The 45,830-nt window shown below is 63.2% G+C and carries 54 protein-coding genes and 1 tRNA gene (1 of these 55 only partly in view); 26 read left to right on the top strand and 29 right to left on the bottom strand.

From position 1 onward, the window contains the following. Positions 1–178: 178 nt before the first annotated feature. Both VB672_RS21510 and VB672_RS21505 read right to left on the bottom strand, forming a co-directional pair. Complete coding sequence (locus VB672_RS21510; protein ID WP_329786264.1) at positions 179–787, bottom strand: flavin reductase family protein; 609 nt, start codon at positions 785–787, stop codon at positions 179–181. Positions 788–850: 63 nt separating this feature from the next. Then, a complete protein-coding gene (locus tag VB672_RS21505) occupies positions 851–1,414 on the bottom strand; it encodes a nitroreductase family protein (protein WP_329786263.1) in 564 nt (187 codons plus the stop codon). Between the two features lie 292 nt (positions 1,415–1,706). Between VB672_RS21505 and VB672_RS21500 the strand changes: the two genes are divergently transcribed. From VB672_RS21500 to VB672_RS21490, 3 genes are all read left to right on the top strand, one after another. Further along, positions 1,707–4,169 carry a YfhO family protein gene (locus tag VB672_RS21500; RefSeq protein ID WP_329786262.1) on the top strand — a complete coding sequence of 821 codons (2,463 nt, stop codon included), beginning with the start codon at positions 1,707–1,709 and terminating at the stop codon, positions 4,167–4,169. Continuing rightward, the gene (locus tag VB672_RS21495; protein WP_329786261.1) at positions 4,169–5,050 is read left to right on the top strand and encodes a hypothetical protein; all 882 of its coding nucleotides are present in this window, start codon (positions 4,169–4,171) and stop codon (positions 5,048–5,050) included. Before VB672_RS21500 ends, VB672_RS21495 begins: the two co-directional genes overlap by 1 nt. Positions 5,051–5,155: 105 nt before the next feature. Further along, positions 5,156–6,529 carry a CBS domain-containing protein gene (locus VB672_RS21490; protein ID WP_329786260.1) on the top strand — a complete coding sequence of 458 codons (1,374 nt, stop codon included), beginning with the start codon at positions 5,156–5,158 and terminating at the stop codon, positions 6,527–6,529. Between the two features lie 463 nt (positions 6,530–6,992). Here VB672_RS21490 and thrS read toward each other — a convergent pair whose 3' ends face one another. Together thrS and yidD are read right to left on the bottom strand one after the other, a co-directional pair. Next, positions 6,993–9,005 (bottom strand): threonine--tRNA ligase, encoded by a 2,013-nt coding sequence (gene thrS / locus VB672_RS21485; RefSeq protein WP_329786259.1) that lies wholly within the window; start codon positions 9,003–9,005, stop codon positions 6,993–6,995. A gap of 77 nt (positions 9,006–9,082) precedes the next feature. Further along, on the bottom strand, positions 9,083–9,451 hold the full coding sequence (gene yidD, locus VB672_RS21480) for a membrane protein insertion efficiency factor YidD (protein WP_329786258.1): 369 nt from the start codon (positions 9,449–9,451) through the stop codon (positions 9,083–9,085). 234 nt (positions 9,452–9,685) lie between these two features. On the opposite strand from yidD, the gene VB672_RS21475 reads away from it, so the two are divergent. Next, positions 9,686–10,711: a radical SAM protein gene (locus VB672_RS21475; protein WP_329786257.1), complete on the top strand. Its 1,026-nt coding sequence runs from the start codon at positions 9,686–9,688 to the stop codon at positions 10,709–10,711. Positions 10,712–10,766: 55 nt separating this feature from the next. Here the strand turns inward: VB672_RS21475 and VB672_RS21470 are convergent, their stop codons facing one another. Next, positions 10,767–11,213 (bottom strand): iron-sulfur cluster assembly scaffold protein, encoded by a 447-nt coding sequence (locus VB672_RS21470; RefSeq protein WP_329786256.1) that lies wholly within the window; start codon positions 11,211–11,213, stop codon positions 10,767–10,769. A 159-nt stretch (positions 11,214–11,372) separates the two neighbouring features. Between VB672_RS21470 and folE the strand changes: the two genes are divergently transcribed. The 4 genes from folE (at position 11,373) to VB672_RS21450 (ending at position 14,770) form a co-directional block, all read left to right on the top strand. Beyond that, complete coding sequence (gene folE / locus VB672_RS21465; RefSeq protein ID WP_329786255.1) at positions 11,373–12,005, top strand: GTP cyclohydrolase I FolE; 633 nt, start codon at positions 11,373–11,375, stop codon at positions 12,003–12,005. Between the two features lie 8 nt (positions 12,006–12,013). Next, positions 12,014–12,430 carry a phosphoribosyl-AMP cyclohydrolase gene (gene hisI, locus VB672_RS21460; protein WP_329786254.1) on the top strand — a complete coding sequence of 139 codons (417 nt, stop codon included), beginning with the start codon at positions 12,014–12,016 and terminating at the stop codon, positions 12,428–12,430. An 85-nt stretch (positions 12,431–12,515) separates the two neighbouring features. Then, the gene (locus VB672_RS21455; RefSeq protein WP_329786253.1) at positions 12,516–13,670 is read left to right on the top strand and encodes an MFS transporter; all 1,155 of its coding nucleotides are present in this window, start codon (positions 12,516–12,518) and stop codon (positions 13,668–13,670) included. A gap of 89 nt (positions 13,671–13,759) precedes the next feature. Then, positions 13,760–14,770 carry a patatin-like phospholipase family protein gene (locus VB672_RS21450; RefSeq protein ID WP_329786252.1) on the top strand — a complete coding sequence of 337 codons (1,011 nt, stop codon included), beginning with the start codon at positions 13,760–13,762 and terminating at the stop codon, positions 14,768–14,770. A 181-nt stretch (positions 14,771–14,951) separates the two neighbouring features. Here VB672_RS21450 and VB672_RS21445 read toward each other — a convergent pair whose 3' ends face one another. Continuing rightward, positions 14,952–15,563, bottom strand: coding sequence for a TetR/AcrR family transcriptional regulator (locus tag VB672_RS21445; RefSeq protein WP_329786251.1), 612 nt, complete (start codon positions 15,561–15,563; stop codon positions 14,952–14,954). Positions 15,564–15,720: 157 nt separating this feature from the next. Between VB672_RS21445 and VB672_RS21440 the strand changes: the two genes are divergently transcribed. Further along, on the top strand, positions 15,721–16,482 hold the full coding sequence (locus VB672_RS21440) for an SDR family NAD(P)-dependent oxidoreductase (RefSeq protein WP_329786250.1): 762 nt from the start codon (positions 15,721–15,723) through the stop codon (positions 16,480–16,482). Positions 16,483–16,686: 204 nt separating this feature from the next. Here VB672_RS21440 and VB672_RS21435 read toward each other — a convergent pair whose 3' ends face one another. Both VB672_RS21435 and VB672_RS21430 read right to left on the bottom strand, forming a co-directional pair. Further along, on the bottom strand, positions 16,687–17,118 hold the full coding sequence (locus VB672_RS21435; RefSeq protein WP_329786249.1) for a CBS domain-containing protein: 432 nt from the start codon (positions 17,116–17,118) through the stop codon (positions 16,687–16,689). Positions 17,119–17,257: 139 nt separating this feature from the next. Next, on the bottom strand, positions 17,258–18,073 hold the full coding sequence (locus VB672_RS21430) for a rhomboid family intramembrane serine protease (protein WP_329786248.1): 816 nt from the start codon (positions 18,071–18,073) through the stop codon (positions 17,258–17,260). A gap of 291 nt (positions 18,074–18,364) precedes the next feature. On the opposite strand from VB672_RS21430, the gene VB672_RS21425 reads away from it, so the two are divergent. Next, on the top strand, positions 18,365–19,048 hold the full coding sequence (locus tag VB672_RS21425; RefSeq protein WP_329786247.1) for a transglutaminase-like cysteine peptidase: 684 nt from the start codon (positions 18,365–18,367) through the stop codon (positions 19,046–19,048). 62 nt (positions 19,049–19,110) lie between these two features. Here VB672_RS21425 and VB672_RS21420 read toward each other — a convergent pair whose 3' ends face one another. The 3 genes from VB672_RS21420 to cysE form a co-directional block, all read right to left on the bottom strand. Next, the gene (locus VB672_RS21420) at positions 19,111–19,641 is read right to left on the bottom strand and encodes a gamma carbonic anhydrase family protein (RefSeq protein WP_329786246.1); all 531 of its coding nucleotides are present in this window, start codon (positions 19,639–19,641) and stop codon (positions 19,111–19,113) included. Positions 19,642–19,703: 62 nt separating this feature from the next. Beyond that, the gene (locus VB672_RS21415) at positions 19,704–19,916 is read right to left on the bottom strand and encodes a DUF3126 family protein (protein ID WP_040637969.1); all 213 of its coding nucleotides are present in this window, start codon (positions 19,914–19,916) and stop codon (positions 19,704–19,706) included. Positions 19,917–20,008: 92 nt separating this feature from the next. Beyond that, positions 20,009–20,845: a serine O-acetyltransferase gene (gene cysE, locus VB672_RS21410; RefSeq protein ID WP_329786245.1), complete on the bottom strand. Its 837-nt coding sequence runs from the start codon at positions 20,843–20,845 to the stop codon at positions 20,009–20,011. An 80-nt stretch (positions 20,846–20,925) separates the two neighbouring features. Here cysE and VB672_RS21405 point away from each other — a divergent pair, with 80 nt between their 5' ends. Continuing rightward, entirely contained in the window at positions 20,926–21,726 is an 801-nt protein-coding gene (locus VB672_RS21405) for an enoyl-CoA hydratase (protein ID WP_329786244.1), read from the top strand. A gap of 2 nt (positions 21,727–21,728) precedes the next feature. Here VB672_RS21405 and VB672_RS21400 read toward each other — a convergent pair whose 3' ends face one another. The 4 genes from VB672_RS21400 to VB672_RS21385 form a co-directional block, all read right to left on the bottom strand. Beyond that, complete coding sequence (locus VB672_RS21400; RefSeq protein ID WP_329786243.1) at positions 21,729–22,220, bottom strand: class I SAM-dependent methyltransferase; 492 nt, start codon at positions 22,218–22,220, stop codon at positions 21,729–21,731. A gap of 13 nt (positions 22,221–22,233) precedes the next feature. Then, complete coding sequence (locus VB672_RS21395) at positions 22,234–22,998, bottom strand: alpha/beta fold hydrolase (RefSeq protein WP_329786242.1); 765 nt, start codon at positions 22,996–22,998, stop codon at positions 22,234–22,236. 139 nt (positions 22,999–23,137) lie between these two features. Continuing rightward, positions 23,138–23,515, bottom strand: a complete 378-nt coding sequence (locus VB672_RS21390; RefSeq protein WP_329786241.1) for a hypothetical protein — start codon at positions 23,513–23,515, stop codon at positions 23,138–23,140. A 222-nt stretch (positions 23,516–23,737) separates the two neighbouring features. After that, positions 23,738–25,990 carry an AAA family ATPase gene (locus VB672_RS21385; protein ID WP_329786240.1) on the bottom strand — a complete coding sequence of 751 codons (2,253 nt, stop codon included), beginning with the start codon at positions 25,988–25,990 and terminating at the stop codon, positions 23,738–23,740. Positions 25,991–26,455: 465 nt separating this feature from the next. On the opposite strand from VB672_RS21385, the gene VB672_RS21380 reads away from it, so the two are divergent. From VB672_RS21380 to VB672_RS21365, 4 genes are all read left to right on the top strand, one after another. Beyond that, positions 26,456–26,719 carry a hypothetical protein gene (locus tag VB672_RS21380; RefSeq protein WP_329786239.1) on the top strand — a complete coding sequence of 88 codons (264 nt, stop codon included), beginning with the start codon at positions 26,456–26,458 and terminating at the stop codon, positions 26,717–26,719. A gap of 244 nt (positions 26,720–26,963) precedes the next feature. Then, entirely contained in the window at positions 26,964–27,227 is a 264-nt protein-coding gene (locus VB672_RS21375; protein WP_329786238.1) for a zinc-finger domain-containing protein, read from the top strand. Positions 27,228–27,321: 94 nt separating this feature from the next. After that, positions 27,322–28,509 carry an FAD-dependent monooxygenase gene (locus tag VB672_RS21370; RefSeq protein ID WP_329786237.1) on the top strand — a complete coding sequence of 396 codons (1,188 nt, stop codon included), beginning with the start codon at positions 27,322–27,324 and terminating at the stop codon, positions 28,507–28,509. A 61-nt stretch (positions 28,510–28,570) separates the two neighbouring features. Beyond that, a tRNA-Leu gene (locus VB672_RS21365) sits at positions 28,571–28,656 on the top strand. Positions 28,657–28,684: 28 nt separating this feature from the next. Here VB672_RS21365 and VB672_RS21360 read toward each other — a convergent pair. Continuing rightward, on the bottom strand, positions 28,685–29,455 hold the full coding sequence (locus VB672_RS21360; protein WP_329786236.1) for a hypothetical protein: 771 nt from the start codon (positions 29,453–29,455) through the stop codon (positions 28,685–28,687). A gap of 233 nt (positions 29,456–29,688) precedes the next feature. On the opposite strand from VB672_RS21360, the gene VB672_RS21355 reads away from it, so the two are divergent. The 3 genes from VB672_RS21355 to VB672_RS21345 all read left to right on the top strand — a co-directional run bounded on the left by VB672_RS21355 (position 29,689) and on the right by VB672_RS21345 (position 30,484). After that, entirely contained in the window at positions 29,689–29,856 is a 168-nt protein-coding gene (locus tag VB672_RS21355) for a hypothetical protein (RefSeq protein WP_329786235.1), read from the top strand. A 41-nt stretch (positions 29,857–29,897) separates the two neighbouring features. Further along, positions 29,898–30,197 carry a hypothetical protein gene (locus VB672_RS21350; RefSeq protein WP_329786234.1) on the top strand — a complete coding sequence of 100 codons (300 nt, stop codon included), beginning with the start codon at positions 29,898–29,900 and terminating at the stop codon, positions 30,195–30,197. 149 nt (positions 30,198–30,346) lie between these two features. Beyond that, positions 30,347–30,484: a hypothetical protein gene (locus tag VB672_RS21345; protein WP_329786233.1), complete on the top strand. Its 138-nt coding sequence runs from the start codon at positions 30,347–30,349 to the stop codon at positions 30,482–30,484. Between the two features lie 56 nt (positions 30,485–30,540). Here VB672_RS21345 and VB672_RS21340 read toward each other — a convergent pair whose 3' ends face one another. Further along, positions 30,541–31,326 (bottom strand): response regulator transcription factor, encoded by a 786-nt coding sequence (locus VB672_RS21340; protein WP_329786232.1) that lies wholly within the window; start codon positions 31,324–31,326, stop codon positions 30,541–30,543. A 366-nt stretch (positions 31,327–31,692) separates the two neighbouring features. Between VB672_RS21340 and VB672_RS21335 the strand changes: the two genes are divergently transcribed. Continuing rightward, on the top strand, positions 31,693–31,956 hold the full coding sequence (locus VB672_RS21335) for a hypothetical protein (protein WP_329786231.1): 264 nt from the start codon (positions 31,693–31,695) through the stop codon (positions 31,954–31,956). Between the two features lie 202 nt (positions 31,957–32,158). Here the strand turns inward: VB672_RS21335 and VB672_RS21330 are convergent, their stop codons facing one another. Both VB672_RS21330 and VB672_RS21325 read right to left on the bottom strand, forming a co-directional pair. After that, positions 32,159–32,554 carry a hypothetical protein gene (locus VB672_RS21330; protein WP_329786230.1) on the bottom strand — a complete coding sequence of 132 codons (396 nt, stop codon included), beginning with the start codon at positions 32,552–32,554 and terminating at the stop codon, positions 32,159–32,161. A 93-nt stretch (positions 32,555–32,647) separates the two neighbouring features. Beyond that, complete coding sequence (locus VB672_RS21325) at positions 32,648–32,815, bottom strand: hypothetical protein (RefSeq protein WP_329786229.1); 168 nt, start codon at positions 32,813–32,815, stop codon at positions 32,648–32,650. 251 nt (positions 32,816–33,066) lie between these two features. On the opposite strand from VB672_RS21325, the gene VB672_RS21320 reads away from it, so the two are divergent. Continuing rightward, positions 33,067–33,291: a NepR family anti-sigma factor gene (locus tag VB672_RS21320; RefSeq protein ID WP_329786228.1), complete on the top strand. Its 225-nt coding sequence runs from the start codon at positions 33,067–33,069 to the stop codon at positions 33,289–33,291. A 45-nt stretch (positions 33,292–33,336) separates the two neighbouring features. Here the strand turns inward: VB672_RS21320 and VB672_RS21315 are convergent, their stop codons facing one another. Together VB672_RS21315 and VB672_RS21310 are read right to left on the bottom strand one after the other, a co-directional pair. Further along, positions 33,337–33,696 (bottom strand): hypothetical protein, encoded by a 360-nt coding sequence (locus VB672_RS21315; protein ID WP_329786227.1) that lies wholly within the window; start codon positions 33,694–33,696, stop codon positions 33,337–33,339. A 110-nt stretch (positions 33,697–33,806) separates the two neighbouring features. Further along, on the bottom strand, positions 33,807–34,169 hold the full coding sequence (locus VB672_RS21310; RefSeq protein WP_329786226.1) for a response regulator: 363 nt from the start codon (positions 34,167–34,169) through the stop codon (positions 33,807–33,809). 466 nt (positions 34,170–34,635) lie between these two features. Here VB672_RS21310 and VB672_RS21305 point away from each other — a divergent pair, with 466 nt between their 5' ends. Further along, positions 34,636–34,824 (top strand): hypothetical protein, encoded by a 189-nt coding sequence (locus VB672_RS21305; protein ID WP_329786225.1) that lies wholly within the window; start codon positions 34,636–34,638, stop codon positions 34,822–34,824. 106 nt (positions 34,825–34,930) lie between these two features. Further along, complete coding sequence (locus VB672_RS21300; RefSeq protein ID WP_329786224.1) at positions 34,931–35,080, top strand: hypothetical protein; 150 nt, start codon at positions 34,931–34,933, stop codon at positions 35,078–35,080. Between the two features lie 650 nt (positions 35,081–35,730). On the opposite strand, the gene VB672_RS21295 is transcribed toward VB672_RS21300, so the two are convergent. The 5 genes from VB672_RS21295 to VB672_RS21275 form a co-directional block, all read right to left on the bottom strand. Beyond that, the gene (locus tag VB672_RS21295) at positions 35,731–36,984 is read right to left on the bottom strand and encodes a porin (RefSeq protein WP_329786223.1); all 1,254 of its coding nucleotides are present in this window, start codon (positions 36,982–36,984) and stop codon (positions 35,731–35,733) included. 271 nt (positions 36,985–37,255) lie between these two features. Then, the gene (locus VB672_RS21290) at positions 37,256–37,546 is read right to left on the bottom strand and encodes a hypothetical protein (protein ID WP_329786222.1); all 291 of its coding nucleotides are present in this window, start codon (positions 37,544–37,546) and stop codon (positions 37,256–37,258) included. A 121-nt stretch (positions 37,547–37,667) separates the two neighbouring features. Beyond that, complete coding sequence (locus VB672_RS21285; protein ID WP_329786221.1) at positions 37,668–39,224, bottom strand: AMP-binding protein; 1,557 nt, start codon at positions 39,222–39,224, stop codon at positions 37,668–37,670. Between the two features lie 18 nt (positions 39,225–39,242). Next, positions 39,243–39,749, bottom strand: coding sequence for a xanthine phosphoribosyltransferase (gene gpt / locus VB672_RS21280; RefSeq protein WP_329786220.1), 507 nt, complete (start codon positions 39,747–39,749; stop codon positions 39,243–39,245). Between the two features lie 42 nt (positions 39,750–39,791). Continuing rightward, complete coding sequence (locus tag VB672_RS21275) at positions 39,792–40,538, bottom strand: competence/damage-inducible protein A (protein WP_329786219.1); 747 nt, start codon at positions 40,536–40,538, stop codon at positions 39,792–39,794. A gap of 120 nt (positions 40,539–40,658) precedes the next feature. On the opposite strand from VB672_RS21275, the gene sfsA reads away from it, so the two are divergent. Then, positions 40,659–41,378: a DNA/RNA nuclease SfsA gene (gene sfsA / locus VB672_RS21270; protein ID WP_329786218.1), complete on the top strand. Its 720-nt coding sequence runs from the start codon at positions 40,659–40,661 to the stop codon at positions 41,376–41,378. 9 nt (positions 41,379–41,387) lie between these two features. On the opposite strand, the gene VB672_RS21265 is transcribed toward sfsA, so the two are convergent. Continuing rightward, positions 41,388–42,215 (bottom strand): FkbM family methyltransferase, encoded by an 828-nt coding sequence (locus VB672_RS21265; RefSeq protein ID WP_329786217.1) that lies wholly within the window; start codon positions 42,213–42,215, stop codon positions 41,388–41,390. Positions 42,216–42,359: 144 nt separating this feature from the next. Between VB672_RS21265 and map the strand changes: the two genes are divergently transcribed. From map to VB672_RS21250, 3 genes are all read left to right on the top strand, one after another. Then, positions 42,360–43,181 (top strand): type I methionyl aminopeptidase, encoded by an 822-nt coding sequence (gene map / locus VB672_RS21260; RefSeq protein ID WP_329786216.1) that lies wholly within the window; start codon positions 42,360–42,362, stop codon positions 43,179–43,181. Positions 43,182–43,277: 96 nt separating this feature from the next. Continuing rightward, entirely contained in the window at positions 43,278–43,964 is a 687-nt protein-coding gene (radC, locus tag VB672_RS21255) for a RadC family protein (protein WP_329786215.1), read from the top strand. A gap of 434 nt (positions 43,965–44,398) precedes the next feature. Next, positions 44,399–44,869, top strand: a complete 471-nt coding sequence (locus tag VB672_RS21250; protein WP_329786214.1) for a PRC-barrel domain-containing protein — start codon at positions 44,399–44,401, stop codon at positions 44,867–44,869. 47 nt (positions 44,870–44,916) lie between these two features. On the opposite strand, the gene VB672_RS21245 is transcribed toward VB672_RS21250, so the two are convergent. Together VB672_RS21245 and VB672_RS21240 are read right to left on the bottom strand one after the other, a co-directional pair. Continuing rightward, positions 44,917–45,513: an exopolysaccharide biosynthesis protein gene (locus tag VB672_RS21245; RefSeq protein ID WP_329786213.1), complete on the bottom strand. Its 597-nt coding sequence runs from the start codon at positions 45,511–45,513 to the stop codon at positions 44,917–44,919. A gap of 84 nt (positions 45,514–45,597) precedes the next feature. Next, positions 45,598–45,830: the 3' portion of an usg protein gene (locus tag VB672_RS21240; protein WP_329786212.1), read on the bottom strand. The gene runs 37 nt beyond the window's last position; the window shows 233 of its 270 coding nt (coding positions 38–270); the start codon falls outside the window, past its right edge; it ends in the stop codon at positions 45,598–45,600.

Here is a 45,830-nt window from a genome sequence, read left to right as displayed (position 1 = left end):
GCGGCGCAGTCGTATATGGACCGCGCCTTGTTATCGCGCCCCCCGGCCCCCCCCCGCGATGGGGGGGCCCCCCCGGCGGGCACCCCCCCCGCCCGGCCCCCCCGCCGGCCCCCCCCCCCCCCCCCCCGCTTTTCTATGCTTACCGAGAGATATATTTCGTGGGCAGACGCGACCTGCCTCAGCCGCCCGGCCGCGTGATCGAGAACTTGGTCTCGGGCGTCGCCACGAAGTAGTCCCGGTAGCCCGAGCGGGCGATGGGACGCATGGCGGCGGTGTCCACGAGGCCGTTCACGATGAAGCGGTCGTCGATATGGATGCCGACCACCTGGCCGATCACGAGGTAATAGGACGGATCGCCTCCGCCGAGAGGATTGAGCGGCACCGTCTGCAGCCACTTGCATTCGAGCGCAGCGAGCGCATCGGCCACCCGCGGAGGCTTCACGAGGCGGGACGGCGCGGCCTTCAGGCCCGCATGCTCCATCTCGTTCTCGCCGCGCGGCAGGACCGCGGAGGTCAGGTTCATCTGCTCGCGCAGGTCATAGGTCGCGAGATTGCAGACGAACTCCCCCGTCTCCTCGATGAAGGTGAGCGCATCCTTCCTGCCTGCCGAGGAAAACGCCACCATGGGCGGGCGCTCGGAAACGGCATTGAAGAACGAATAGGGCGAGAGGTTCACCTCCCCGTTCGCGCTCATGGCGGTGATCCAGCCGATGGGCCGGGGCGTGACGATGGCCTTGAACGGATCGTGCGGAAGGCCGTGGGCGTTGGTCGAGGTTTCGTAGAACATGCTGGAGCATTTCCCGGCGAAGTGGGTACCGGTTCGCCGCAGGACATGCGACGAACGACGATGTCAGAACCGCGTCACGATGTCGGCGAGGTTGGGCCGGTCCCGGTCGGGAGGCGTTTCCTTGGCCGTACCGATATGGACGAAGCCGGCAATCCTCTCGTTGGGCGCAAGCCCAAGGGCATCCAGCACCCGCCGGTCGAAGGCGGCCCAGCCGGAGAGCCAGGACGCGCCGTAGCCGAGAGCCGTCGCCCCGGTGAGAAGGTTCATGCAGACTGCGCCCGCCGAGAGAACCTGCTCCCAGTCCGGGATCTTCACGTGCGGCACCACCCGGGACACCACCGCGACGACGAGCGGCGCCTGCGTGAAGCGCTCCCGTTCGGCCACCACCAGCTCCGTGCCGGCCTCCGGATTGTCCGCCTGGAAGGCAGCCGCCAGCACCTCGCCGAGGCGGCCCCTGGCCTCGTCCTGGATCAGGATGAAGCGCCAGGGAACGAGCTTGCCGTGGTCCGGCACCCGGGATGCGATCTTGAGGAGGGTTTCGACCTCCGGCCCGCTCGGACCCGGCTCGCCCAGCCAGCGCGGGGGGACCGAACGGCGCTGAAGTAGGCGGGAGAGGCACTCATTCATGGGATCTTCATCCGGCTTGAATAATGTGGAACAATGTAGGTGGATGCTCTCAAAGGCAGCGAGCCGAGCAAGTTCCGGCTTGCCATCGTCTCGCCGTCTTGCTGCGCTTGAGGAAGCGCGGGCATCCGAAAGACACGCCGCTGCACAAAAGAAACAGCAGCGGATGTATAGGGGGAGTGCGGTCACAGGCCAAGCAGGTTTCAACCCGTGACGGCCCCGGCGGCAGGCTTAAAGGCCGGACGACGGGTGCTTCAGGGGACGAGGTGAGCTGGCGCAACGCCGCTTGAGTTCAATGCAGACAGCAATTTCCGGACTGGACAGTCCCGCCTCCCCGACAGCCTGGCCGCAGCGCCAGGCGCTGACGGCGTTCGCCCTCATCGTGGCCGCCTGGGCCCTGGCCGCCGCCATCTGGCCTCTCACCGGAACCGTCGTTCCCTGGGACTCGAAGAACCAGTTCTATCCGACCCTGCGCTACCTGGGCAGTGCCCTCGCCCATGGGGAACTCCCCATGTGGAACCCCTACCATTTCGGCGGGCACCCCTCGGCGGCCGATCCCCAGTCCCTGCTCTTCACACCCACCATGCTGCTGTTCGGATGGCTCGTCCCCGAGCCGTCCATGGAGCTCTTCGACGCGGTCGTGTTCGCCCATTTCCTTCCCGGAGCGCTCGCCTTCGTGCCCCTGTTCCGCCGCAGAGGCTGGCATCCGGCGGGCGCCGTGGTGGCCGCCCTGATCTTCATGCTCGGCGGCTCCGCGACGGCGCGGCTCCAGCACACCGGCATGATCTTCAGCTACGGCTTCTTCCCGCTCGCCTTCTGGCTCCTGGAGGAGGCCCTCGACCGCCGCTCCTACCTCTACGGCCTCCTGTTCGCCCTCAGCGCCGCCATGATGGTGATCGGCCGGGATCAGGTCGCCTTCCTGTGCGCCCTCACCCTCATCGCGCTGGCCGCGCAGCGGGTCTGGACCGCGCCGCGCCCCCTCGGCTATCTCCGGTCGCGCCTCGGCCTCCTCGTCTTCATGGGCCTGATCGGCGGCGCGCTTCTCGCCGTGCCGATCGTATTGACAATGCAGTTCCTCGCCACCTCGACCCGTCCCTCCTTCGGCTTCGGCGTGGCCGCCATGGGGTCCCTGCCCCCGGAGAGCCTGGCGACGATCCTGTTCGGCAACGTCTTCGGGTCCCTGCGCTGGACCTATGATTACTGGGGACCCGATTGGCACAGCCTGTCCGAGGGAACCTGGACGGACCGGGCGACCAACTACCTGTTCGTCGGCACGCTTCCGGCCCTCCTGCTCCTCTGGCACGGCGTGGCGGGCGGGCGCCTGTTCGCCCGGGAGTTCCGGTTCTTCCTGATCCTCGGCATCGCCGCCGTGCTTTATGCCCTCGGCCGCTATACCCCCGGGTTCGAGATCATCTTCGACCACATGCCGGGCGTGAATCTCTACCGCAGGCCGGCTGACGCGACCTTCCTCATCAACATCGCCCTGGCCTTCGCCGCAGGCTACCTCGTCCACCGCTATGCGACGGACGGCCTTCCGCGGTGGAACAGGGCCGCTCTCGGGCGGTTCTGGGCCGCCCTGCCGCTCCTGGCCCTGGGCCTGCTGGTCGCAGCCATCGCCAGCGCCCTGGCCTTCGCCATCAAAGGGGGACATGTCTCCCCGGCCGTGACCGAAATCGCCGTGAGCCTCGCGGTGGCAGCCCTGGCCATCGCGGTGATCACCCGGATGAGCGGGGCTTCGCGCTGGCGCGAGGCCATGGCCCTCGTGCTGGTGACCCTGACGGGCGCCGAGCTCATCGGCCGCCATGCGGCCTCGGCCCTGAATGCGGAGCCGGCCGAGCGCTACACGGTCTTCACGAAGCTGCCGCCCGAGCAATTGCAGGGCCTGCAGATCCTCAAGCGGGAGCTGGCGGACCGCCACGCGAGGGGAGAATATCCCCGGGTCGAGATCCTGGGCCTGAAGGGTGCCTGGCAGAACGCGTCCATGGTCCTCGGGATCGAGGACATCATCGGCTACAATCCCCTGAGGCTGGCCGATTACGAGCGGGCCATCGGTCCCGGCGAGAATGCGGAGGACCCGAATCTGCGTCGTTTCCCGACGAGCTTTCGCGGCTACAAGTGCGAACTCGCGAGCCTGCTCGGGCTCGATTATATCGTACTCGACCGCCCGGTGGAGAAGCTGCCGCGCCACTTCCCGCGCCTTACGGGCGCCGAGGTCGTCTACGGGACCGGGCGGATGTGGATCTACCGGCTCAATACTTCCGTCCCGCGCGCCTATGTGGCGCATCATGTGACGCCCGTGGATTCCGAGGCCGTGCTGGGCCTGGAGGAACTGCCCGAGTTCAATCGCGAGACGGAAGCTCTCATCGACGACGACAGCATGGTGCAGCTCCAGGCAGCGTACACGCCGGCGGGCGCCCTCCGCAGCGAGGGCAAGGGAGAGGCGCGCATCGTCAGCTATCACCGAAACTCGGTCACGCTCGATATCGAGAGCAGCAAGAACGGCATTCTGGTGCTGCACGACATCCATTATCCCGGCTGGGAGGCCTGGGTCGACGGCGAGCGCCGGCCGATCTTGCGTGCCAATCTCCTGTTCCGCGGCGTCGAGATCGGCCCTGGGCGCCACCGGGTCGAGTTCCATTTCCGGCCGATGTCGCTCGAAAATCTGGTTGCCGCCGCCTCCGATCTCGTCAAAAGCGAGGACAAGCCGATTCAGACGGCCATTGCCTCTCCGCTCCAAGAAGAGCCGACGTCTCATTGATGACCTTGTTCGTGAAACAGCGCTTTTGGATCCTCGGGCTCATCGGCCTCGTCGCCGTCGGCCCCGCCTCGGCTCAGTCGCCTGCCGTACCATCCATGTCGCAGAGCCTGCCCCCAATCTCGGTCGGGCAAGTCACCCTGAATGCCGGAGCGACCTTTGCCGGAAGCAACGAGCCGATCCGCTCCGGCCTCGTGTGGCGAATCTACGAGGATCGCGGCGACGCATCCCAGCCCACCATCGTCGCGCGTTCCACGAGCCCGATGCCGAGCTTCACCCTCTCGCCCGGCAACTACATCATCCACGTGGCCTACGGCTTCGCGAGCGCCTCGAAGCGCATCAGCGTCCAGCGCGGCAACCTGAACGAGCGGCTCGCCATCAATGCGGGCGCGCTCCAGCTCAAGGGCGCCGTGGGCGGAAGCCCCATCGCCGCCAACCGCCTCGCCTTCTCGGTTTATGTGCCGGAGGCGCAGAACTCGGAAGGCCGGCTCGTGATCGCCGACGCCAAGGCGAACGACATGATCCGCCTGCCCGAGGGCACCTATCACGTGGTGTCCACCTATGGCGACGCGAACGCCATCATGCGAAGCGACTTGAAGGTGGAGTCGGGGCGCGTCACCGAGGCGACCCTCAATCACCGAGCCGCGACGGTGACGCTCAAGCTTGTTGCATCCGCCGGCGGCGAGGCCTTTGCAGGGACCGCCTTCAGCGTGCTCACCCCGGGCGGCGACGTGATCCGCGAGGCCATCGGGGCCTTTCCGTCCGTCACGTTGGCGGAGGGCGAATACGTCCTGATCGCGCGCCACGAGGGCAAGGTCTACACCCGCGAGTTCAAGATCGAGAGCGGGCTCGACCGGGACATCGAGATCATCGCAACGCCCTAAACGGCTGAACCTTTCCGCAGCCGCGGCATTGACCGTGGGCAATCATTGGTCGCGCCGCTCATGAGCCTGAACTCCCAAGGCGTGACCTTGCTGGAGAGGAAGCTCATGAAAATCGCAGAGATCATGACACGCAACGTGCGCGTGGTGAATCCCGACCGGACGATCCAGGAAGCGGCGCGCCTCATGGACGAGATGAATGTCGGCGTGCTGCCCGTCTGCGACGGACGCCGCCTGCGCGGCATGGTGACGGACCGCGACATTACCGTCCGGGCCACGGCGGCGGGCCTTGCGCCCGACACCACCCGCGTGCGGGACATCATGTCCGACAATGTCTGGTGGTGCTTCGACGACGACGACGTCAGCCATATCGTCGAGCTGATGAGCGAGCATCAGATCCGCCGCCTGCCGGTGGTCGATCACGACAAGCACCTTGTCGGCATCGTGGCGCTCGGCGACCTCGCGACGGACAGCGAGGGCGAGGCCTCCCGCGCGCTTCATCGCATCTCCACCCCGTCGGAGCCCGACCGCACGGGAACCCCGACACAGTCGCGGGCGGACCAGACCCGGGGCGGAGGTCAGGCGCGCCTGACCGGCGACGAGCGCCGTGAGCTCGACCAGCGTCTGAGGCGAGAGGACCACGATTGGCGTCATCGCCCGCACGACTACCACGACGATCGGCGCGGCCGGGACGACCGCTCGCGCAATGCGGGACGCGAGCAGTTCCGCTTCCGCGAAGAGGATGACGTGCGCGCCGCCTTCGGCAGCTTCGGCTATCCCGGCGAGGAAGGCGCCCGCAACGCCCGCATGCGCGGCGGTTTCGGCGGCGACGGCTACCAGAGCTATGGGGACGAGTTTGCCGGTCGCGGCTCCGCCGGCCGGGGCTACCATCCGAAACGCTACGGCGCCTCCACGATCACGGGCGAGCGCGCCCGTCCCGGCGACGACAGCAACGAGAACGATCGCCGCATGCAGGATCGCGAGCGCACCTGGAGCCTCGTGAACGAGCCCCGAGATCACAGCAATTACGGCATGGGACCCGGCAACACCCGCTTCGGCAACGACGCGACGGCCAGCCGCGGCGAGGTGCGCCGGGGCGAGCATCAGGGCCGCGGTCCGAAAGGATACCAGCGCTCGGACGACCGCATCCGCGAGGACATCAACGAGCGGCTCACGGACGATGCCATGATCGACGCCTCGGAGATCGAGGTGCAGGTCCAGAACCGGGAAGTGACTCTCACCGGCACGGTCCGCGACCGCAACGAGAAGCGGCGCGCCGAGGATCTGGCCGAATCCGTCTCGGGCGTGAGCCACGTGCAGAACAACCTGCGCATCGGCCAGCAGCAGGGAACCCATGCGACCGGCACGGAAGCGGGCGACGCCGGCGCCGCGACGGGCAATCCGGGCGTCGGCACCGCCGGCACGACATCCGGCACGGCACCCGGCGGCCGCACGACGGGGCGGCAGCGCCAGACGACGTGATCTGGCGGGCAACCAACTTCGACGCCATCACTTCCCCGGACTTGATCCGGGGATTGGGGCCGGTGATCCCGATGCGAGAGGCGTTACACCTTTCCGATCGAGATGGCCGGCACAAGGCCGGCCATGACGTCGAGGGTGTGAACAGGGAGGGTGTCATTCCCGGCCGGAGCGCAGCAGAGGGGAAGGGAATCCATCAGCGCCGTGCGTGTGCGTGGATCCCCTTCCCGCACTTCGTGCGCCGGGGATGACACCCACCACGTCATCACCGGCCTTGTGCCGGTGATCCCGATTGGTGAGGCGCGGCGCTTCACATGATCGGGATGGCCGGGACAAGCCCGGCCATGACGCGGGAAGGATTGGTCTTCCTCCTAAACCCGAAGCTCAGGATGCAGATGAGTGACTTCAACAAAAAGGCGGCGCCTCTTTTCAGAAGCGCCGCCTTCGTCATTGAACCCATAAGCCCTTAAGCGATCGTCCGCTCGACCACGTGATGCCCGTCGAGGGTCACGTGGCCTTCGGGCTCGGACACCGCCCTCGCCGCTCGTCGGCGGTCCGGGGTGACGGCCTCGGTGGCGAGGGCCTTCAAGGCCTCGTCCAGGGTCATGGTCTGCTGGTTCGGGCTGCCCAGGCGGCGGATCGAAACCGTCCGCTCGGCGGCCTCCTTGCGGCCCACCACGAGAAGCACCGGCACCTTCACGAGGGAGTGCTCGCGGACCTTGTAGTTGATCTTCTCGTTGCGCAGGTCCGCCTCGACGCGAAGGCCCGCGGCCTCGGCGGCGCGCACCACCTCCATGGCGTATTCGTCGCCCTCGGACGTGATGGTGGCCACCACCGCCTGCACCGGCGCGAGCCAGAGCGGGAAGTGACCGGCGAAGTGCTCGATCAGGATGCCGGTGAAGCGCTCCATGGAACCGCAGATCGCACGGTGCACCATGACGGGCGTTTTCTTCTGGCCGTCATGGTCGACGTAGAAGGCGCCGAACCGCTCCGGCAGATTGAAGTCCACCTGGGTTGTGCCGCACTGCCAGTCGCGGCCGATGGCATCGCGCAGCACATACTCGAACTTCGGCCCGTAGAACGCGCCCTCGCCCGGATTGATCGACGTCTTGATGCGTCCGCCGGACTGGTCCTCGATCTGCTTCAGGACGCGGGTCATCACGTCTTCCGCATGATCCCACATCTCGTCCGTGCCGACGCGCTTCTCGGGACGGGTCGAGAGCTTCACGACGATCTCGTCGAAGCCGAAATCGGCGTAGGTCGAGAGGATCAGGTCGTTGATCTTCAGGCACTCGGCCGCGAGCTGATCTTCCGTGCAGAAGATGTGCGCGTCGTCCTGCGTGAAGCCGCGCACGCGCATCAATCCATGCAGCGCGCCGGACGGCTCGTAGCGGTGCACATTGCCGAATTCGGCAAGACGCAGCGGCAGGTCGCGGTAGGACTTCAGGCCGTGCTTGAAGATCTGCACGTGGCCCGGGCAGTTCATCGGCTTGATCGCGAAGATGCGGTCGTCCTCGGTCTGGGTCGCGAACATGTTCTCGCGGTACCAGCCCCAGTGACCGGACGTCTCCCACAAGGCCTTGTCGAGGATCTGCGGCGCGTTGACCTCCTGGTAGGTGCCCTTGAGGCGGCGGCGCATGTAGGAGATCAGCTCCTGGAACACCGTCCAGCCCTTCGGATGCCAGAATACGACGCCCGGCCCCTCCTCCTGGAAGTGGAACAGGTCCATCTCGCGGCCCAAGCGGCGATGGTCGCGCTTCTCGGCTTCCTCGAGCTGGCGGATATAGGTGTCGAGGTCCTCCTGGTTCGCCCAGGCGGTCGCGTAGATGCGGGTGAGCATCGCGTTGTTCGAGTCGCCGCGCCAATAGGCGCCGGCCACCTTCATGAGCTTGAAGGCGTTGCCGATCTTGCCCGTCGAGGTCATGTGGGGACCGCGGCAAAGGTCGAACCAGTCGCCCTGGAAATAGATCTTGAGATCCTGCCCTTCCGGGATCGCGTCGATGAGCTCGATCTTGTAGGTCTCGCCCTTCTCCTTGAAAACCTGCTTGGCCTTGTCGCGGCTCCAGACCTCCTTGGTGAAGGGTTTGTCCCGCGCGATGATCTCGCGCATCTTCGCCTCGATGGCGGGGAAATCCTCCGGCGTGAACGGTTCGTTGCGGGCGAAGTCGTAATAGAAGCCGTTCTCGATCACCGGGCCGATGGTGACCTGCGTTCCGGGGAAGAGCTCCTGCACGGCTTCGGCGAGCACGTGCGCGGCATCGTGCCGGATCAGCTCCAGCGCCCGCGGATCCTCGCGGTTCAAGAATTCGATCTTGGCATCCTTGGCGATCGGATCGGCGAGATCGGCGACCGTGCCGTCTAGGGCCATGGCAACGGTGCGCTTGGCGAGCGACTTGGCGATGCCTTCCACGATCTCGCGGCCGGTGATGCCGGATTCGTACTGGCGCTGGGCGCCATCGGGGAATGTCAGGGTGATCATCACATATTTCTCCTGGCTCACTCCTGCCAACGGAGCAGGTAAGCGGGGGCCGACGGTTCGTTGGTTGAAGGGCGAAATCAGCCGCCGTCAGGTTCGACCGAATCGCAGGTGATCGCAGAGGCGTTGTCCGGCGCGTTGACGCCCCGCCAGCGACCATAGGCCCAGGGCTTATACCAGGCAGCGCCGTCGGGCAACGTGTCGGGCACCCAATCGATGCCGTGCGTGCCGAAGGGGCCGCAGCGGCAGATGCGGGCGAACCCCATCCAGCCGCCCGGCCAGAAGCCGTGCCGCTGGATCGCCTCGTCCGTATAGTCCGAGCAGGACGGCAGGTGCCGGCATTGGCGGCCGATCAGTCCGGAGAGCGTGAGCTGATATCCCCTGATCGCCAGGTGCGCGACCTGCCGAGGGAGATGTGTCGCGTTCCTCTCCTGAGATCTGTCTCTCACGTCCGATCCTCGCTGCAGCGGCATGTCACGTAAGGTTGAGGCAATCGAAGAACCCAACGACTCTACGGCAGCTTGCTACAAATACAACCTAAGATGTAAGCGTTATATCGTACAGTTCCGTCAAGACTCAACTACCACATAGTGGCGCCCTGCAAACTCGTAAACGATACTTCATTTCGTTGATATTCCCGCCATCTGAACTGCAAGGCGGCAATCGGGGCAAGAACAATGACCGTGAACATCAGTAAATTCATCTGGGATATTACCTATGCCTGCCCATTGCTGTGCGGGCATTGCTACTCGGAATCGGGCCGCCGGGACGCACGCGCCCTCGACCGGGACACGGCCATGCGCGTCGTCGACGTGATGCTGGCCGCGCAAGCGAAAAGCGTGATGTTCAGCGGCGGCGAACCGTTGTCGGTCCGGTGGGCCGTCGAAGCCATGAAGCGCCTGCACGATACAGGGGTCGAGGTCACGCTGTTCACGACAGGCTGGTCGATGCAGGAGAAAACCGCCAATGCTCTTGCGGACGCGGTCTCGGGCGTGGCGATCAGCATCGACGGGGCCGATGCGGCCGTGCATGACGCCGTCCGCGGGCGCGCCGGCGCCTTCGACCGCGGCATGAAGGCGCTCGACATCCTGAACCGGGTGAAAGACGAGCGGAGCGCCGCCGGACGGCCATGCTTCAAGCTGGGGATCGACTACACCCTGACCCGTCCGGGCGCGAAGGAAGCGGACCTGGAGCGTTTCGTCGATCAGGCCGTCGAGCGGTTCCCGAAGCTCGATTTCATTCGCTTCGGAGCGGTCATTCCGTCCGGTTTGGCCGCCGAGCGGGAGTTCGAGACCAGCGGGCTTCTCACCATCGATGAACTCGTCGACATGATCGATGTCGGCCGACGCTTTGCCGCCCGTCATGAAAACGGCCCTCACATCTCGGTGACCGACGTCAGGTATTTCCTGCCCCGCCCCGGATCGAGCCTCGTGGATCTCGATATTCTCCAGATCGAACCCGACGGTGGGCTGCGAGCCTTCCCGATCTACGAGGCGAAGATCGGCAACGTCCTCCATGAGCCCTTGGAGGTTCTCTGGCCGCGGGCGCAGGCTTGGCGCGCCGATCCCTTCGTCGCCGAGCAGATGGACAAGGTTCGAACCATGGCCGATTGGGCCGATACGACCCGGACTCTGGACCGGCGCTACGGCTCCGAGGACGACAAAGCGCGAATCGCGCGTCGCGGGCTGGCAGCGGCGGTTCCCGCTTAGATCAGGTGCGCCGAGCCCGAAGGTGAACGCACTTCGGGCTCGATGCTCTAGGCATTTATCCAACGCTCTCGATCCGCCGCGCCTCGACCTGGTCGAGGGCGTCCACGACCGCATCGAAGGTCAGTAGGATCGAGGCATGGCGCGCCTTGTAATCCCGCAATGGTTCCAGGACCTTGAGGTCTTCCCACTTGCCCTGAGGCGCGTCTCCGCCGGCTTTGAGCAGACGACTTGCCGCATCGCGAACCTCGCGAAGCTCCTCTATGGTCGCGCCGACTATATTCCGCCCCATGATGGACGACGAGGCCTGACCGAGAGCGCAGGCCTTCACCTCATGGGCGAAAGCCGTCACGACGTTGTCTTCGAGCTTCACATAGACAGTCACGGTCGAGCCGCAGAGCTTGGAACGAGCGGTCGCCGACGCATCGGCCTCGGGCAGCCGACCCAAATGCGGGATATCGGCTGCGAGCTCGAGAATGCGTCGGCTGTAGATGTCGTTCAGCATGATGGTTATGACATGACGGTTGGGAATGTGCTCATATGCCTATATAAGCACTGTGAATGAGTTCTGCGACAGCTGTGTTCGCAGGGCTGTCTGGAAAGAAAATAGAAACTGCCGGGCGGCCAAGCTTCCTCGGTTAAAAGTTGAGAAATGAGGCTCCACGTGAGTGATGTGGTTAAGTCCCTATCTACGCGTCTGAGTACAGCCGCCGACAAGCCTGCTGCTCCGTCCCGGGAAGAAGCCGAAGCGGCGGTTCGCACCCTGATCCGCTGGGCAGGCGACGACCCGAACCGAGAGGGTCTGCGGGACACGCCCAAGCGCGTCGCGAAGGCCTTCAAGGAGTTCTATTCCGGCTACGGAGAGGATCCGTCGGAGATCCTCGACAAAATCTTCAAAGAAGTCGAAGGCTATGACGATATCGTGCTGGTGCGCGACATCCCCTTCCACTCCCATTGCGAGCACCACATGGTGCCGTTCTTCGGCGTGGCGCATGTGGCCTATTACCCCACCAGGGGCGTCGTCGGCCTGTCCAAGCTCGCCCGCCTCGTCGATGCCTATGCGCGTCGGCTCCAGACGCAGGAGACCATGACCTCGCAGATTGCCAGGGCCATGGTCGATGCGCTCGATCCGCGCGGCGTGGCGGTAATGATCGAGGCGGAGCACATGTGCATGTCCATGCGCGGCATCCAGAAGGCCGGCGCCCTGACGCTGACGACCCAGTTTACCGGTGTCTTCAAGGAAGACCCGGCCGAGCAGGTGCGCTTCCTGACCCTCGTGCGGAATAGCCGGGGCTGACATCTTCCATGGCCCCGTCACAGACCAGCCATTTTCCCGCACCCGGCCCCAAGACCGAGCTCGAGGAAGGAACCGTCCTGTCGCCCCGCTTCGGAGCGGACGGGCTGATCACCTGCGTGACGACGGATTTCGCCACCGGCGAGATCCTCATGGTCGCCCACATGAACGCGGAAGCGCTGGCCAGGACGATCGAGACCGGAGAGGCGTGGTACTGGTCCCGCTCGCGCGGCGAGCTCTGGCACAAGGGTGCGACGAGCGGGCAGATCCAAACCGTTCGGGAGATGCGGATCGATTGCGACCAGGACGCCCTGCTGCTGCGGGTGCAGGTGGCGGGCGATGGCGGCTGCTGCCACACCGGACGCCGCTCCTGCTTCTACCGAGTCGTCGAAACCTCCGGCGGCGAGCCTCGCCTCGTGACGGATTGAAAGATCGGCAGCCCTCGCGAAATGCAGGGCTGCCATCGACCAGGAAACGGGTGCAGTTTCGGGACGTCCGGGTTAGGAAGGCCCGATGACGCGACATGACCTTCTTCCCGCACGGCTGGCGGCCAGCGCCGTTTTCTTCGGCAACGGCTTCGGCATCGGCACCTGGGCGGCCCAGCTTCCCCGATTCAAGGCATCGCTCGGCCTGTCCGACGGTGAGCTCAGCCTCGGTCTCCTGGCCTTCTCCCTCGGCGCGGTGGCGCTCATGCCGGTCATCGGCTGGGCCGTGGCGGTGGTCGGCAGCCGCACCATGACCATCGTGGCGGCCTTCTCCTTCGCGGCGGCCCTGCTCCTCCCGGGCCTCGCGCCGAACCTGAGCCTGTTCGTCGCCGCGGCTCTCGTGGCCGGAGCCTGCAACGGCACCATGGACATCGCCATGAACACCAATGCCACCGTGGTCGAGAAGGCCTGGGGATCGGCCATCATGTCGTCCTTCCATGCCTTCTTCAGCCTCGGAGGATTGGCGGGAGCCGGAGTGTCCGGTCTGCTCATCGCCCTCGAGGTCGGGATCGTCCCGACGCTCGTCGTCTCCTGCCTCGGGATGAGCCTCCTCTTCCTGCCGGCCGCCGTCTGGACCCTGGGCGAAAAGGAGCGGGCGGGCGAGGGCCACGGCTTCGCCTGGCCGCGGGGGAGCGTGGTCCTCCTGGCGGTGCTCGCCATGTTCTGCTTCATCGTCGAGGGCGCCATCGTCGACTGGTCGGCAATCTATCTCCAGACCGTGGCCGGCGCGAGCCTGGAGGCCGCCGTCACGGGCTTTGCCGCGTTCTCCCTGACCATGACGGTTTGCCGCTTCATGGGCGATTTCGTCGTTCGGCACCTTGGACGGGTCCGGACCCTGCAGCTCGGAGGCCTGCTCTCGGCCTTCGGCCTTGCCCTGGCGATGCTCCTACCGCACCCCCTGCCCGCCTCCATCGGCTTCGCCCTCGTCGGGGTGGGCTTGGCCAACGCGGTGCCGGTCCTGTTCAGCACGGCGGGTCAGATGAAGGATTTTCCACCGAGCGTGGGCGTCGCCATGGTGGCAACTTTGGGGTATGGCGGCCTGCTGCTCGGCCCCCCGCTGATCGGACTCGGCGGGGAAATCCTCAGCCTTCGCGCCATGTTGGGCCTGTTGATCGGCTTCGCCTTGATCATCATCATTTTGTCGCAGCGAGCTTTGCAGCGCTCCACTGTTCAGTTTTCCTGAACCAGTCCTACTTGAAACTTGAGGGCACCGTTCATGCGGCTTTCACGAGAGGCTGCCAGGAATGGGACAGGATGCCTTGGAGTTGATCAATGTTGTGGGACGGGATTGCGCGGCGCAGCGCCGGATCAGGGGGTGGCGGGGGAGTGTCCGAGATCAAGCCGCCAGCCGAGCGCGAACATCGCACGAAGGCAAGGATCGGTCTTGCCCTGGGCGGAGGCGCGGCGCGCGGCTGGTCCCATATCGGTGTGCTGAGGGTCCTGGCGGAAGCCGGCATCGTTCCGGACGTGATCGCCGGCTCCTCAATCGGCGCCGTGGTCGGCGGCTGCTACGCGGCCGGCAAGCTCGACGAACTGGAGGCCTTCGCCCTGTCCCTCACCAAGCGGCGGGTCATGGGCCTGCTGGATTTTCATTTCAGCGGCGCGGGCCTCATCGCCGGCGGACGCCTGCAGCGCCTGCTCGACCACGACCTGACGGACCGGAGGGTCGAGACCCTTCCGGTCAAGTTCTGCACCATCGCGACCGAGCTCGTGAGCGGCCATGAAATCTGGCTCACGCGCGGTCCCCTCGTCCAGGCCATGCGGGCATCCTATGCCCTCCCCGGCGTCTTCGACCCGGTGATGATCGGCGGGCGCTGGCTCATGGACGGCGCCTTGGTCAACCCGATCCCGATCACCGCCGCCCGGGCGCTCGGCGCCGACATCGTCATCTGCGTGAACCTCAACGGCGAGGTGCGCGTGCGCGGGACGGTCATCCAGTCCTACGATGCCGGAACGAGCGACGAGCAGGAGATCGAGGACGTCATCGACGAAGCTCCCCGGCGCTGGGGCATCTTCCCGGGTCACCGCGGGGACAAGCCGCGCAAGCCGAACGCGCCGGGCCTCGCCACGGTGATGGTCGACGCCTTCAACATCACTCAGGACCGCATCGCCCGCTCGCGGCTCGCGGGCGATCCGCCGGACATCATGGTGGCGCCAAAGCTCGCCAAGATGGGACTGTTCGAGTTCCACCGTGCCCAGGAATGCATCGCCCTGGGCCGGCAGGCCACGGAACGCGCCCTGCCGGACATTATCGAACTGCTGCAGGAATCGCAGACGAGCTGACTACGTTCAGGAGCCGGTGATTGAGGCCAGCGTGCAATCTGCCTGGTTGATTCCATGATGGCCGGGGAGCCGCCATGACTGACCTGTTCTGATTGGCGAAGGCGCAAACCGGCGGCGGGCGCCGCTGAGGCCAAACGCAAGTGAAGGCCGCGGTGACGGCCAGCGCGTGTCTCACCTAAGGTCACGGTGACTGTCCGGAAAGTTCGGAACTCCCTGTCGGCCACGTAGAAAGCGCTTGCTCCGCAACAGCCTCGAGCATGTCGCGGCTAAAGCCGGCCTTAGCCTGCACGGCCATGCCATGAGAGACAGCCATCACGAAGGCCGCAAGGGCCGTAGGTTTGGCCGTCTCCGGGAGGTCACCTTCGGCCTTCGCTCGTTCGAAGCGTTCACGAAGCTGCACCTCACCGACCGCGCGAGCATCGATCAACGCCTGTCGCACAGGTTCCGCTTCATCCGATCCTGCCAGAACCCCATTGATCCCGAGACACCCCGTATGCCTCGAATAGCGTGTGTGTAGGTCGGCTGCACTGTACAGGATGTGCGCAGCCACTTCCCGCGCTGTCGGGAGCTGAAGCGCCTCCGGAATGAAGTCCAGGTACCGCTCATAGTAGCGAGCCAAAGCTTGGCGGAACAGTGCTTCCTTGTTGCCGAATGCAGAATAAAGGGCGGGTCTCTCTACCCCGGTAGCCTCGGTCAGGTCGGCGTAGGAAGCCCCCTCGTAGCCCTTACGCCAGAAGACGCATAGCACTGCGTCGAGAGCTTTCTCCACGTCAAATTCCCGATGGCGTCCCATCAGCTCAGCCCAACCTTTTCATAATGGCCATTACTAAACCACTTGACAGCCCATGTCCACATTTCATACCAATCGTTATCGTAACGTACGTTACTGAAAGCAGCGAGATCGCTCGCTGAGATCAGGTCTGTCCTGATCGTGAACCGAGAGGGTTTTCATGTCGAACATACTGAAGGGTAAAGTCGTCCTGATTACGGGCGGCTCGCGCGGCCTTGGTGCCGCGACGGCCGAAGCGTTCGCGGCGCACGGAGCCGACGTTGCAATCAGCTACGCCGCCTCGGCCGACAAGGCGGAAGCTGTCGTGGCGAAATTGAAGGCGAAGGGTGCTCGCGCGATCGCGATCAAGAGCGATCAGGCTGACCTATCGTCCTCCAAACCACTGATCGACTCGGTGATCGCCGAATTCGGCAAGCTCGACATCCTCGTGAACAATGCCGGCATTGCGATCCAGGGTCAGCTCGTCGACGATCCCGAGCTCGATGGAGACAAATACAATCGCCAGTGGCAAGTCAACGTCTTGGGCACGATCGCCAACACGCGTGCGGCGGCACCCAAATTGAGCGACGGTGGTCGGATCATCTTCATCGGCTCCCTCCTCGGCTCCTCCGTACCCTTTCCGGGTGTAGCAGACTATGCCGGAACGAAGTGGGCGCTCGCCGGATACGCAAAGGGCATCGCGCGCGATCTCGGCCCCCGCAATATCACGGTGAACGTCGTCCAGCCGGGCATCATGCCCACGGACATGGCCTCGGATGTCGCCGGTGAGCTTCCGGATCGCGAAGCCATCCTGGACATGCATCCGATCCGTCGCATCGCGACCCTCGAAGAAGTGGCGGAAACCATCTGCTTCCTCGCCGGACCCTCTGCGGGCTACATCAACGGCGAGACCATCAATATAGCCGGTGGTCTAGGGATCTGAGATCCACTTTTGGGTCCGATGCCTTAGCCTCAGTCAACAGCTCCTGAGCCTGGCGCATCGTGCGGACCCAAAGGGCCGCGTCAGCGTCCCTTTGGGCCATATAGTGAAAAGTGGATCCCGGTTTCCGCTCCGAACGATGCGCCAGCTTAAGAGACAAGCTTCGGATGGATCCTGAAAGTGGAATCCACTTTCAGGTTCTTTGCTCTAGGCCGTAGCAATATATTCCTTGATCGCCTGAGTCTCGGCCTCGACCTCTTCGAGGCGAAGCTTCACCACGTCTCCGATGGAGACGATGCCGGACAGGCGCCCGCCCTCGACGACAGGGACGTGCCGGAATTTCTGCTGGGTCATGAGCTCCATCACGTCGTTGATCGAGGTCTCGCCCGTGCAGGTGACCACCTTCTCGGTCATGAATCGAGAAACGGGCTCGTCCAGGGCCTTTGCTCCATGCGCGGCGACGGCGCGCACGATGTCGCGCTCCGAGATGATGCCGGAGACCGGCCGCTGACCGTCCACGATGAGAAGGGCACCTATTCTGCGCTCCGCGAGAACCCTGGCCGCCTCGCTCAAGGATCGGCCCGGTTCGATGGTGGCGACGTCGCGGCCCTTGAGCGAAAGGATTCGATTGACGATCATTTATTCCCTCCCGTTGTGCGAACGGCGAGGACGGTCGGCCCTCCCATGCGCAAGGCTGAATTCGGGCGTCGGTTCCCCGTGGTTCCGGGGCGGAAACCCTCCGTCAGCCTTACGATGATTGGAGCAATCCGTGTCGGTTTCAAGCCGAGATGCGGCGTGGCCGTGCCGGAAGCGGGTCCAGGAGCGGAAAAACGACGAGGCCGGCCAGGAAGCCGCCGATATGCGCTTCCCAGGCGATGCTCGCATCCATGAGCCCCGCGGGCTGGACGAAGGCGAACACGTAATTGGCCGCGAACCAGATCCCGAGGAAGATCAGAACCTGCCGGTTGCGTACCATATGCCCCAGGGTTTCGCGGGGCCGCTCATGCGGCTGAGTCAGGCGGCCCTCCCAGTGCCACGAGGCCGGGGCGAACATGAACCAGGAGGCTGCCGCCATCAGGCCCGACACGGCCCCGGACGCACCGATCATCGGGAGGACCTGGAAGGGATTCATGAAGGCGTAGAACACCGCCCCGCACACGGCGGAGGCGGCCGACAGGAGAAGGAACCGCCCGGCGCCGCAGCGCCGGACGATGGGCGTGCCGAACGCGGCGAGCCAGACGCCGTTGATCAGCACATGGGCCCAGGAGCCGTGGAGGAACGCGTAGGTCAGCGCGGTCCAGGGCCGCCCCTCCTCCGGGGCCAGCACGTATTGCGCCAGGGCCATCATCGGCGTCACCGTGTCCTCCGGCACACCCTCGCGCAGGGACCGCATGATCTCGTCGACCTGCACGCCTCCGAAGGCGACGGACCAGCGCGCCGGGATGACAGACCAGTCGATGATCAGCGTGAAATCCGTTTCATCGGACAGGAAGAGCCGAAGGGCATGGATGCCGATCAGCACGGCCAAGCACAGGGTGATCGTTGCCGGCAGGTTGAGAATCGGCTCACGGAGACGAGGCGGTTGTGGAAACATGCAAAACTTTTTTGTCTGGCAGCCGCCTCGGGTCGTTGCGCCGGCGGCATTCGGTTCATTGTCTGAGTAGCCCTAATTCGGGTGCCCCGTCGAGAAAAACCAACAACTTAGCAACGGCCGAGCTTGCCGAAGAGGAACGCTTTCCTTCTTCGTTTCAGTTCCTCCAACTTTTCGTTAACCATAATGGAACCGGTTCGGCCGCGACGCGTTAACTCACCTTTTACTTTCCGCTTGAGCCTAAAATGCAACCATGTCAGTTTGGTTAAAAGAACGTTAACCGGCGGGCGGGGCATGCGGCAGGATTATTTCAAGAATGGCCTTTTCTGTGGCGTAAGTGAGAAGCCTGCCATTTTCGGCACATTCGTCAAATCAGCCCTTCTCGGCCTGTCGCTCCTCTTTTTCGGCCAGGCCGCCCAGGCTCAAACGCTGGCCGCACTGCCCAATTCCAGCGCCCCGATCACGAGCGTCGGCACGGCCAAGCCGCTTCAGGGCTGGTCGCAATTCTGCGACAAGTTTCGGTCCGAGTGCACCGTGGACGTTTCGGAATCGGACATGATCGACCTGACCCCCCAGGTGTGGAAGACGATCGTTTCCGTGAATCAGCGCGTGAATGCGAGCGTTAAGGCCGTGACGGATGCCGACCATTGGGGTGTCGTCGACACCTGGGGCTTTCCTGACGACGGCCGTGGCGACTGCGAGGATTTTCAGCTTCTGAAGCGCCGCCTTCTTGCCGAGGCGGGCCTGCCCCGCCGCGCCATGCGCATGACGGTCGTGATCGACGAACTCGGCGAAGGCCATGCCGTGCTGATGGTCCGTACCAACCGGGGCGATTTCGTCCTCGACAACAAGACCTCGTCGGTCCTGCCCTGGCACCGCACCGGCTACGTCTACATCAAGCGCGAGAGCCAGGACACGATCGGCTGGGTGTCGCTCGGCGGAATCGTGTCGTCGCCGACCACCACCGCGAACCGTTAAAACGAAAACCGGCGCCTCGAGCGCCGGTTTCTCTCTCCAGCAGCAAGTCTGTTCGAGGCAGATCAGTCGATCCGCTTCATTCCGTTCGCGAACCGCTTCCAGTTGTCCACATAGCTCCAGGCCGACCAGCGCAGCCGCTCGACGGCGTCGGCGTCGAGTACGCGGATCGCCTTGGCGGGTGCGCCGACGATCAGGGAGTTGTCCGGAAATGTCTTGCCTTCGGTCACCAGCGCATTGGCACCCACGAGGCAGTTCGCGCCGATCCGCGCATGGTTGAGAACCGTGGCTCCCATGCCGATCAGGGAGTTCTCGCCGATCGTGCAGCCGTGCAGGATGGCTTTGTGCCCGATGGTGCACCCCGGCCCGACAGTGAGCGGCGCATCCATATCCGTGTGGAGCAAGGCTCCTTCCTGGATGTTGGTGGCCGCGCCGATGTCGATCAGCTCGTTGTCGCCGCGCAGCACGGCGCCGAACCAGATTCCCACATCGAGCCCCAGGCGCACCTTGCCGATCACATGGGCATCCGGCGCGATCCAGAAACGGTCCGGTTCAGGAAGGATCGGAGCAGTATCGTCGAGGCTGTAGATCGGCATCGCAGGTCCGAACGGAAAAACAGCAGAACCTTGGGGTGAGGTTCTGCTGCGAGAAAACGGCCTTAATCCTCGAGATCCGTGTCGAGGATCGCCATGGTGAAGTTGTAGGAGCGGTCCCCGTCCTCGTCGTCGAGGAAGAGGACGCCGACGAATTCCTCACCGATGTAAACTTCCGCCGAGTCGGCCTTTTTCGGGCGGCCGACGACGCGGATCGAGTGGTTCGCAAAGGTCTGGCGCAGATAACGCTCGACTTTAGCCATCTCGGTTTTGTCCACTACAGGTCCTTTCTTGATGTCACGGATGCTGCACTTGCCATGCCGGGCAAACGCGAGCAAGCGGGGTTGGGTCCCTGAAGTGAGGCCCTCTGTCAGATTCCGTCGGATTCCGAGAAGCAATGGTCCATGGAGCGGGCGGGCTCCTCGCAGCCGGCCGTGCCGATGACCTTGGCCGGGACGCCGGCCACCGTGGCATTGTGGGGGACGGGCTTGAGAACCACCGACCCGGCGGCGATTCTCGCGCAGTGGCCGACCTCGATGTTGCCGAGGATCTTGGCGCCGGCTCCGATCAGGACGCCGTGGCGGATCTTGGGATGGCGGTCGCCGCGCTCCTTGCCGGTGCCGCCCAGCGTCACGTCCTGGAGCATCGAGACGTTGTCCTCGATGACCGCGGTGGCGCCCACCACGAGACCGGTGGCGTGATCGAGGAAGATGCCCCGACCGATCCGGGCCGCCGGATGGATGTCGGTCTGGAACGTGTCGGAGGAGCGGCTCTGCAGGTAGAGCGCGAAGTCCTGCCGGCCCCTCTTCCAGAGCCAGTGCGCCAGGCGGTGGGTCTGGATGGCGTGGAAGCCCTTGAAGTAGAGCACGGGTTCGATGGCCCGGGTGACCACCGGGTCGCGGTCGATCACGGCGCTGATATCCGCCCGCATGGCCACGCCGATGGCCGGGTCGTCATCCACGGCCTCCAGGAAGATCTGCTCGATGATGTCGGCCGGAACGGCCGCGTGGCCGAGGCGCGAGGCGACCCGGTGGATGACGGCGGCCTCCAGGCTCGGCTGGTGCAGGACGGCGCTGAGCACGAAGCCTGCGATCGCCGGCTCGGCCTGGACGATGGCCTCGGCCTCCCCGCGCAGGCGGTTCCAGACCGGATCGACCTTTCCGGCCACGGCATCCGGGGCTCCCGGCTTCAGGCGCGTCTGTGTCATGATAGTCTCCTTGCCGGCTTCGCGAGGGCCTTCGGCATAGATAAGAAGCACGCGCCCCTTACCATAGATCCAAGCCCGCCATGACCTACTCTTTTTCGCCGTCCACGTCCAAGCTTGCCGTGTCTCTCTCCGATGGCATCGCGACGCTCGCCATCGACAATCCTTCCAAGCACAACGCGCTCGACCTGGAGATGTGGCGGGCCTTTCCCGATCTCATGGCGGCCCTCGACCGGGATCCGGCGGTGCGCGTGGTGGTCATACGCGGCGCCGGCCAGGAATCCTTCGCGTCGGGCGCCGATATCGGCGAGTTCGCGACCCTGCGCGCCGACGCCGAGGGCGGCAGGCGCTACGAGGCCGTCAACGAGGCCGCGTTCTGGGCTGTCGCCCATTGCGCCAAGCCCGTCATCGCCATGATTCGCGGCTTCTGCCTGGGCGGGGGCTTCGGCCTCGCCCTGTCCTGCGATCTGCGGGTGGCCACCGAGAGCGCCGTCTTCGGCATCCCGGCGGCCCGGCTCGGGATCGGCTATCCGCCCGGCGCCATGAAGCTCGTGACCGCGGCCGTGGGCGCGCCGGCGGCCAAGGACCTGTTCTTCACCGCCCGGCGCATCGACGCCCGGGAGGCGGCGCGGCTCGGCGTGGTGCAGCGGGTGGTGGCCGACGACGAGCTGGAAGCCGCGGTCCTGGCCCTCGCCCGGACGATCGCCAAGAACGCGCCCCTGACGATCCAGGCCGCGAAGGCCGCCATCGACGCGGCCATGGGCGTGGCCCACCCGGATGTCGACCCGGTCGCCCTCGCGGACCGATGCTTCGACAGCGCCGACGCCGCCGAGGGCCGCAACGCCTTCCTGGACAAGCGCAGCCCGGTCTTCACCGGGCGCTGAGGTCACGCCTCGCGCCGGTACACGAAGTAGCGCCCTTCCGGCACGTTCGTCTCGGCCGAGACGTCCCGGCACGACGGCAGGTCGAAGGCTCGGTCGCCGAGCAGGATCCCGCCCGGCCGGAGCAGGGCTTCGAGGAGCGGCGACAGGCGCCGGGCGAGGCTCTGGTTCGCCGCCTCGTCGCCGGACCCGATATCGATATGGATCAGGGCCGCCGCGCCCCGTCCGTGCCGCTCGATGAAGGGCGGCAGGGTGTCGAAGAGATCGCCGACCACGAGATAGCCTTGCGGCGGATAGCAATCGGGATGGGCGGCGGGCGAGCGCTCGAACACGTGGATCTCGCGCCCCGGCAGGCGGGCGCGCAGGTGGTCGTAGGTGCGCCCGTTGCCGAGGCCGATCTCCAGCACGAGGCCCGTGGGGCCGATGGCCTGCGCGGCCCAGTCCAAAAGATCGCGCTGCGCGGTCAGGCGCCGAATGGCGCTGTCGAGCCGGGTCATGGGCGCCTCCCGGTCAAGGCCGCCGGGCCAGGAAGTCGAGCACGCCCTGCTTGTGCACCTTGTCGCCGACCGCGAGGTTGTGGTCGCGACCCGGGATGTCGAGCGCCGTGGCGTTGGGGATCAGGGCGGCGAGCTCCGGGCCCGAGCCCGACACGTCGTCGGCCGTCCCGACGGACACCAGGGTGGGCAGCCGGATCGACGCGACCTCGGCCTTCGTCAGCACCTGCCGCGAGCCCCGGATGCAGGCGGCAAGCGCCTTGCGGTCGCTCTTGTTCTGATCCGCGAAGGCGCGGAACATGCGCTGCATCGGATCGGTCAAATCGTCGAGGGACGGCGCCTCCATGGCGTCCGCGATGCCGAGCGGCAGGCCGACGCCTTCCACGAGATGGATGCCTAATCCCCCGAGCAGCATGGAGCGCATGCGGTCCGGCGTGGCGATGGCCATGTGGGCGGTGATGCGCGCCCCCATGGAATAGCCCATCACGTCGGCGCGTTCGATGCCGAGATGGTCGAGCAGCCGCCGCCCGTCCTCGGCCATGCGGTAGGAATCGTAGGCCGCCGGATCGTAGAGCTTCTCGCTCTCCCCGTGGCCGCGATTGTCGAACGCGATCACCCGATAGCCTGCCCGCGTCAGCGTCTTGACCCAGAGCGTGTTGACCCAGTTCACCGCATGGGTCGAGGCGAAGCCGTGGATGAGAAGGATCGGCTCGCCCTCGCCCTCGTGGGGCGGGACGTCGATATAGGCGATGCTCACGCCGTCGGAATTGAAATAGCGCATGGATCCCAAGGGAAGTTGCCAGGGAGGTTGCAAGAGAGGTTTCTGATTGCCGCGCACCCTAGCGCATCGCGCGCAAAAGTGGACCCGGTTTTTCCACGCCCGGGACAGCTCCCTCTCCCGGGCGGGAGAGGGATCGGCCTCACCGCCGCTGCGATGGATCCGGCAGCGCCACCGCCCCGGCCTCCCCGCGCGGCAATTCCCGCACCGTGCCGCGGGCATAGAGCATCAGGCGCCCGTCCGCCTCCTCGTAGACCGCATAGAGCGCCTCGCCCCGCCGCTCGCCGCGCCGAGCGAGCAGGCCGGCGACCGCCCTCACCGCCTGCAGCCCGCAGAACGCGGTGCCGAGCACGGTCACCGGCACCACCACGAGCCAGAGCGCCTGGATCCCTTCCGGCGCGGTGTGAAACTTGGACAGCGCGTCGGCCAAGACGCTGTAGGACGGCTCCATGCGATCACTCCCCTGGGCTGAAGCGACCACCAGCGAAGCGCTGGTGGCCGGGGAGCTAGAAAGCCGCACTAGCACGGCTGCATTGGCCTTTGGGCTTGCGCCTTGGACATGCGCCAACGCCTCCCCGGCCGTAAGGCGAGGGAGACATCGTTGCGGTCGATGCCGACCGGCGTAGTGAGAGGCTTCTAGACCCCAGAACCGGGTACGCCCGGCTCCGGCAACGAGGTAACACGCATCAGGGGTGCGGGGTCAATGGGTATACAATCTAAAAGATCAACTTTGATGATTGGCCTAGTAGAGGCCAACAATTCTGACAATCTGCTTACACTGTACTCTAAGTGCTTCGGGATTAGGGGCTTCCGCGCCTCCGTGCATGTTCCCCCTTGTAAATTCATTGATTTGTTTGATTGCCTTAACATAGTTGAACATAGGATCATCAATACCTGCATTCTCTATATTCTCAGCCATTGCAGGCAGGTAACTGCTTTCACCAAATCTACCAGGAAAACGGGCTCTTAGATAATCTTCTAAAAAAGGCCGAAGATCCTTAGTTAAATTGTCTGCATTTGTACCCTTAAGAAATATGCCCTTATTTGCATACTCCCAAATACGTTCTGCCTGTTGCACATATAAGGATTTCAATTCATCTTCTGATGACCACTGAGAAATGCTGCCTAGACCCTCGTCATCACAAGTTAGCTTGAACTCTTTGCAGTCTTCAGAATCTTTGAATTCTTTTGTGATTTGCCTGAGAAAGCGAGGATCATGAGATAAAACTATCACTTGGCAAGCATCTCTAGAGAGTTCACGGATCTGGCTTGCAGTTGCCCACTGACGGTACATATCCTGGCTGCTAAATGGGTCATCAAAGACAATTGTCGCGTCATCTAGATTCTCATCGGAGCGAACCTGACTTATGAATAGAGCCAACGCCAGTGTGAATTTATCGCTAGTGCTTAGCACCGTTTTAAAACATGGAGCTTGATCATTTATCTCGCCCGCTTGAATTTTGTGCGCTCCAATAAGGATCGAAAAATCCGTATTAGGCTCTCTTCCAACGTAACTTGCCTTTGTATCTGTAATTGAGAAATTTGCGCCAAAACTCTCCAGGATTTGGTTTATCTCTTCCTGCTTTTCCCTCGTCACTGTTTCTGTATATTTTCGCAACTCCTCCTGAGCAATTTTCTTGTTTTTTACAATCTGCTTTTGATGCTCAATTAGAGACAAGTATGATTGAATGTCAGCCTTTAATGGGTCAATTCCTTTAGCTCTTAAACTCTCTTTATAGCTTAGCTCCTGTTTCGCTTTCGTGAGGTCAATGCCATCCGTATTTTTTCGAGCAACCTCAAGGATCTTTATACATTGAGCAATTTTATCATTATAAATTGATGCTATTTCAAAAGCGGCAAGAATTTCACCGCGCTTGGCTCCAAAACTTAAAGAGGCATGTGGCGCAGTGATTTTCTGCTCAAGAATAGCTCGCAAACTTAGTAACCCATTTGCGAGAAAGCTGATCTGTTCGATCGATAGATGTGGAGCATCAAATTCGCAAACGGATTTCCAGAAATCAAAATCCGACGCATTGTGATTAAGTATATATTCGATCGTTTGCGCATCTTGCTCTGTCAGCTTCTGTATTTCCAAAAATGCATCGGAAAGCTCTGTTTCAAGTTGAGAGAATTCTGTATTAAAATAATTTTTGAACATCCCGACCAAATCAACGTGGCCTGCATCTTGCGTGCAGAAAGGGCAAATTGTACCATTCATATGCTCAACACCATACCTGAGCCACCGCATCCCATTGGGATGCATTTGGTGTTTGTCGATATGTTCTTGAATACGAATGCTGGCCCGCTCTGAAATATCTTGTATCGAGCGAGAAATTAGAGTCTCGAACTCGGCAAATGGCCGCAAATGGATTAGAGAAGGATTTTTCTTCTGTTGAACCGTTATAGAGCGAACACCTAATTCAACTTTCTGCTTGGCCTTAGAGACCTGCTCATTAATATTGGCTGGTGTTGGTGTCGCGCAGAAAGACAACACGTCGCCTATGCTGTTATTGCATGCCGCCTTAATAGTTTTCTCCAATGCAGCTAGTTTGCTGGTTAGCTCCTTCTGCTCCACATCAATCTCTGAGATAGTACGTGCAAGATCTACACCTTTGGCCCCCAACACGACTCTTAAGAGGCTTCGCTTGTTATCTCTTGTGACGCTATCCCCCACATGTAAATTCTGCTGAACGTAATCGCTGTCAAAAATATAAAGCCTGCCTGGGCAAGTATCCCATTTCCCAGCTGTAAAGGAGATGGAGCCATGTGATTTCCATTCAAACTTTACAGAAGAGACGTTCGAGGCCCCTAAGCGCCGCCGTGCCAATATGTAGTCTGCCTTCGTTTCAGACGCAGAACGCAGGACAGATGTTAAGGTGCTCTTCCCATAACCGTTTCTGGCATAAATCAGGGTAAGGCGTGGAAACTGGGGACCTTTATGAATCAAAGATGCAAATCGTCCGATTTCTTGAATGCTATTGAGCCGTAAGAGCATGCGTTCCCCCATAGATGGGGCAAGCTTAACTGTACCAACTCGGGCCCTACAAGTAGAAGATTTCAACCAAGGCGTGAAAATTATACCGTTGTATCACTACAATTAATGTTCACCCTTTGTTCTTGACAATCCTCCTAACCTGGGCTATATCGTTGGGCAGATCGGTTCCGACGAGGGGCGCGCTCGCGAGGCGTCGCAGTGACGGGAACCGGCACGGTCCCGCCGCCGGCCTCGCACGCCGGTGATCGCGGGAGGCCGACCCTGGGCTGAGAGCGCAGGAGGTCCGCCTAAAAGAACCGTGCGCGAGGGGCGGCCCTGCTCTTCCATCTCACACCAAGCATCGAGCCGGGCTGCCACTCGCGCCACCCTCGATTGCCTTCAAGTCCGGGGCCGATCCGGCCCCGGGCCGCAGGCGCACGCCTTTTTCATCCATTGCTTTTTGTCACCATTGCCGAGAGACCCATCATGATTCAGGACACCGACATTCCCCTGTTCGACATGCCCGACTTCGACGATACCCTGCGCCGCCTGTCCGATCTGCTCATGGCGCACAGGATCTGCCGCAGGCGCACGTGCCGGAAGAACGAGGGCTGCCAGGGCGGCTATGGGCCGCCGTGCTACCTGCAGCAGCGCCAGCTCTTCGCCGATGCGGTCCGCTTCGAACTCGACGAGTACCGGGAGTTTTGGCACCGGCAGCGGGCGGTGGCGAAGGCCGCCTTGCGGCGGTGAAGCGACGGCCCCCCACGCGCGTCATGGCCGGACCTGATCCGGGGACGGCGATGACGTGGATGAGACGGCAGCGATGGCGACGGAGGTTCGCGAGCCGCGGCCTGCGCCTTCAGCCGTCCCGGGGCTCCGTCGCGCACAGGGCGCCGGGAGGCCGAGGCCGGTCCGCCATGCGGAAAAACCCTCTAGGCGCATGGCCGTTCGGCCATTATGGTGCCGCCGATTTCATGGGTTCGAGAGCAACGGCATGGCTGACAAAGGCACACCCCACTTCCACAACGATCCGGGCGTTCCCGTCATTCACGTGGGCTCGAAGGAGTTCATGTGCATCGGGGCGACACCGCCCTTCGATCACCCGCACATCTTCATCGACATGGGCTACGACAGCGAGACCGTCTGCTCCTATTGCTCGACCCTGTTCAAGTACGATCCCTCCCTCAAGGCCGACGAGGCCCGCCCGGCGGAATGCAAGTGGGAGCCCGATTTCGCCACCTCCCCCGCCTCGCGCTAACACCATCGTGCATTCCCGAACGATGCCCTGCCCGAGAGCGACGGCCTCTTTCAAGTCCCGCGGGCGGGCGCCCGCTTCCGGGCCGAGGCCCTAGATGTCCGGCCTGTCGATCGCGGTCGTCGGCGCCGGCATCGGCGGCCTGACGGCGTCCCTGGCGCTCGCCCGGCGGGGCCATGCGGTCACGCTCGTCGAGCGCCGGACCGGCTTTTCCGAGGTCGGGGCCGGGCTCCAGCTCTCGCCCAATGCCAGCCGGATCCTGATCGGGCTCGGGCTCGGCGCCGCCCTGCGCCGGGTCGCCACGGAACCGCAGCGGGTGGTCGTGCGGGCCATCGGGTCGGGCAAGGCCATCGGCCAGGTGGCCCTCGGGGCCTTCCTGCGCGAGCGCTTCGGGGCGCCCTATTGGGTCGTGCACCGGGCCGATCTCCAGACCGTTCTCCTCGACGCTGTCCGGTCCGAGCCGGGGATCCGCCTCGTCATGGGCCGCAGCGTCGAGACCGTTGAAGACGGGCCGGACGGGGCCCGCCTCGCCTGGGTGTCCGCCGGCGGCGCGCGGGAGAGCCTCGCGGTCGACCTGATCGTCGGGGCCGACGGAATCTGGTCGACGATCCGGCCCGCCCTCGGCGACACGACGCCCCCGGCCTTTCGCGGTGCCGTCGCCTGGCGCGCCACCTTCGAGCGGAGCGCCGCGCCGGCGGAGCTTTCCGGCGACGAGACCGGCCTGTGGCTCGGTCCGAAAGGCCACGTGGTGCATTATCCGATCGCCGGCGGAAGGCTCGTCAACGTGGTGGCGATCGAGCGGAGCGCCGCGCCCGTGGAGGGCTGGGCCGCGCCGGGCAGCCGGGAGGCGCTCCTGAAGGCTTATGCCTCGGCGGCCCCTGCCCTGCGGGCCCTCCTGGCGCAGCCGCAGGACTGGCTGCGCTGGTCCCTGTTCGACCATCCTGCCGGGCGCCTCGCCGGGGGCCGCATCGCCCTCCTCGGGGACGCCGGTCATCCGGTCCTGCCCTTCCTGGCCCAGGGCGCGGCGCTCGCCATCGAGGACGCCGCCACCCTGGCGGTTCTCCTCGGCGGGGAGCGGCCGGACATCCCCCGGGCGCTTGCGGCCTACGAGACCCAGCGCCGTCCCCGCGCCGGCCGGGTGCAGGCCGAGGCGCGCCGGAACGGGCGCATCTACCATGCGGGCGGCCTGATCGGCTTCGGGCGCAACCAGGTCATGCGCCGTCTCGGCCCCGAGGGCATGACCCGGCGCTACGACTGGCTCTACGGCTTCCGCACGCCCGAGTGACGGGACAGGCGGGTGTTGGCCCTTGCGCTCCCGGCCCCGGCCCGATAACCCTCAAGTCAGCGCGGACGTGGCGAAACCGGTAGACGCAAGGGACTTAAAATCCCTCGGGCTATGCCCGTGCGGGTTCGACCCCCGCCGTCCGCACCAACCTTCTCGAGATCTCCCGCGCCTCCCGTCAGACCGACACGAAGTCGAGGTCACGGGTGGCCACATTGAAGGTGAGCCGATAGTCGCTGGTTCCGCTGAACGGCAATCCCGTATCGAGAGGACCATCGTCCGCCTCGCCGAAATCGACGGCATCGTTCAGGGCGTTCAACGCGAGGTACTCGACGATCTCCTCGTCGAGCGACGTGGTGGTGACCTCGAAGTCGAACGCGAACACGCCTTCCTCCCCAGTCGGCTCGAACAGCAAACCGAGGGCGGACACGAGCTCCTGCTGCGGCAGGTTCTCGAGCCCATACCGGATGTCGCCGACGGCGTCCTGCGTCGCGGCGAGGAGGGCCGGCAAAGAAAGAGTGTCGAGCTCATCATTGAGCGCGAGGCGGCCGATCATCCCGAAGGTCGCGCCGCCCGCATAGAGGCTCGCCTCCGGATCGTAGCGCGCATCCAGAACGGTCAGCTCTTCGACCAAGGCCACATCGGCTTCCGCCTGTTCCTGGTCATAGGGCTCGCCGACATCGTTCGACGCCACGTCGTGGAGATAGAAGCGATAATCGAGGGCATCGCGCGGGGCTTGAAGTGGCCCCAGCTGCGTGAGTTCGTCCTGCATGAGCGGCTCGCCTGAAAGCGTGGTGCGCGGCTCCCCGCCGAATGCGCCGGCGGAATATCCGCCTCCGCCGTAGTTTCCATAGGTCGGCAGGGGGACGGCTCCCTCGGTGCCGGCCAGGACAATCTCGCCCGTCGCAGGATCCACGAAGAACGGCTTCTCCCATTGAATGTAAGCCATCATTCCCTCTTGTGAATGGGTCACGTGAACGACCACGGCAGGACAGCGGACCAATATGGCTCGACCATGTCAGCTTGAGCGGGAAAGATATCCGGCCTTGGCAGGCGCCTCGGGGCGAAGTCCCCGAGATCGGGCCCGGAGCCGAGCGTGCGGGATCGCACCGCCGCCGTGGCGGTTCAGGAGCATCCTCTTCCTATCGCAATCGCGATCTCCGCTTTGGAAGGAGAAGGACAGTGATTACGAGAGGCACTCAGCTTTCCGTCAAAGCCGTCTCCCTCGTCGAAGACAGTTCAGAGCTGGAACGGCGACGCATCCCGATCTCCCTGTGTCTGGCAGGAACCGCCGTGGCGATGAATGTCCTTGCGGCCGTCCTGTCGCTGATCGCGCTGTCCGTCTCGTAACCGCGAATGGCGGCGCGATCTGCTCGGCAACGGAGGTGGGTATGAAACGGATGAACCGCACATGTGCCGTCATCGGCTTTATCGTCATCGGGACGGGCGCGTGGGCGCAAAGCCGTCAGCTGACCACTGCGATGGCGTGCAATCAGGCGCAAAGCCTTGTCGCGACCCAAGGCTCCGTTGTTCTCAACACGGGCGCCACGACCTACGACCGGTTTGTCGCTTCGGGTGCCTATTGCGGATTGGGTGAAGCACCGGGGCCGGGATGGGCACCGACCAAGGACGTTGCTCGGTGTCTGGTCGGATCCCGCTGCGTGTCCGTCGCTCGCGGCAGCGGCCCTTGAGATCAAGTGGACGACGTGTCCTGACGTGCCGCCTCGCGATCTCTCCTGCACGTCACGAAAGACCCGTGCGGCTGTGAAGCACGTCACAGCGCCACGGCGTCGATGGCGCCATCTTGGGGTCTGTCGGAAGCGGTCGAGAGGGAAACGCCATGAAGGCGATGCATCAGCAAAAGGAATACGAACAGCAGACGCGGCCATTCCCCGTGTCGGTGGCTCTGCTCTTCATTATCGCAGGCATCAATATCGTGGCGACCGCCCTGTCATTCCTTGCCGCGCTGCAAGGATGACGATGGCAATGTAAGGCAAACCGCCGACGGATTCAGCAGATCGCTTCCAGGCGCGTTCAGCTCAACCGACGCACCTCATGGAACTCTCCCGCCGACTGTCCGGTCTCCTTGAGATTTCCCGTCGCCCACATGGCGGCCTGAGTGCGGTTGGCCACGCCGATCTTGCGCAGGATCGCCTTGACGTGAACCTTGATCGTCGCCTCGGTGATGTCGAGCTTTCTCGCAATGACCTTGTTCGGGTCGCCGCCCATCAGCGACTGGAGGATCACGGTCTCACGGGGCGACAGCTTTTGAGCCTTCGGGTCGGGAACACGATGGTCCGACAATGGGATAACCTCAGCCGTGCCCGGGTGCGTCAGCTCGTTGTCGAACAATGCCCGAATAAGCGATCCGGGCAGGATCCTTTCGCCCAGCATCGTGAGCTCGAGGGATTTGATCAGGACCTCACGGCCGCTCGTGGCTAGGCAGAAGCTGTCGACACCGGCGGACACCGCCGCGTGTACGGATTGCCAGTCGGGCTGATTGCCGATCGCCACGACCCGCGCAGCAGGATGCCGTGCCTTGGCGACTCGGACGAACTCGAGGGCCTGCTCGGAGGAACCGGTGGCGTCTACGATGTAGAGGGCCGGCTCCGATTGTGTACGAGGCTGCGAGGTCGAAGTTCCCTTCGAAACCCCGTCAAGCACCTCGAAACAGGTACCTGACAAGAGTTGCGCGAGACCCGCATACAGCAGCGCGTTACCGCAAAGCAACTCTGTTGCATATGTTGAAGTAACATTATTCATGCAGCGATCATCCGTCAGATTAGACGCTGCAGCATGCTTAGAATGATCTTGGACCATTACTCAGCCCCCTTGAAAAACTTTACGCGATCAGCCCATCCACATCTATCAGGACGCAAAGATCTAAGTTGATCAAGGGAGGGAACCTGGATCTAATCACTAAGGGGTACGTATTACTCCCTAAGGGCGCCCTCGGATAAAGACGGCGTTAACGATTTTGGGGCTCAGGCAGAGCCAGATCTCCTCCAGCGAAGCGATTCGGATCGGGAAGCCGGCGACAGAAATATGAGCCAAATGGCGCTCACTCCTTGGGATTACTGACTTGGGGCCAACGCTTTAATCCACAAGCTTAGGCTGCCCTCATTGCCCGCCAATCTGCTTGAAAGATATCATTTCACAATCGATTCAAGAGGCTGGAGGGGGAACATGCCAGTCGACAAAGATGCCTTGACGTATCCAGACTCCGCGACAGATGGCGACGGGGGTATGCTGACGGAAAAAGACTTGAAGATACTATGGGTGGCGCGAACGCTTACGAACATAGACTTTCAGTTCGGCGAGGACATACTGTGTCTTGAACGCAGCGGAATCGAGATCGAACAGAAGCAATACATCGAGAGGCAACTGCTCCTGAAATACCGCGAGCGTCGCGAACCGTACCAGAAGCTTTTGGAGAGTCTCCGGATCTGACGATCTTCCCGAGAAATCCACTCAATAAAAGAGGCCCCTTCCGGGGCCTCAGTTTCTCAGAGGGAGCAACCAATGCTATCGGCCACGCATCACTCTCCTCCTGCCAGGCACGCTGGTCAATTCACGTATCCTTACGGATCATGACGATTGTGATCGCGTGAAGCGACAGCGCAATGCCCATGCACGATCACCCGGCTGAGCCTCAGCGATTGACGGATGCCTGCTCGAGGGACGTCCCGGGACGTTGAATTTTGTTCTCGTGAAAGCGGCGAACCATCTCCGTGCCGACGCTCGTCTTCGAATTGCTCGCAAGCTGGTCTCGGCTCGCCGCGTAACAATCCTGCATGGCAAAACTCTCGTTCGCCCTCGAATTGTAGAACATCTTCTCCGTGCGATTGTAGGTCCACGGCTCGTCGCTGCAGTTTCGCCCGAACGCCCCGATCGTATTCTCGACCGCCGTCCATTTGAGGCTGGAACCGGGGCACTGGCCCTCATATTGGCCGCTATAGGCGCCGATGCGCGGATAGCAGCTCGTCTGAGCCTGCACCGCGTTGAGCCCGGTCAGAAAGATCGCAACAGAGAAGATCCATTTGGCCATGAGGTCATCCCACAACGTGACGGTCCCAGATAGCAAGAATCGGTGCGGAGAAATACTCCGTCAGCCACTCAGCAACGATATCTGGCGCTACCGTTAGCGGCTGGTCCAGGCGCGCAAGGCCAGGATCGGGGTCAGGATCGGCCAGCCGAAACCGGCAATGAGGATGTGGTCGAGGCCAACCCCCTCCTCTCCCTCGATCATGGTCGACACTGCAAGCAGCAGGATCACACCGCACAAATAGACCATGAGAACTTCACGCATGAATCCAGCCCGCCCTGTCTTTAAGGTCGAGCTTTGGCCCAGGGCCCGCAAGAATCCAATGCGACCGGCGGTCGCCTCACGTGCCGAGGCCAATCTTTCAGGCCAAGGGGTTAAGGCCGAGGAAGCTGGTCCTAAAGCAGGCGACAATCTTGTTGCCCGCTAGAAAATTCTTCTTTTCCAGAAACTTAGCTGCAACCCAATCCAATTTCTCTCGTTCTCAGGCTCGAAGATGAGAATAAGGAGGAAAGGGAATGCCAAAGCGGCACCATCCTTATGCCGCAGGCGGCCATAGAGGCTGGAGCGTCGGCTCCAACAGCCTGACGTCGGCAGGTCAATCCGAGCTCCTGAGAGATCTCGGTCGGCAATTGCAGCAGAAATATCAGAACATCCTGAAAGAACCTGCTCCGGATTCGATCAAACAATTGCTGGAGCGATTGGAGCGGAGCCGGCCTCACGACGAGGACGGCAATCTCTAGGACTGAACCGAGCCTTCGAGATCCCTCCCCGCTCCAGCAACAACGTCAGCGCCTGCGCCGGCTTCCTTGGCCGGATACGGCCTCACGTGGAACGAGGTTGTAGATCAGGAAGCCGGCCAGAATTCCGGCACCGAGCAGGACCAGCGGATACGATCGTGCCGTGTGGACAACCTCGGACGCTTTCTGCTTCACGACGTAATAAGGCGCGGAATCGTGGATCAGGCGTTCTGCGCGCCCCACGTTTTCCCGGCGGGTATGAATCTCCAGATCGTATCCGTCATCATCATCGTGCTGGTGGAGCGAGATGCTGTTGCGGGCAAATCCACCAGACACCAGACGCTGAACGGCCCGATTGGCCTCCTTGCGGGACGGGAACGTGCCTGTGGCAATGGACGAATGCGGCATCAGTCAATCCTTTCAAACTGCTGACGCCAATTCCTGGCAAGCGCCAAGGTTCCACGACCCTGCCGGAAGGAGGCGGGAAACCAATTCCAAGCTGCTCGCTTGATCTCGCTTCAGTTCCTCTGATGGGCTTGAGCCGCCTTCTCAGCTTCCATCAGAACTTCGAGCGCTCTCCATGGCTTGGGCATGAAACGAACGCCGCGGAGAACATCACCTTCCCCTTGCTCAAGGGGCCGGCCTGACGTCAGCACCGTTCGTATCCACGGCCATTTCAGGCGAACGGTACGAACCAGGTCCAAGCCATCCGCCAGACGGGGGAGACGAACATCGGCGAACAGAAAGGCCACTTCCTCCGAATGCAGCCGCAGATAATCGAGCGCCTCTTCGGCGCTGGAAGCCTCTACGACTTTGAGATCTGTCTCCTCGAGGAGAGCTGCCGCCAAGCCCCTCACTTCGAAGTCGTCTTCGACGATCAACGCTATATGATCAGGCTCAATCCTATGTCCCATCCGGCCATCTCCTCTATCATCCGGCTGCTGTTCTTGGAGCCTTTTGCGAACGCAACGACCCTTGAGGCTCTGTGATCTTTGGAAGGACCGGCCCGGAAACGCAAAGCGGGTGGTCGGCGCGATGAAGCGAGAACACAACGCGAGGCTGCTTGAACGCGTGCAGTCCCGCGATGATGTTCTCTGTGCAGGGCTGTGTGCAATTCTGCATTCCCCGATGGTGTGGCCATCGGGCGAAAGCCCTCATCACAGAACGGTGAACACGATCTCGTGTTTCAGCTTGGCCGTTAAGAAATTTGCCGGAACCGCTTTTTGACCCTGGAGGAACCCGCATTGACGCTGTAGCTTAACCTTGGAGCCGACCGTTCTCACGTGAGACCCTGCCGTGTTCAAGGAGACCCAGCTTCACCAAGAGTTCTTGGAACTGGAGCACCATATGCGGCTTCTGGATCGCCAACTCGCGGATGCCCTTCAGCGCATCCGCCACGGCTCCTCCCCTGAACTTATCGAACAGGCAAAGCAGGATGAGAGATATCTTCTTGCGGAGCTTGACCGTCTCATGACCCGGATGCGCGCCATCGAGGGTCAGCTTCTCCAGCTTCAGAAGACCGCCACGCGGCACTGAAGCTCAGATCGGGCCGCCCATGTGTGGAAGCACACCTCCCACGGGGAGCTGAGGGTCCATGGTGGCACCGCACTAACGCAGGGTCAGATTACGAAGAGGATGAGGCATGGCCATCAAGCGTTCTCATCTCGCATGTCACGACGAAGCTGCCTGTGACGGTACGGTGCGGCGGCTTGGTGTTCCTGTGATTCCGACCCTGCTCGGCGTATTGGCCATCCTGAACGTCGCGTCGGTCGTCATGGTGCTGATGGAATAAGCTGCACCAGAGCCCGTGTCGCAACAGGCGATCCCTGGAGAACTGCAGGGCGCCCTGTGAAAGAAGCAGCCCTGCAGGTTCTTAGAGCGATCAGCGCAACCCAAGGAACGACAAGATCGCGAGGACGACCACGATCGCTCCGATGAGCCAGATGATGTTGTTCATGACGATACTCTCCTGACGGTGCAATTGACCCCATGCCAACGGTCAAGGTGAGCCTTCGTTCCTTCGGCCAAGGTGCATAGGATCAATCGGAGACGCAGGCCGTCCCATCACGAGATGCCAAGCCTCCTGACGGCCCGATCTGCCGTCTCGACACGCTCGTGCAGGACTCACGCGTGAAGCCTTGGCTCGTATCCGCCTGGACGCGTCCGTCGTAGACCCGTTCCGTTTCATAGCCAGGTCCGGCCTGGTATTGCCAGGTGGAAACGCCGGCACTTCCCACGCATCCGGTCAACCCGATCGTGAGGACCGTAGCAGAGGCCAGGTTTCTGAAAACTATGAACATCGCCGACCTGATCCTCGTCAAACTGAACAAACGCTCCTGGACTTATAGGTGATATCGCCGGTACGGCAATGCACCGGGCAGCCGCCAAAAGAAAACCCCGGCGTCGCCGCCGGGGCTCTCCTATCCATCAAGGATAAGCCGATCAGAAGTCGCGCTGAACGCGCAGACGGCCTTCGATGGTGTCGTTGTCGTCGCCGAAGCTCGGACCACGCGGATCAAGGTTCGAGTAGAGAACCTCAACACCGATGTCGAGGCCCGAAACCGGCGACCAGATCAGGTTCGAACCGGCGCGCCATTCGGTGAAGTCGAAGCCCGGAGCGACGTCAGAGCCGTAATCCACACGGGCATAGGAACCGAACACGTTCTGGCGGATCGTGGGAGTCCAGTAGTGGTTCAGACCACCGGCGATCGACCAGCCGCGACCCGTCTCGATGTCGCCATCGGCACCGATATAGGCGTCGACGACGTCACGGGTGGTGGAGCCAGCCGTCACGTTCGGATCGAAGCCGAGGTACCCGAGAGCGCCGTCGGCATAGGTGGCGGCAAGCCAGAGCGCATCGCCTTCAGCGAGCATCGGCAGATTGAAGTAACCCTGAGCCGTGACAGCCCAGCCGAGTTCCGAGTCCGGAATCGTACCGACGAGCGGCGCGGCGGCGACGTCGGAGGTGAGCACGTCGCTGCGCAGCTGGTGCAGGGCACCGCCGAGCTGAGCGGATCCCCAGGTGCCGGCATATTTCAGGTTCGCAACGAGATCCGGCATGGTCTGCCCGGCGCGGTCGAACACCGTGATGGGATCGCCGTCCGCATCAACCCCAAACGCGTTGCCGGCGAAGCTGCCCTCTTCAGCGGCGATCGTGGCCGAGAAGCCGTTGCCGAACGAGAAGGTGTAGGCGAAGACGTTCACCGTCGGTGCGTCATAGAAGCGGAGCGTGCCCCAGTTGTCGTTCGGCAGATCGCTGTTCATGAAGAACGAGATCGTACGACCGGCGGTGAGACCGCCGAACTGGATGAACGCCTGGTCGACATTCGCCGAGGTCGAGCTGAAGCCGTAGGCGCCGGTGTCGCGGGTCATCTCGAAGCGCACGAAGGTGCGGAGCAGACCGTAGGCGGTGGCGGTGCGGGCGTCGATGTTCAGACGGCCACGGGCGCGGAAGCCGATGGCATCCTGTTCGCGCTCCGTCGGCTCGACATACAGGAACTCGGCGCGAACACGGCCGCCGACGCGGAGGCAGGTTTCGGTGCCGGGGATGTAGAAGAAGCCTGCGCCGTAGGTGGAGCAGACGCGAACGTATTCGACAGCAGCGGCCTTCTTCGCGGGAAGGTCGGCAGCTTGTGCCCCGGCAACAGCCGCGAGACCCGCGACCGATCCGAGGAAGAGGCTCTTAGCGAGCTTCATGGTTTTCTCCAAAAAAGGCTGAGTCCATGACCCATGTACAAACGTGACCATAATCATGGCGCGTCGTGACGCAACTGGCAGGGACGACCGATCCGCTCAAGGGTCGTGCAATCTGCTGAAAACATAAGCACTTCTGTGATGTGCACAGAATTATCTGCCCCACTGTGACAAAATCTCAACAGCATTGGCGAGGCTGTGCGAGCCATACCCGAACGTCAGCAATAGACCCGGGGTCATCCCGCTTCGGCGGAGCCGACAGGCCTGACGGTTCTCAATCGTCGAAGAAGTACTCGGCGTCGCGGCAAAGATAGCCGACAGGACATTGGGGCGTATCGCGGGTCGGCACGAATCCGGGCTCGGTCGTTTCGTTGATCTCGCAGAAGCTGCGGTCCCGGACATAACGATCGTAGGTGTAGGTGCCTGTGCCGAGGACCACAGCGCCGCGTGCGAATACGATCCCGCGCGCCTGGTTGCAGGTCAGGCTGGGCGTCATGGGCCGGGACTGAGCCAACGCGCTCGATGTGGAGGCCAAGGCGACCAGAACAAGAGCAATTCTTCTCATCTCCGAGCCCTTCGCACAGACACAGTCAGCGGGGAGAAATTTCCCGCATGACAACGTGGAAAGCAGAGCTTGGTTACGGGCAAGTCCCGGGATTGATCTTCAAAGAAACGAGAGCGCGAGATTAGAGCATCGGCTGCAGCCGCTGCGCCAGCTCAACGGCTGCGGCATAATCGGTCTTTCCCGAACCCAGAACCGGAATCCCCGACACGAGAATGGAACGGGGCATCCACAGTTCGGGGAAGCCTTGGCCTCGGGCGTAGTCCAGAAGCACATCCCGGTCCGCATCGGCCTTGTCGGTGATGAGAACGATCTGCTCGCCCTTGCGCGGGTCCGGAATGGCCACGACCACATGGCTGTTCTCCGGCCAGAGCGCCTGAACGGTGGCTTCGATGGCCGCCAGCGACACCATTTCTCCGCCGACCTTCGCGAAGCGCTTCGCCCGTCCGCGGATGGTGACGATCCCGTCCTCCACGGTGACGATGTCGCCCGTGTCGTGCCATCCGTCGGCGGGAGGACGGATTCCGCCCGGCGCCGCCGAGTCGAGGTATCCCTTCATGACGTTGGGGCCGCGCACATGGAGGCGCCCGCCCTCGTGGATCCCCTCGACAGGATCGAGGCGCCACTCGATCGCCGGCAAAATGGGTCCGACGGACCCGGGCCTGTTGCGGTCCGGCAGGCTCACCGCGATGACCGGCGAGCATTCGGTCGCGCCGTAGCCTTCCAGGATCACGGTCCCGTGCTTGGCCCAGAGCCTGCGCGTCTCGTCCTTTACCCGCTCGGCACCGGCGATGACGTAACGGACGCTTGCTAGGTCGTTCTCGCCTGCTGCACGGGCATAGCCCTGCAGAAAGGTGTCCGTCGCCAGCATGATCGTGGCGCGCGTGCCGGCGACGAGTTTCGGGATCTGCCGGTAGTGGAGCGGGCTCGGATAGAGCACCGATTTCATGCCGTTGAGGACCGCCGTCAGGAGGCCTGCCGTCAGGCCGAAGGAGTGAAAGATGGGGAGAGGGTTGAAGAACACGTCGTCCCGCTGCAGCACCTCCCCTGCAAGCGCTTTGACCTGATAGGCATTGGCGATCAGGTTGGCGTTCGACAGCACCACGCCCTTCGGCACGCCTTCCGAACCGGACGTGAACAGCACGACGGCAGGATCGTCGGGCTCGATCTTGGCTCCGGCATGAACCCGCCGCGCCATCCAGGAATCGACCAGCCCGCGCAGCTTGTCGACGCTCGTCAGCTTCGCGCGAACGTCCTCCAGCCACAGGATCTGCCGCCCCTCCCCGAGGGCTTCGACGATGTCGTCGAGCTTGCCCTGCTCGACGAAGCGGCGCGAGGTGACGATGGTTTCGATGCCGGCCAGCTCGCAGGCCGCCCTCAGGTTCTTGAGCCCGGCCGTGAAGTTCAGGAAGGCGGGAATGCGCCCAAAGGCATTCAGGCCGAACAGGGTGACGGCAATCGCCTGGACGTTCGGGAGCAGCACGCCAACGCGTTCGCGCTCCTCCGTCAGGCCAGCCAGCTTGCGCCCGAGCACGAGCGAGCCCAGAACGAGGCGGCCGAAGGTGATCGGCTGGCGTTCGAGATCCTCGAGGGCGACCTTGTTCCGGCCGAACTCGTCCCTGGCGTCGAGGAGAGCGCCGAAGAGGCTCTTGCGCGTCCGCGCTAAATCGAATTCCTCCACGAGCGCTCCTCGTCGACCTTAGCCCGCCGAGCCTTCGCGGATCGGGGCTTGGTAAGCCAGGCCCATATCCCAGGGGAAATAGATCCAGGTATCCTGGCTCACTTCCGTGACGAAGGTATCGATCATAGGCCGCCCTGCGGGCTTGGCGTAAACGGCGGCGAAATGCGCATTGGGTAGCATGTCGCGCACGATCTTGGCGGTCTTGCCCGTATCGGTGAGATCGTCGACGACGAGAACGCCCTTGCCCTGGCCGTCGCCCACCGCCTTGATCGACGGCGCGATGTCCTTCAGCACCTGCAATTCGCCCTGGTTCTTGTAGTCGTGGTAGCTCGCGATGCAGACGCTCTCGATGAGCCGCAGGTCGAGTTCGCGCGCCACGATGGCGGCCGGCACGAGACCGCCGCGGGTGATGCAGACGATCGCCTCGAAGGGACCGGCCGAAGCCAGGCGCCAGGCGAGCGCCCGGCAATCGCGGTGGAACTGATCCCAGGAGACGGGAAAGGCTTTGGGAGAGGTCGGAGACATCGCTTTACTCTTCTCAGGCTTTTGTGGTGACGACAATAACTCTCACAGGGGTGCCCGGTCACCCTTGAGGCGACCGAGAAGCTCACGAATGGCGACACCGGCCTTCGCCACGGCATCCGCGTCCTTGCCCCGCACGACGATCTGGTTGCGGAAGCCGCTCGTCGAGAAGGAGGGGTAGGATCCGATGGATACGCCCTGGTTCGATGAGGCGATTTGGCTCAGGCCCTCGGCATAGATGCCCTCGGCCAGCCCCTCGGCCTCGATGGTCTCGATGATCATGCGGGCGCCGGTCTGGAGGGATGGCGCGATGAGGTCGAGCATCGCCTGCATGATGGACGGCACGCCCGCCATGACGAACACGTTGCCGATCCGGAAGCCGGGCGCCTTGGAGATCGGGTTCTCGATCAGGTCCGCGCCCTCGGGGATCCGGGCCATGCGCAGGCGCGCCTCGTTCAGCTCGTGCGGCTGATACCGCTCCTGCAGCATCGCGACCGCCCGGGGATCGTGCCCGATCGCGACGCCGAAGGCCTTGGCGATGCAATCGGCGGTGATGTCGTCGTGGGTGGGACCGATGCCGCCGGTGGTGAAGAGATAGGTGTAGCGGCGGCGCAGGGCGTTGACCGCCGCCACGATCTCCTCCTCCACGTCGGGCACGACCCGCACCTCGCGCAGGTCGATGCCGATCCCGGTCAGGTACTCGGCGATGTAGCCGATGTTCTTGTCCTTGGTGCGACCCGTGAGGATCTCATCGCCGATGATGAGAAGGGCGGCTGTAACGGAAACGGCCATGCGCAGCGATCCTTTTGGGGGCCTTTAGCCTTAGAAATGGCAATTCTCAAGCAAGGGTTCAGTTGAACCCCGACCTTCTCCCCTGCTACCAGAGATTTTTCGTTCAAGCGTTGGATGTTGATGCGTTTCCAGGAAACCCTGCTCGAGGGCCGCCTCATCGAGCGTTACAAGCGATTTTTGGCGGATATCGAACTCGACACGGGCGAGGTGGTCACGGCTCATTGCGCCAATCCCGGCGCGATGATGGGCCTGAAGGACCCGGGCAGCCGGGTCTTCCTGTCCCGGGCGACGAACCCGAACCGCAAGCTCAAATACAATTGGGAGTTCGTGGAGGTCGCGGCCGGCGGCGGCCCCCGCCAGCTCATCGGCATCAACACGTCCCGGCCCAATCTCCTGGTCGCCGAAGCCCTGGCGGAGGGGCGCCTCGCCCCCTTCGCCCGCTACGACCGGGTCCGGCCGGAAGTGAAGTACGGCAGGAACAGCCGGGTCGACTTCCTGCTCGAAAAGGATGGCGAGCCGCCCTGCTACCTGGAGGTGAAAAACTGCCATCTGATGCGGGAGGCGGGCTTTGCCGAATTCCCGGACTGCGTCGCGGCCCGCAGCGCCAAGCACCTCTACGAGCTGGCCGACATGGCAGCCGCGGGGGCACGAGCGGCCCTCGTTTACGTCATCCAGATGGACGCCGAGCGTTTCGACGTGGCCCGCGACATCGACCCTGCCTACGACAAGGCCTTTCGTCATGCCTTGGCCTCTGGCGTGGAATCCTACGCCTATGTCTGCCGCATCACCCCGGAGGAGGTCGTTATCGACCGGCCGGTCGAGATCGTGACGCCGCGGTAAGGCCCTGCCCTAGCTCCGCTCGAACGCCAGGTTCATCTTGGTTTCGAGGATCTGCCGGTAGCCCTTGCTCTTCAGGAGCTTCACCACGTCGATCTGCCAGCGTTCCGGGACGTTGGCGACGATGAAGAGCGACGGGTAGAGGGACGTGGGCGCGTCCCGAAAGAACGGATCGAGCACCAGGTCCTCGGCCCCTTCCACGTCGAGCTTGATCGCGTCCACACGGGTGAGGCCTTCCCGCTTCAGGAGTTCCAACATGGTCACGGCCGGGACGCGAATCGCGTCCGTCTGGCTCGAGTTCACGATCTTCAGGCTGGCCTCGCCCCGGTTGAGAGGATCGAGGAACAGGGTGAGTTCGCCGGTCTTGTCCGCCACCGCGCAGTCCACCGCCTTGATGGTGCAGGAGGGATTCTGGCGGATATTGTAGATCAGGCGGTCGAAGATCTCCGGCTGAGGTTCCACGGCCAGGATCCTGGTCGGGACGGCCCCCGCCTCCCGCGCGACGAAGAGGGCATACCAGCCGACATTCGAGCCGATATCGATGAAGGTGAAGCCATCCGTGATCCGAGACGTCAGGATCCTGAGCTCGTCGGCGTCGAAATACTGCGGCGTGAACAGGATGCGCCGCTCGCAGACGTTCTTGTAAGGGTAGAGCCGCATGCGGAGGCCGAAGGTCTCCAGGTCGAGCGGCAGCCCCTTCAGGGTCTTCATCGCCAGACGGCGCAGCATCAGGGCCAGCCGGCGGCCGGCCCATCCCTCGGGCAGCCCGCGCGTGCGGTCGATCACCCAGCGGGCGAGTCCTGAAGGCGCAAAGTCGCCGAAAGGGCGAGAATCGTTCATTAAGCGGGAATCCACAGCCGTCGATTGGGATGAACAGGGTTGCTCATGACACCCTCGGGCGCCAATCGCAAGCGGGGCAGAAGGTCTTTGCTTGCTTCGCGCGCGGCGATCCTTACATTCCGGGCATCAGATCAAGGACCGAAAATGACCGAAACCGACATCGTCGAGCGCAAGCGCGCGGCCGAGATCCCGCTCCACGGGCCGGAGGCTTTCGAGGCCATGCGCCGGGTCTGCCGGATGACCGCCGAGTGCCTCGACATGCTGACGGATCATGTCAAACCGGGGGTCACGACGGAATTTCTGGACAAGCTCGCCTTCGAGTTCATCCGCGATCACGGAGCCTATCCGGCCTGCCTGCATTATCGCGGCTACACGAAGACGATCTGCACCTCCATCAACCACGTGGTCTGCCACGGCATCCCCAACGACAAGCCCCTGCGCGACGGGGACATCATGAATATCGACGTGACCCTGATCCTCGACGGGTGGCATGGGGATTCGAGCCGGATGTACTATGTGGGCGAGGTGCCACGCCGGGCCCAGCGGCTGTGCGAGATCACCTATGAGTGCCTGATGCGCGGCATTGCCGCGGTCAGGCCCGGCGCCACCACCAACGACATCGGGGCCGCCATCCAGTCCTACGCGGAAGCCGAGCGCTGCTCGGTGGTGCGGGATTTCTGCGGCCACGGCCTCGGCCGCGTGTTCCACGATTCGCCCACGATTCTTCATTACGTGGAGCCGGCCTATAACGTGGAGCTGAAGCCCGGCATGCTCTTCACCATCGAGCCCATGATCAATCTGGGCCGTCCGCAGGTGAAGGTGCTCTCCGACGGCTGGACCGCCGTGACCCGTGACCGCTCCCTCTCGGCCCAGTTCGAGCACACGGTGGGCGTGACGGAGACCGGGGTCGAGGTCTTCACCTTCTCGCCGAAGGGACTGGACAAGCCGCCTTATACGGCAGCTTGACACTAGCCTGCCGCCCCGCTTCATGCCTACAAAGTAACATCCCGGCTCCGAGGCAGACTTCTTGGAGCAGGGATCGGCAACAGCGACGGGATGGGCATGAGCGGCGACGGGACTCCCCATTATCACGGCCATCGCGACCGGCTGCGCGCCCGCTTCATGGAATTGGGCGGGGAGGCGCTGCCGGATTACGAGCTGCTGGAACTCGTTCTCTTCCGGTCCATTCCACGCCGGGACGTGAAGCCCATTGCCAAGGAGCTCATGAAGCGCTTCGGCACCTTCGCCGAGGTGCTTGCGGCCTCTCCGGCCCGCCTCATGGAGGTCGATGGGATCGGCGAGAACGTCGTCACGGATCTGAAGATCATGGAAGCCTCGGCCCGGCGGCTCGCCAGGGGCGAGGTGGCGAAACGTCCGGTCCTGTCCTCGTGGACCTCCGTGATCGATTATTGCCGGGCCGCCATGGCCTTCATGGACAAGGAGCAGTTCCGGCTCCTCTTCCTCGACAAGCGCAACGCGCTCATCGCCGACGAGGTGCAGCAATCAGGCACGGTCGACCACGCCCCGGTTTATCCGCGTGAGGTGGTCAAACGGGCCCTTGAGCTCTCGGCTTCCGCTCTGATCCTCGTGCACAACCATCCCTCCGGCGATCCGACCCCCTCCTCCGCCGATATCAAAATGACCCGCGAGATCATCGACATCGCCAAGCCGCTCGGGATCACCGTCCACGATCACATTATTGTCGGCCGCGAGGGCCACGCCAGCTTGAAGGGTCTGAAGCTGATTTGAGGTCCGTTGAGTAGGCAGCTGTTCAGGGCTTACGGCTGTCCGTTCCTGAAGAAGCGCCTCTCTAGACGAGAGGCGCTGAACTAGGCGAAAGCAGTGCGGGACTGATCCTTCAGCTTTATCAGCCGCTGCCTTACTGGGTGGTGCCCCAGGAGAAGGCATAAGCGCCCGTAGACAATGCGACCGGTGCTGCAGCAAGCGCGACGGTCAACCCGACGATCCGTAGAAAATTGCTCATCAGGATTCTCCTTTGCGAGACCAGCACATGCTGGCACCACTGTTATATAGTTACTCTGAAATCGTGCAAGTGCGCTGTCTCACATGGCCGATGGCCATGCTGGCTTGAAGCCCCTGCTCATCTGTGAGCTTGGCCACAGAACCGAGTTGCTCCCGTTGCGTTAGATCCTTGTCGAAAACACAAATGGGAGATTGAACCTATGAGAAGGACTTTGATCACGGCTGGCCTGTTCGGCTCGGCCCTGCTCGCCTCTGCCGCCATGGCCCAGACCTCGCCGGCGCCGGCCACTCAGCCGAATGCCTCCGGAGCGGCCAACTTCATCACCCGGCTCGAGCCGGGCCAGATGCTCGCCTCGAAGATCATGGATGAGGACGCGGTCGGCGCCGACAACAAGGACATCGGCGATATCGAGGATCTCGTGCTGGACCGCAGCGGCCGCGTCGTCGCGGTCGTCGTCGAGGTGGACGAGGGCTTAGGCGACCGCACCGTGGCCCTGCCCCTGAGCGCGATCCAGATGAATGCCGCCGACGCGTCGACGACCGGATCCGTCCAGGGCTCCGGACAGACGGGCGGCGCATCCGCCGGACGGAATGACGATCTGCGGATCGTCGTGACCACGCCCGTGGATCAGCTCAAATCCGCGCCCGAGTTCGACGACGACAACGATTAAGCGGGAGCAAGCCCGCGGCTGCTCGTCCTGGGCGGCCGCGGGCAGCCTTAAATGAGCGTCTCGATCCCGGTGAAGATCGCGTAGACGAAGCCGAGGCTCAGGGTCAGGCCGATGGAGCCGATCAGCAGGCCCCCCGCTACCACCAGGCCATCGCGCTCGACGAGGCCCAGCCCGACAAGACAGACGGCAAGGCCTAGAGGAATCTGCCCCACGAAAGGTGGCGCAAAGAGAAGTCCCAAGGCCAATACCAGGACCACCGCACCCATGATGCGCATCGCGACGGGCGTATCGAGGAAGGTCATCCGGGGGCGAGAGATCCGCTCCAGCCGGCGGAAGGCCGGCATGGCGCGTCCGACCGCACGCTCGACATCGGTGCGGGCAACGGACCGGTTCAGGAGTTGACGCGGGAGCCAGGGCGCTTCCCTGCCGAAGACGATCTGAATGGCGACGAGCGCCAGGAGCAGGCCGCAGACCAGCGGGATCGGCGGAGGCATGGGAAGGCAGTTCGGCAGGCCGAGCAGGACGATCAGGAGGGCGAAGGCCCTGTCCTGGAGCACGGCCATGATCTCGCGCACGGTCAGGCGCTCGCCTGGCTGGGAGGCAAGGGCGAGCAGGATCTGAGAAGTGCGCGCGTTGGAAAACAAGGAGCCCTGGCAGGTTCGGGGATGCTCAAGGGCGCCTCTCTACCTGACTTAAGGTCCGGGGCCAAGGCTTTGGACCCCAAGCTCTCAGTGAATGTTGATTTCTCCCTGAATGGCTTGGAACTCTGCGGGTTTGATCAGTTGCGCATGGGTGATCGTGACCGAGTGCAAAGGGCCGGCAAGCTCGCGCTTCCAGAAATCGAGAAAGTCGATGAGGACCGGAAAACGAGGGGCCAGATCATATTCCTGCCAGATATAGGTCTGCAGGAAGGTCGGGTGATCCGGCATGCGGTAGAGGATCTTGGCGGTCGTCAGCCCGT

It is taken from the genome of Microvirga sp. CF3016, from assembly GCF_036314085.1.
In the GTDB taxonomy this organism is placed as follows: Bacteria; Pseudomonadota; Alphaproteobacteria; order Rhizobiales; family Beijerinckiaceae; genus Microvirga.
Note: the sequence above shows the minus strand (reverse complement) of the source record. Positions and strands in the feature narration are given on the sequence as shown.

Coding starts and splice junctions, on each gene's coding strand:
- VB672_RS21510 (WP_329786264.1), bottom strand. CDS start 787: ATGTTCTACGAAACCTCGACCAACGCCCACGGCCTTCCGCACGATCCG.
- VB672_RS21505 (WP_329786263.1), bottom strand. CDS start 1,414: ATGAATGAGTGCCTCTCCCGCCTACTTCAGCGCCGTTCGGTCCCCCCG.
- VB672_RS21500 (WP_329786262.1), top strand. CDS start 1,707: ATGCAGACAGCAATTTCCGGACTGGACAGTCCCGCCTCCCCGACAGCC.
- VB672_RS21495 (WP_329786261.1), top strand. CDS start 4,169: ATGACCTTGTTCGTGAAACAGCGCTTTTGGATCCTCGGGCTCATCGGC.
- VB672_RS21490 (WP_329786260.1), top strand. CDS start 5,156: ATGAAAATCGCAGAGATCATGACACGCAACGTGCGCGTGGTGAATCCC.
- thrS (WP_329786259.1), bottom strand. CDS start 9,005: ATGATCACCCTGACATTCCCCGATGGCGCCCAGCGCCAGTACGAATCC.
- VB672_RS21470 (WP_329786256.1), bottom strand. CDS start 11,213: ATGCTGAACGACATCTACAGCCGACGCATTCTCGAGCTCGCAGCCGAT.
- hisI (WP_329786254.1), top strand. CDS start 12,014: ATGGCCCCGTCACAGACCAGCCATTTTCCCGCACCCGGCCCCAAGACC.
- VB672_RS21455 (WP_329786253.1), top strand. CDS start 12,516: ATGACGCGACATGACCTTCTTCCCGCACGGCTGGCGGCCAGCGCCGTT.
- VB672_RS21450 (WP_329786252.1), top strand. CDS start 13,760: ATGTTGTGGGACGGGATTGCGCGGCGCAGCGCCGGATCAGGGGGTGGC.
- VB672_RS21445 (WP_329786251.1), bottom strand. CDS start 15,563: ATGGGACGCCATCGGGAATTTGACGTGGAGAAAGCTCTCGACGCAGTG.
- VB672_RS21440 (WP_329786250.1), top strand. CDS start 15,721: ATGTCGAACATACTGAAGGGTAAAGTCGTCCTGATTACGGGCGGCTCG.
- VB672_RS21435 (WP_329786249.1), bottom strand. CDS start 17,118: ATGATCGTCAATCGAATCCTTTCGCTCAAGGGCCGCGACGTCGCCACC.
- VB672_RS21430 (WP_329786248.1), bottom strand. CDS start 18,073: ATGTTTCCACAACCGCCTCGTCTCCGTGAGCCGATTCTCAACCTGCCG.
- VB672_RS21425 (WP_329786247.1), top strand. CDS start 18,365: ATGCGGCAGGATTATTTCAAGAATGGCCTTTTCTGTGGCGTAAGTGAG.
- VB672_RS21420 (WP_329786246.1), bottom strand. CDS start 19,641: ATGCCGATCTACAGCCTCGACGATACTGCTCCGATCCTTCCTGAACCG.
- cysE (WP_329786245.1), bottom strand. CDS start 20,845: ATGACACAGACGCGCCTGAAGCCGGGAGCCCCGGATGCCGTGGCCGGA.
- VB672_RS21405 (WP_329786244.1), top strand. CDS start 20,926: ATGACCTACTCTTTTTCGCCGTCCACGTCCAAGCTTGCCGTGTCTCTC.
- VB672_RS21400 (WP_329786243.1), bottom strand. CDS start 22,220: ATGACCCGGCTCGACAGCGCCATTCGGCGCCTGACCGCGCAGCGCGAT.
- VB672_RS21395 (WP_329786242.1), bottom strand. CDS start 22,998: ATGCGCTATTTCAATTCCGACGGCGTGAGCATCGCCTATATCGACGTC.
- VB672_RS21385 (WP_329786240.1), bottom strand. CDS start 25,990: ATGCTCTTACGGCTCAATAGCATTCAAGAAATCGGACGATTTGCATCT.
- VB672_RS21380 (WP_329786239.1), top strand. CDS start 26,456: ATGATTCAGGACACCGACATTCCCCTGTTCGACATGCCCGACTTCGAC.
- VB672_RS21375 (WP_329786238.1), top strand. CDS start 26,964: ATGGCTGACAAAGGCACACCCCACTTCCACAACGATCCGGGCGTTCCC.
- VB672_RS21370 (WP_329786237.1), top strand. CDS start 27,322: ATGTCCGGCCTGTCGATCGCGGTCGTCGGCGCCGGCATCGGCGGCCTG.
- VB672_RS21360 (WP_329786236.1), bottom strand. CDS start 29,455: ATGGCTTACATTCAATGGGAGAAGCCGTTCTTCGTGGATCCTGCGACG.
- VB672_RS21350 (WP_329786234.1), top strand. CDS start 29,898: ATGAAACGGATGAACCGCACATGTGCCGTCATCGGCTTTATCGTCATC.
- VB672_RS21345 (WP_329786233.1), top strand. CDS start 30,347: ATGAAGGCGATGCATCAGCAAAAGGAATACGAACAGCAGACGCGGCCA.
- VB672_RS21340 (WP_329786232.1), bottom strand. CDS start 31,326: ATGGTCCAAGATCATTCTAAGCATGCTGCAGCGTCTAATCTGACGGAT.
- VB672_RS21335 (WP_329786231.1), top strand. CDS start 31,693: ATGCCAGTCGACAAAGATGCCTTGACGTATCCAGACTCCGCGACAGAT.
- VB672_RS21330 (WP_329786230.1), bottom strand. CDS start 32,554: ATGGCCAAATGGATCTTCTCTGTTGCGATCTTTCTGACCGGGCTCAAC.
- VB672_RS21325 (WP_329786229.1), bottom strand. CDS start 32,815: ATGCGTGAAGTTCTCATGGTCTATTTGTGCGGTGTGATCCTGCTGCTT.
- VB672_RS21320 (WP_329786228.1), top strand. CDS start 33,067: ATGCCAAAGCGGCACCATCCTTATGCCGCAGGCGGCCATAGAGGCTGG.
- VB672_RS21315 (WP_329786227.1), bottom strand. CDS start 33,696: ATGCCGCATTCGTCCATTGCCACAGGCACGTTCCCGTCCCGCAAGGAG.
- VB672_RS21305 (WP_329786225.1), top strand. CDS start 34,636: ATGCGGCTTCTGGATCGCCAACTCGCGGATGCCCTTCAGCGCATCCGC.
- VB672_RS21300 (WP_329786224.1), top strand. CDS start 34,931: ATGGCCATCAAGCGTTCTCATCTCGCATGTCACGACGAAGCTGCCTGT.
- VB672_RS21295 (WP_329786223.1), bottom strand. CDS start 36,984: ATGAAGCTCGCTAAGAGCCTCTTCCTCGGATCGGTCGCGGGTCTCGCG.
- VB672_RS21290 (WP_329786222.1), bottom strand. CDS start 37,546: ATGAGAAGAATTGCTCTTGTTCTGGTCGCCTTGGCCTCCACATCGAGC.
- gpt (WP_329786220.1), bottom strand. CDS start 39,749: ATGTCTCCGACCTCTCCCAAAGCCTTTCCCGTCTCCTGGGATCAGTTC.
- VB672_RS21275 (WP_329786219.1), bottom strand. CDS start 40,538: ATGGCCGTTTCCGTTACAGCCGCCCTTCTCATCATCGGCGATGAGATC.
- sfsA (WP_329786218.1), top strand. CDS start 40,659: ATGCGTTTCCAGGAAACCCTGCTCGAGGGCCGCCTCATCGAGCGTTAC.
- VB672_RS21265 (WP_329786217.1), bottom strand. CDS start 42,215: ATGAACGATTCTCGCCCTTTCGGCGACTTTGCGCCTTCAGGACTCGCC.
- map (WP_329786216.1), top strand. CDS start 42,360: ATGACCGAAACCGACATCGTCGAGCGCAAGCGCGCGGCCGAGATCCCG.
- radC (WP_329786215.1), top strand. CDS start 43,278: ATGAGCGGCGACGGGACTCCCCATTATCACGGCCATCGCGACCGGCTG.
- VB672_RS21250 (WP_329786214.1), top strand. CDS start 44,399: ATGAGAAGGACTTTGATCACGGCTGGCCTGTTCGGCTCGGCCCTGCTC.